The sequence below is a fragment of the Nostoc sp. genome (assembly GCF_036917395.1).
In the GTDB taxonomy this organism is placed as follows: Bacteria; Cyanobacteriota; Cyanobacteriia; order Cyanobacteriales; family Nostocaceae; genus Nostoc.
Genome location: NZ_JBALDI010000036.1, coordinates 1 through 57,671, shown reverse-complemented (window position 1 = coordinate 57,671; position 57,671 = coordinate 1). Strand labels below are relative to the sequence as shown.

Sequence of the window (57,671 nt, the reverse complement as noted above, 5' to 3'; positions counted from 1 at the left end):
AACTATTAACATTTAACCAGCACTTAAGCAGCCGTAATATTACGGGAATAAATTTAAAATTTAGTTAATTTTGATTAATCCGCGATCGCTCTTTCTCAGGTGTTTTATTCCCTAGTGCGATCGCATTCACAAAATTTTACTAACAATAAAACTCGCCTCTACCTTTATCTCAAAAGCTTCAGCGAGTATTCCTTAAAGTCTTATATGGGTCGCCCGGGATTCGAACCCGGAACTAATCGGTTAAAAGCCGAGTACTCTACCGTTGAGTTAGCGACCCGTTAATTTGCTTTTCGCAACTTTGCCATCATAGCATACATATTTATAGATTTGTAAAGGACTTTAGAAAAAATTCACTGTTAACCGCACAGATGCTGTATAGCTGCTTCCTGGTTCTAACACAGTCAGGTTTTCACCAGTGTTCAGGGAGTTACGGGGAGCGCTCCACGGTTCTAGACAGTAAAAATCTTTGCCTTTGAGCGTCCAAAACACTAAAATCGGATATTCATTGCTATAATCCAGAGTCAGTTTCAACTTGCGGCTGTTGTCTGTCACAGCAGCGGATTGACTGGTTAGCTGCTTAAAGGCAACGTCAATTTCATCCAGGCTAAAGTCAAAATTACCATTGAAAGGGTGAATTTCTTTGGTTATCTGGTCTTGATACTTTTGGGAAGGAATTTCAAACTCTAACTGAGTTTTATCAACCGTTAGAAAATAAGGATGGAAACCTGTAGAAAAGGGCAGTGATGTGGATGAGAGATTTTTATACTGCTGGCGAATTTCTAAAATATTACCTTGAAGTTCGTAAGTAAACAGCACTTGAAAGTCAAAAGGATAAACTGCCCGTGTTTTCTCGTTGCTGTTGAGGACGAGGGTGAGACTAACTTTATCTTGAGTAACTTGGTCAGTTACTTCCCAAGGTAGATCACGGGCAAAGCCGTGTTGTTTGAGAGTATACTGCTGCCCATTGTGAGTATAAGTATTATCCGGTATATTGCCGCAGATGGGAAACAAAATAGGATTTCCACCTCTGACGCTCAAATCAGGATTAGCAAAGCGTTCAGTATCTAAGTAGAAAATTTCTTGCCCCTGTATACGCCAACGAGTGATGATCCCACCACGTTCTGGGACAACTTCCAGTTGAGAACCAGCTGTTTCATCTGAAAGAATGTAGGTTTTGTATTGTTGCTGTTGAACTGCAATGGTAAACACAAATTTAGTCCTGAATTTAGGATAGAGACGCGATTAATCGCGTCTGTACTTAGGGGAGACGCGATTAATCGCGTCTGTACAGGAGTTAGGAATTGTTAACTCCTAACTCCTAACTTTTTATTCGTCTTCTGCAAATACGAAACGATATAACTCGCTGGGGTCTGGTTCAGGGCTGCTTTCGGCGAACTTAACGGCTTCGTCGATTACATCCTGAATTTTACGGTCAATGGCTTTGATTTCTCCCTCATTCGCCAGGTTTTGCTCCACCAAATAAGCTGCCAACTTCTTAATTGGATCACGGGCAAACCAAAATTCTTTTTCTGCTTTGCTTCGCATTTCATCAGGATCTGCCAAGGAGTGACCCCGGAAGCGGTAGGTAAGTGCCTCAATTAATGTTGGGCCTTCACCTGCACGGGCACGGGCTACAGCTTCTTGGGCCACGGCTCGGACTGCTAGTACATCCATGCCATCTACTTCCACGCCCACCATGTTAAATACACTGGCTTTTTTATAAATCTCTGGCTGGGAAGTGGCTCGCTCGTGAGACATCCCAATGGCCCACTTATTATTTTCGACTACAAACAGAATTGGCAGTTTCCATAGGGCTGCCATATTTAGCGTCTCGAAAAACTGACCGTTGTTAGCTGCACCGTCGCCAAAAAAGCAAGCTGTCACTTGGTCAGCACTTTCATCTTTTAGCACTTCGCGGCGGTATTTGCTTTGAAAAGCCGCTCCAGCTGCTACAGGAATTCCCTCAGCCACAAAAGCATAGCCACCCAGCAAGCGATGTTCAGCAGAAAACATGTGCATGGAACCACCGCGCCCTTTGCTGCAACCTGTGGCTTTACCAAATAATTCTGCCATAACCTCTTTTGCTGGTACTCCCGCACTCAGAGCATGAACGTGGTCGCGGTAAGTACTACAAACGAAATCTTCACCCGGTCGCATTGACTGCACAACACCACTGCAAACGGCTTCTTGACCGTTGTACAAATGGACAAAACCAAACATTTTGCCCCTGTAGTACATTTCAGCGCACTTGTCTTCAAACAAGCGCCCTAATACCATGTCCTCATACAACCGTAACCCTTCTTCTTTAGTAATGTGCGTAGTAGCAGGATTAAATGTGGGTAAAGTACGCTCTTGAACCATTATTTTTGAGTATCCCTGTTGTACAACTTAAAGTTACGGTCTTAAATAAGTTCGTCTGATAACACCTCAGCTTTTAACAGGCTAGCGTTTGCAAGACTCAACAATCAAACTTTATTTATGCACCAAAAAAGGGTCTTAGGGAATAGCTGAATTTTTAATTTTTAATTTTTAAGTTTTCAGCCCATGCCCCGTGAGGATTTGACTCTAACGACAATATCTGCCGCTTTGGGTTTTTTCTCACGATTGCCCTTTATAGACTAGCAATCAAGATAGACTGCTTTCTGCATATTCATTAACAATTTAAAAAAAAGGAAGTAAAAGTCTATATATCCAAATAGGTAATTGTAATTAAAGGTAAATTATGATATTATTTGTTTCTCCTGTTATCAGGGTCAACTCCCAATAGTGGTATTTTTGTTACCGCCTACTGGGAAAGTCCCAAAAAAATCAATCATCAATAGATTCTTACAACCACAACATTTATGCCGTGATTAAAAGCGGTAGTTGTGGTTTGTGGTATCGAAGGCTGATAATAGTCGTGTTAAACAAAAATACTAAGAATTAAGACAAACAATTGAGGCTTTCTAGGCGAAAGCAAAAAATTAGTAATAGAATGTGACTCAAAATTTCGGGAAGGTACAAAACAAGTTGTTGGAATATACACTTGTAGAGTAAATTCTACACGGTATTTTTATGGCACAGTTTTACAGGCCTGGAAAGCTCTAGGTGAATTATGTTGATCACGGTGCAGGGGAAGTAGGCTGTGCGAATTCCGCTAGATTACTACCGAATTTTAGGACTACCGTTGGCGGCAAGTGATGAACAATTGCGGCAGGCATACAGCGATCGCATTGTACAATTGCCACGACGTGAGTATTCTCAGGCAGCAATTTCTTCTCGTAAACAACTCATAGAAGAAGCTTACGTGGTTTTATCAGATCCAAAAGAACGCAGTACCTACGATCAGCTTTATCTTGCCCACGCTTATGACCCTGATAACCTTGCTGCTGCCGCAGTAGCACTGGAAAATCGCACAGAGAGCCACAAAAGGGGTATTGACACCCATCTGGGCATCGAAATTCCCCAAGACGAATTAGTTGGCGCTTTATTAATTTTGCAAGAGTTGGGGGAATACGAACTTGTATTGAAACTAGGTCGTCCGTACCTGGTAAATAAAAATGGTGCTACAAGTGCAAGAAAAGGCAATAATTTAGCAGACGAAGAAATACACGAAAGTGCTGAACATCCAGATGTTATTCTCACTGTTGCCCTTGCTTGTCTAGAATTAGGTCGTGAACAGTGGCAGCAAGGTCACTATGAAAATGCCGCCATATCCCTAGAAACTGGTCAAGAACTGCTAGCACGCGAAGGGTTGTTCTCTAGTGTACAGGCAGAAATTCAGGCGGATCTTTACAAATTGCGACCATATCGAATTTTGGAGTTGCTGGCACTACCTCAAGAAAAGACTGCCGAACGAAGCCAAGGTTTGGAATTATTGCAAAACCTCTTAGAAGATCGTGGCGGGATTGATGGCACGAGCAATGATGAATCTGGTTTAAATATAGATGACTTTCTGCGATTTATCCAGCAGTTACGCAACCACTTAACAGTCGCAGAGCAGCACAAGTTATTTGAAGCCCAAAGCAAACGTCCTTCTGCCGTTGCCACTTATTTAGCTGTTTATGCCTTGATAGCACGTGGATTTGCTCAACGTCAACCTGCTTTAATTCGTCAAGCAAGGCAAATGCTCATGCGCCTGGGCAAACGCCAAGATGTACATTTAGAACAGTCGCTATGTGCATTACTCTTGGGACAAACTGAAGAAGCAACTCGTGTTTTAGAACTTAGTCAGGAGTACGAAGCTTTAGCTTTTATTCGGGAAAAATCTCAAGACTCTCCAGATTTATTACCGGGGCTGTGTCTATATGCAGAACAGTGGTTGCAACACGAAGTATTTCCCCATTTTCGAGATTTAGCAAACCAGCAAGCTTTCCTAAAAGATTACTTTGCTAACCAACAGGTGCAAGCTTATTTAGAAGCACTGCCAACTGATGCAGAAACAACTAATGAATGGGCTGTAATTAACCCCCAGTATTTTCCCCAGCCCCAGAGAAATAATCCCCCTTTCCCCAACAATTCAACTAGGACTTCAGGGCAATTTAATCACAGTAGAACACCTGACCCAGATTTGCCAGAAACACCAACAAAAGAAGTACCCGAATATTCAAATTTCTCACCACTTATGTGGAATTCATCTGAGAGTGTAAAATCAGATGTTCCTACTGCCGAACGGATGAGCAGAAATACTAATCAGCATTTGAATGGTTCAGCTAAGACTGCTGCACCCGGTCATAACCAAAAGCGTAGAAGGAGAAAACCGACTCCATCTGCTAGCCGAGAGCGTGTACCAGATAATCGTCCTCAGTCTCGTCGTCCTCGGCGGCGGCGAACTTTTGCTAACACCATAGAAGGGAAAACACGGCTGGTATGGAGAGTGTTTATTTCTTTGGTGAGTATATTAGTTTTTTGGGTGTTAGCCACAACAACTTTTGGATGGTTAAAAAATCTATTTTTTCCTACACCATCTGTGCGTGGCTCACAGTTGTTTGTGCAAATAAATCAACCACCAATAGCTATTCCTGATCCAAATAGTAAACCACAAGCACTAGATGGCCCTATAACAGATGCAACGGCAGAGGAAGTTATTCGGACTTGGCTATCTACTAAAGCCGCAGCTTTAGGGCCCAATCATGAGATTAATAATTTAGAGCAGATTTTAACTGGTTCAGCTTTATCTCAATGGCGATTGATTGCTCAACAGGATAGGTCAGACAACCGCTACCGCAAGTACAACCATAGTCTGAAGGTGGAATCTGTAGAGAAAATTGATTTATTTGCAGATCGTGCCGCAGTGGAAGCTACGGTTAAGGAAGCGACACAGTTATATGAAAATGGTCGGTTTCAAAACTCTTCTAATGATAAATTGCGAGTTCGGTATGATTTGATTCGAGAACGAGGGAAATGGCATATTCAGAGTATATCTGTTGTCAATTAGATAAGTTGGAATTTTTAAGCGATGTCTACAGTTCGCCTACGACGAAGTAGGTGGTTCCAATCCTCTAATAAGAGTGATTCTCATTCCTGAATTCTTCTTCAATCGCTCTGAATTTGAGACTGATACCCACCTAGCAACCGCTATAAATTTCAACTCAAAATTTCCCAGAACTTTCTAACACCTCTAACAAACTTTTCAACATCAAATAAGCAGAAGTTCCTCCCGGATCTTGATGTCCAATACTCCTCTGGCCCAGATAACTAGCCCGTCCTTTTTTCGCCTGCATCGGTATAGTTTCTTCCAACCCGCTTTGGGCTGCTACTACAGCTTGTTGCATAGCTTCCACCGTCCCCTTACCTTCTCTTACAGCCTGCCCAAAAGTTGCCACAGCCGGAGATAGCACATCCACCATTGTTTTGTCTCCTAGTTGCGCTTTGCCACGTTGTAGCACGCCGTCTAAGCCTGCTTGGAGTTGCATTTCTAAAGATGTAATATAAGGCCCAATCAAGTTTCGCACAATTTGCAATCCTTGCTGTTCGCAGATTTGGGCGAGTTTGCGGTAAACAATATACAGTTCGGAAACCGGAGTTCCACCCATACTATTGACGAAAGCTAACAGGCGATCGCCTTTTGCAAATGGGAGATTTATTAGTTCTACATCTACCCATTCTCCTTTGTCTTCATCCCACTCACGCAGTGTGCGGCTGTATGCTGTATCCTCAATCAGCGATCGCGTCAAAATTTCGGTGATCTCATCTACTGATTTGATGGCTGTACGTTCTATTCCTGGCTCACCGTGGATACCGATACCTAATTCAATTTCGCGATCGCTCAATTCAAATGTTGGCGTTCCATTAGCGGGGACTGTACAAGATGTTAGAGCAATTCCCATACTCCGCCCATTTAGATTTACTCGGCGACATAAATTTGCTATTTGTGGCAAATCATACCCCAAATCAGCCGCAGCACCACAAATTTTTTCTGCCAGTATTGTTGTTCCCACACCCCGGCGTCCTTGGGTATAGAGGCTATCCTTGACTGCCACATCGTCATCAATCAAAATATTTAGCACTCGAATGCCCTCACCACGGGCTAACTCCGTTGCCATCTCAAAGTTCATCACATCGCCGCTGTAATTCTTGACGATATAAAGGATACCAGAGCCTGCATCTACCCGTTTGGCTGCTTCTAGCATTTGGTCAGGAGTAGGTGAAGTAAAAACCTCACCAGGACAAGCTGCATCAAGCATTCCTTTGCCCACGAAGCCAGCGTGCATTGGTTCATGTCCACTGCCGCCACCAGAAATAATTGCTACTTTCCCCTGTATAGATGCATCAGCTCGATAGACAAAAACGGGATCATAGTTCAGTTTAATTAAATCAGAATGAGCCGCCGCCATACCTTCTAAACTTTCTCGCACAAAGTCTTCCGGCTTGTTGATCAGCTTTTTCATAATCCGTGTTTGGTTAAAAGGGTGCTAAAACCCAGATTATAGCGATCGCTCGTTTGTATGCAATACAGTCTGACCTCTCTCTAAATCTCTCTCCTCTCAGGAGAGAGACTTTGAATTTTCCCCCTTCCCGCGTCGGGAAGGGGGTTAGGTTTTTCGTGGGTTTTTCCACATGACCTGAATTGTTAGTTATTTAATGTCAATTTGAAGATTCCATCAACTCAATACACTTGTGCATCTGCTGACGCATGGTTTCTTTATCAGCATGAAACCTTCGCCCATGACCTGGTAGCACCCACTCAAAAGAGTAATTAGCCAAGTTACGCATTGATTTAGTCTGTTCTGACCAAGAATACCAGCAGAAATCGCGGAATGCGGCCAGTTGGTGCAAGCTTTCTGACCAAGCGAGATGGTCGCCTGTGAACAAAAACTTATTTTTATAAAGTAGAACAGTTTGTCCTTTGGTGTGACCGGGAACTGGGATAATTAATAAGTCTGGAGTCAAAGTAAATGGTTCAAAACCAGTTAGCTGTATTTCCACATTGCGAGTAGCCGCAGTAATATCATCAGTATGAAGGATGCGATCGCACTGGAAATGTTCGGTAAACTTTTGATGATCTGCCACATCATCCTTATGAGTTAGGTACATATAACGAATTCCACCCATCTCTTCTAAACGCTTAACTAAAGGCGGCGTAAAACGGGGAGAATCCACCAAAATGTTACCTTCTGGAAGTTGAATTAAATAGCTAGCAGCACCATAAGATTTTTCAGAATGGTAGCCACAGTTGTAAACATTTTCCGCTACTAATATTGGAAACTGTTGTTGAGCAACTTTGATATCTTTTGGTTTTTCAACTGTGCCAATAGAACTAGTAGGACATGCCAAAAGTGCTTCAAGTGCTGCTAATCTTTCTGCATCATTCGTTGGTTGATGATAAACCGCCGACTGTTCATCAACACGAGAAAACACTTCAGGAGTCATCCAGCGACAGGTATCACAATCAATACAGGTAGTATCTACATAAAAATCGCCGTTGAGATTTTGGGAGCGACGTTGATTTAAATGAGCCATATTAATCCTTTTGCTTCCAGCCGCTTACCGGGGAGCGATAAACTCTATATCACTACGCTAGCAAAAGTGACTTGAGATTGTAGACATCACTAGAAGTCAGTTGGCAGCATTTAATTGACTTCATACTTAAGGACTCAGTACTCTCTCCAGCGACTGACTCCTCTTAAACTTTTGAATTTGGAATTGCTATATCATACAAGAGACAAAAATTAGCCTAAATCCCGAAAGCTATGCTTTGTCGACTCTGCCGTTATTATCACATTTTGTCTCTCATTAAGATGCGTTTACCCTACCTTTCATTCTGCGTATTGGGTGCAGGACTTCTGGGCATTCCCAATTCCCAAATAAGCGCTCAGAACCAGATCGCTGTGCCGGCTTTCGACTTCCAAGGCCGGTACCTCGTTGTGGCTTCGGACACGGACATGCTCCCTTCCGCGTATATCGACGGGAAACTCGGTCCTATGGCCGGTCCCGACAAGCTCTCGGTAATACGGCTTGCTCAGTCTCCTGCTGCTATGAAACCTATTACGGTGGAGGTCACAAATTCAGTGATCGGTCCCCCTTCTTCGATCGCCCTCACACCGGATGGCAGGTACGCCATCGTGATCGAAACGCAAGGTCCACGTCCCAGCCAACTGCCGGATGCCAAGCTGAGTGACCTTCCTCTTGGCCGCACAATCACGGTCGTCGATCTTTCCGACCCGGATCACCCGAAAGTGGTTGAGAAGATCAAAGGGTTCGATAGTCCCCTCTCTGTGTCGGTCAACGCAGATGGCACACTCGTAGCCGTCGTCTTCAAGAAAACGCCTCAACGGAAGCAGCCGCTTCTGGCCATGTATCGTCTTCAACAAGGGAGACTGTCCAAGCCTTTCCTTCCAAGCATTCCTGGTCCTGAGGCTGGTGATGCCCTTGTGAGTGCGGAGTTCCATCCAAAGAAAAATGTCCTTGGGTTGGTCTACAGCGAGCATCCAAGGCTGTCCTTAGTTCAGGTAGACGCGACCTCAAAGACTGTAGCGCTCTCAAGTTGGGGCGATCCCGTCAACCTCGACATCGCTCCTTTCCTTGTGCGTTTTACCCCTGATGGTCGGTTTGCCATCGTAAACGCAATGCTGCTCGGTACTGATATTCGTGGAACCGTTTCCAGTATTCGGCTTGAACAAAGCACAGCAGCGGATGGTACCCCGCACCATTTTCTCGTTTCGAGGGCAGACACTGGCGTGATGCCAGAGGGTTTGGCCATAAGCCCCAATCAGCATTGGATCGCTACGACAAATCTGGAACGCAGCGCGCAACCATTGGATGACCCCAAGCAAGGCTTCTTCTCCTCCGTCTCTCTGCTCCGGCTAGACCCGCAGACCGGGAGCATTGATCGCGTGGGAGAGTTTCCCTTCGACGGCATGTTACCCGAGTCCGCTGTCTTTGACAACACGAGTCGCTTTCTGGCCGTGGTGTGTTTTGCACATTTTGACCGTTCAAAGCCGAACGGATCAGTCGATTTCTGGAGACTGACAGGTGATTTCGCTGACCCCAAGCGTACAGAACTCGTGAAGACTGACTTCTCGATCACGGTTGCACGAGGTCCACAGTCGATGGTGATAGCGCGGTAAGGTACTTCCAAGTAATAAAATGCCCAGCCGTATCAAATATATTTTGACTCAGCCCAAGGATTTAGGCGCTTTCGCCCCAAAGGGGCGAAAGCAATTGCTGCAGACTGACTCCAAAGACTTATCGATCATTTAAAGATTAGAAGATCAAGAGCCTGTTGGCGCACCAGCAAAATTCAGTATGGAACAAGTAATCGAATTGTTTGCCTTGGCATGTTCTACACCGTCCGATTACGGTAGACCAATAAGTCATTGGACGGCAAGAGAACTTGCAGACGAAATCATGAAACAAGGGATTATTGAATGCATATCTGTTCGCTATGTAGGAAGATTATTAGAGGAAGCAGAACTTCAACGCAAGTTTTTTCAGTTAGCATGATTTGAAAAATCGAATCCTCCATTTTATCGACTACTTTAATCAAACAATGGCTAAACCTTTTAAGTGGACATATAAAGGCAAAGTTTTGGCTCTTTAATGGTTTGCTTATTTCCGCCGCCTTGTACTAGAAACAGGCGATTGGGCTGTATGGTGTCCAGAATTACCTGGCTGTACTTCAGCAGGAGAAACTGAAGAAGCTTTGGAAAATATTAAAGAAGCAATTCAATTGTATTTACAGCCGGAATTAATTGGGTTAGCTCCTAGTGCGATCGCACGAGAGATTATCGTCTCATGAGCGATCGTAAAATTTAGTAGTTAAGGGAAGAGTTATGACTGAAATTGTATTTCTCGTTGAAGATGAAGTTACAACTTAGGTACACTCTACGATTCTTGGCGTTCTTCTCTAACAAGACGTTCCGCGTTGGCGGTTCTTATAAATAAATTAAGCTTTTTGGCAATTTTTGCGTAAGTCCTATACTGATAAAACTTATTAAGCCGACTGCGGGAAGCAATCGGCATAACAAATTCATAATAATTTAGTTGCAATTTAGCCGTGAGTTGCACCTTGAGGAGGACGCGAAACAACTTTTTTGGCTAAACCCAAAGTCTGCAAAACTAGGATGCTCCACCAAGTAACATCAATTTCCCACCAAGACAACCCAGATTTTGCCATGTGGGGATAAGTATGATGGTTGTTGTGCCATCCTTCTCCATAAGTAACAATCGATACCCACCAAAGATTACGAGCGCCATCATTGGCATCAAAGGTGCGATAACCCCACAGGTGTGATGCTGAGTTCACAAACCAGGTTGAGTGCCAAAGCAAAACACACCTGACAAATACTCCGTAAATCACAAAAGACCATCCTCCTAAGGCATAAAGCAGCAACCCAAAGGGGATTTGCAACAGCAAGAAGTAGCGATCCAGCCAGCAATAAAAGGGTTGTCTTGCTAAATCTGGGGCATATTTTATATAGGTGTCATAGTCAAAGAACTCTGGACGCGGATAGAAAATCCACAGAATATGGCTCCACCAAAATCCTCTTTGGGCAGAGTAGGGGTCTAAATTGATATCTTCCGTGTGGGCGTGATGCTGGCGGTGTCCACCTACCCAAAAAATGGGCCCACCTTGCAAAGCCAACGCTCCAATCAGGGCGATCGCATACTCTAACCACTTAGGAACCTGGAAACTTTTATGGCTCAGTAGTCGGTGATATCCCAGGCAAATACCAATGCTCCCGAATAACCAGTGGAGAAACACTAGCAAACCTAATGCTGGCCAGGAGAAAAACCAAGGAGCCAGAAGTGCTAAAGCATGAAATGTAGCAAAAAATACTACATTCGTCCAACTGAGTTGAGGTGAGTTGCCTCTCTCAGGGGCGATCGCCCCAAAATTTGCGGTCATAAAAATTCCTGTTGATGGATGATAAAGCGATTTGCTTGTCACCTGCTAGAGTCAAGCAAGTATCACTTACATTTGTTATGCTAGCAGAACTCTGATATCCGTGCAAGTGCCACTTGCATTTTTCTATGTCGTCTCAAATCATTTCCACTCGTCAACGCCTGATTCAAGCTGCACTTGAATTGTTTTCTGCTCAGGGAGTCAGCGCTACCACAACCCGCCAAATTGCTGAAAAAGCCGAAGTCAACGAAGTGACTCTATTTCGGAATTTTGGCAATAAGCATGGACTGCTTTTGGCTGTGCTGGAAGAGTCCGCAGCCTTCAAGGATTTAGGTGAGTCGCTGGTGCGGCGGGCAACACCTCCTGGCAATGTTTACCAAGCTCTTAAAGATTATGCAAGTGATAGCTTACATGCATTAGAAAGAGTACCAGAGTTTGTCCGATCTGTGGTAGGTGAAGCCGACCAATTCCCGGCAGAAAATCGCCGCGCACTAGGCAGGGGAGTAACTGAGGCAAACCGTTATGTAGCTCAGTATTTAGCTACTGTAATCCAGCAAGGACACCTAAATACCTATTTACCCGCAGAAAAATTAGCAAGTTTGTTAAATGGGATGATTTTGGGATATGCAGTAATTGAGTTCACCAGCGAATTTCACGAACTTTGGGAGGATCGGGATGATTTTCTGGAAAATTTGGTGGAGTTGTTTTTACATGGAGCCATGTCACCTTCAGCAGAATCAGCAATAAACTCCTTACAAGGAGGGTTCACCACCACAGAAATAGCTGATTTACCAGCTAGTTTAGTTCATGAAATTCTGCAACAAGCCAGAAAATGGGGAGTACGAGATTATGCCTTGGCTTATGTGTTATTTGGGGCTGGGTTATCTGCCACAGAAATAATTAGCTTAGAGCGATCGCACCAAATCTACGATACTCAAGGGCACTTCCTCCAAATCACAATCCCCGGATTCGTCCGTCAAGTGCCTGTGAATCAGTGGATTTTGGGCAAACGCTACGGTTCTTTTACTAATAATCCTTTAATCAAATGGCACAAAAGTCGTAAAGATGCTCAAACAGCCATGTTTCTGAATGAGACAAGCACACCCATCTCAGAATCAGAGCTTGAGACACGTTGGCAAGTATGGAGTGAAGGGCTATTAACTCCCCAAGGACAAAGACCAGCTATAGCACAAGCACAACAAACCTGGCGCGTAGAAATGTTAATGCGGGGGATCACCTTAGAAAACTTGATTATTTTAACAGGTTGCGATCGCACGCAATTACAACCCTATGTCCGCCGAGCCAAAGAAAAAGCCGCCCTAGAGCAAGCGACTCGTTTGGATCATAAGCCAGGATAGGGGAGTGGGGATAAGGGAGATGGGGAGATAAGGAGAATAACGGGACTTAAACAAAACTGAAGAAGAATAGGAAAGCGATCGCCCCATTTGTAATTAAATAAAGGAGCAATCATTAGCATGATGCAGTCAAACGATTAAGGTAATACAACAGGGGTTTCTCTACCATTGTTGTTTGCACTATTCAAGAGTGTAGCTGTACTATCGGATGGGGATTGGGTGTTGCTCAAACGGCGTGATAAATTTTTGCGTTGCTTGCCTCCCGCCTGGACATATTGCAAACTGTCTTTACCATAATGAGTAGCCACACTCATTAACATCTTTTCAGAATAGCCGCGCAATTCTTCTTCAGTGAGAGAAAGGCGACCTGTCATTTCATCCAGGGTAGAGAGTAAAGTGTTATAAATTGATAGCTGAGTTTGCAAGGTTTGGATGCGGCTGTCGTAGTCTGTCAAACTCAATCCGTTGCCAAATTCTAGCGTAGAGCTAATTGATCGCATTCCTGCAATTCGACGGAGAGCTTTTTCGAGAGTGGATGAACTGCGTTTTAGTCGTGCCATGAAATGCGCTCCTGAAGGCGGTTATAGGGTTACTGCATATACTGTAGCCAATGCAACCATAAACTTCTCTGAGAAATAATTCGGAAAAATTAAAGCAAATTGACATCGACTTGATTATTTTTAGTGAATTATACTGGACTTTTTATTTTATTTGTCAAAAAAGCTACTTAACTCAGCAACAAATACCTCGAAGTCGTGTTGAAGTACTTGAAAGTCGTGTTGGAGTACTTGAAAGTCGTGTTGGAGTACTTGAAAGTCGTGTTGGAGTACTTGAAAGTCATGTCGAGGTACTTGAAAGTCATGTCGAGGTACTTGAAAGTCATGTCGAGGTACTTGAAAGTCGTGTTGGAGTACTTCAAAGTCATGTTGAGGTACTTTGAAATCATGTTGGAGTACTTCCAAGTCATGTTGAGGTACTTTGAAATCGTGTCGGAGTATTAGATGATGGGTTTCCTTAGCTCAACCAAACTTACGGCAAAGGCGATCGCGCTGAAAAGGATCATCTACTGCTTTTATGCCTCTGTGTGGATGTTTGCCTTTGGTTCTAATTTATTATCGGTAGTGATAGGTTGCCGCAGCAGCCAAAGCAATGCAGCGCCTGTACTAGCACCGGAGGCAAGCCCTAAAACAGTTCCCATGATAGCGCCAGTAACGAAACCTGCTATGGCTGTGCTTCCCAATGCGTTGTAAATCCCATCGGCTATAAGGATAGTTAGCCAGCTTACGGAATTACCCAAGATATGCAACAAAGTCCACATGCCATACCATAATATACGCCGACGCAAAATTTGGCGCAAGATATGCGATTGAATGACTCCGACTATAGCTGCAACTATAGCGGCGACTATAGCTGCGACTATAACTGTGGTGGCTGTCCAACTTACAGATATCAACGTACTAAATGGCAAAAGCTCCAAAAGGGAGCAAGTCACTGTCCAACTAGCTAATATCCAACCGCCTATCTTCGAGCTATACAATTGTAAGATGTACAGTTGTATAGCTCCTGCTATAATCCCACCTATGGCTATAAAAAGAAGCAGTATTATTGTTTTTGCGGGTTCTGCTGCGACTAAATTGGCTGCTAACACGGCTACACCCCAACCTAAAGCCGAACTCAAGGTGGTTCCCAGCACCCATCTCAGCCAAAGCCTCCAGCCTATTCCTTGGGGATGAAGCAAATCATACAACGCTTCCGGTAAACGAACTGCCAGTTGCTTGTACTCACTACCAGCCATGAAGTCCAGAAAAATGTAATCGCGCAATAGACTATCCTCTGATGCTCTCTTAGCCAACAAACGCAGAAGCGGTTGGGCTAACTTTGAGAGGACATTAGCGTTCTTCCTGGCAATTTCCAATTGCATACCGCCAACATTACCTTGAACAGCAGTGATTAACAACGCTTCAATCGCTGAACGTATATCCTGTTCCTGTGGACGGGGAATATCAGAAATCAGTCTTTTCCTTAGCCAGTCAGGCATATAACCTTGCCGAAACCACGGTAAGCCAGCCAGATCATTAAGATGACAAGCTTGGAGGAGGGTGCGACCATCTTCGCTTTGGAGTGTATTGCCCAGGTACAATGTGAGATTCCAATGCAGTTCTGGAAATACAGCGCAAGCACTCAGCCAGTCATAACCAGCCTTGCCCAAATATCGGCGGAGTGATTTCAACACCTCATCGATCACTAATGACTCCGGTGGATCTCGTTGAATCCAGCGGCGCGATCGCACTCTCAACTCTTCTGGGAAAGGTGCCCTTATATTTTCTGAAGGTTCATAGGGCGATTTTCCAGATTGAATGCTACGTATCAAGTTCATTAACCCTTCAGGTGTGGCGGGTTGAACAATAAACTGCTGCGATAATTCTAGTTCTTGATATCCCCAGTTTTCTGAAGGTTTTGGTGTTAACACAGCGCGATCGCTCCAACTGGAAAACAAATCGCTCCAACGTTCGAGTTCACCAGTGCGTGAACTAAACAATCCCTGAGCTTCTGAGAAAATAATCAAGCGGTACTCACTATATTTTGCGGCAATTTTATTGAGCGTGCAGGGAGGCCCTTTTCCTGTCATCGAAAAGCAGACGCGAGGATCGCTATCAAAGTAGTAGCCTGTGATGAAAACCTCATTCAGCTTCAGCCTGTCGATCATTTCCTCAACAAATCTTGCCTGGTGATCGCCGTAATTTGCGCGATCAATTAGCACCAAGTATTCAGGGAAAACTTGACGATAGCTATATACTGGCGTGAACCAACCCCCTCGCTGCACACTTTTTTTTAGCGTCCTATTAATATCAAGTTCTGTAGATGGAACTCGGATGCGTCGCCTCAAATCTTGAGCAATACGCAAAAACAAAACTTTGGGAAACAATTCCTCATCTAAGCCAGGAATAGACACTTGCTCAAGTTGCGGTTGTTGATTAGTCGCATGGCGCACGAGAAATTGACGCGCCCGCCAAAACCACCAAATTCTCCAGGCGAGGAAGGTAACAAAGACGATAAGCAGTAATACTGCTAGGATAGATTGCCAATTCAGCAGTAACACTCTCAAGACAGATTGCCAATTTACAGGAGAGTTTGGAGGTTGAATGTTTGGGTTTTGAGGTTTAGTTGAAAATCTGAGCTGAAATGAAACTAAACATAGAATAAGCCAGGCTATAACAGTCAGGAACGGAATTACCACCAGCGACCACCGTTGCCATTTTCGCCACTGCTTTTTAATAGTGAACAACTCCTGTTGTAGTTCCTCTGCCTTAGTGTCTATTTGTCCAGCCTGGCTGACGATAAAACCCATGCGTTGCAGCCATTGGTCAAATCGTTGATAGAAATCTTCCTGCTCAGTTGGCGAATGGCAAAGCAATGGACTTAGAAGACTTTTGAATCTCTGGGGTCGGTCGAGATTATCTCCTTGGGCAATCAGGGCAAGTATAAGGTCTTGGACGACAATATACTGTGATACGCCGATTTTATAGCCTGCATCGCGGAGCTCATCAACGAACTCGATTAACACCTCTGGAGTTAGCCAGCTTGGGTTTTCTTGTTGCGGTTTTCTATCCATTGCTTGACTATCCTCTTGGCTTTGTCTTGATCCTCTGCGGTTTTGATCAAGTTGCTGAGTGTTCGCAGCACTAATTCAGGTTGAGTAAGCGGATTCTCTTGACGATTTGATATTTCTCGCAGTGCGATCATCCAACCCAAGAGTTCAGCAGTTGCAGGTTTCTTCCGTAAGCCACTTGAAGTCGCCCTTAGCTCAAAGAACAGATCCAAAGCGGTGTTGAGAAACTCACTACTACCCGCAGAGTATAAACCTAATCGGTTAGCAACAATTTCCGCTAGGCGATCGCGAGCTGGAAACGGAACATTATAGTAGACACAGCGTCTTAAAAATGCGTCCGGTAAGTCTTTTTCAGAATTACTGGTGATGATAATAATCGGCTGTAATTCGGGATTAGCTGCAATTTTGACATTCCCTAGTTCTGGTACTCGAAAATATAACTGCTCCAATTCGTTAAGGATGTCATTGGGGAAATCACGGGGTGCTTTATCTACTTCATCAATAAGAACAATAGAGCGTCTTTTGCCAGGATGGACAAAATCTTGCGGGAGAAATTTTACAACTTCAGACTTTTCTCTAGTCAGCAAAATGGCCTTGCCCAAAGCACAATATGTCAAATAATTAAGAGGGCTTCTGTTTGTTATACCGCTCTGAGCATCTTGAAATTGCTTCAAGCTGTCATAGTTGTAAAATAGTTCACGGGCTGTACTTGTAGATTTGGTTTCAAACTTGAGTGGGTCTTCAAAACCAAGTTCCCAAGCTACACTATAAGCAAACTGAGTCTTCCCAGTACCAGGTTCTCCAGTCAATAAGAGGGGTTGTCCCAGAAGCAAAGCAACATTACAAGCATCAGCCAATCCAGCATCTGCAATGTAGTTTTCTGGTCTCATCATTTGTGAACGCTGTGATATCGGCAAAGTTGCTGGTACATCGCTTCGCTGCCTTTTGCCATCACCAGCATAAAAGGGGAATTTCATCTGCGTTCCTCCTCGACAATCGAGGAATTTTGTAAAATCTGTGTCAACTTTCTAGCCAAATGTTCCATAGGAATAGTGTTAGAAGACTTTTCCTTCTCCCATTGCTCAAAAATATCTCTAATTTTACTCATCAAATCTTCGATTTTCTCCTCACCCCAAAAATGTTTTGTATCTTTGTCGCGTGCCCAATCCTCTGTTTGTCTTCTAGTTATACCATCCAGTTCTGGTAAAACTGCGCCTATAAGTCTGCCAAATTGAGAAAAGTTAGACAATGATAATTGCTCGATAAATTTATAAATAATTTTATTTTTGAATTTTAAACAAAATCTTTTGATACTCAATTCTTTTTTCACCTGATATTTAATAAATAATAATATAAAGACATAATTACCAGGAGGAATATCTGGCCAATGTTGCCAAAATTTGATAAAACTTTCGATAACTTTGGAACCATGCTGTTGCCAATCCCCGGTAAAAAAGTGGGTATGGATTATCACTGGACCGGGATGTCCCGCTAAAAAATTGTTGATTTCCTCCTTTGATACAAAGCCATGATTAAGTAATCTTTCAGCAAGTTTATTTTCAAGCTGATTGTGAAGATCGTCAATTTTTGGCAGTCTTGAAGGGCAACTGAGAAGATAGTCAGTAACGGCAATTTTATCAGTATCTAAGTAAATGAGCTTAGGTAGCGAAACTTGTTTGAGACGCTCTAGAAACATGTCATGACTTTGAAAATCGTCGCCATGAATAATGCAGACAAGAGGTCGATGGGGTCGTTGATTCAGTCTTTTTAATGCTTGAGCTAAATGATATTCTTGTTCACTACGATCGCAAAGATAAGGTAGTAGAGGAGGAATAGGACGACTTTCTCTGGTTTCTTGAAAGCGTTTATTAAGTGTAACTAAACATTCTTGAAGTTTATTCAACTTTGTTTGCTGAGACTTTTCATTCTTTATCAAATCGAGTGGAATACTTGTAAATTCAACATAGTTAGATTTTTGCTCTTGAATAAGACGCAAATTAGATTCAGTTTCGGTAATCTGTTTCTGAATAGATTCGATTTGTTCCTGAGTCATTACTTTAGTATAATAATGTTTAAGGTTTTATCCCTAGTTTCTGTTCCAACTCTGCAATCTTAGTTTCTGTCAAACGTCGATTATTTTCTAGTTGTAGTGGAATAGCAATAAAATCAATATATTCACTCATCCGCTCATCGATCAGTTGTAAGTTTTTACGATAATTGGTCAACATCCGCTTCCAGGTCGCTACTTGAGCAGTATCCAACCTTGGTGTAATGGATGGAATATTATATGTCCAATTTGGTAGTGGATGCGGTCTTTTTTCACCAGCAGCATACCAGGCTAAAGCAAAGTTATCTTCTAAATTGCTAATTTTAATAATGGGATGCTGTTTATCTTGTGTGCGTTCTGGAACCTTGCGTCCTAGCCACATTGCTAGATCCAAAATACGGGCGTAGCCGTCTTGTTCAAATGCTCCATAGCCAGCCATCGCCTCTAACAATGTTGCTGTAAAAACACTGTATGGTTGTCCAGTCCAAGAAACTTCATCTTTGCGGGACGAAGCCAGTATAACTCGACCACTGCTGCTACCCAATTGCGCGATCGTAGACGGTGGTAAAGGTGATTTAATTGCTCCCTTTGCTTCAGCTTGTCCACCAGCATGGCAACAATCAAGGATTACCACTAATTTTTGTGCTTGAATAGCTTGCAAATGTTGGGTGAATGTAGATCCAAGAATCGCCGTACCCTGCAAATTTCTCAAATTGTATCCGTAAGGCATTAAATAATAATCTGGTGTTTCCATTCCATGACCGGAAAAGTAAACGATGACTGTATCATCTTTTCCAGTCACATCAGCTAGCCAACTTAAAGCAGATAAGATATTTGTAGCATTTGCTTCTTCGCCAGTTAGCAAATGTACTTGCTCTGTAGGATAGGCACAACGAGATGAATCGCATAGCAGATTTGCAATGGCAGTAGCATCATCAATTGTGATAGGCAAGTCCGCACCTACTCCGATAATAAGAGCGTACCCTTGTTTGAAGGTTTGGATCATATTTATATTTTTCGGAAAAAATATTTAACGTTTGATCTTCTGATACAGAATCAGCATACTGTTTTCCGAAAAATTGCAAAAGGTGTCTTTAATTAACGCTTGCGACTTCTGATTGCCAAAAGGTCAATCAAATTATTGCCAACAAATAACCGAATGTTGGTAAAACGATAAAAATCTGGCATACTGACGGTAACGCTACCCCTTGTCCCGTCGAGTTTCGTCATTTGTCTGCCCTGGATATCTTAGCCGATCCCCATCACCAAAAGTTGGTAAAACGGAAAAAACTCAGCCTGCTGTAGCCAGACGCAAGTCGCTAAATTAGCAATGACAATCAAAAAAAGGAATAAAAAGGATCTGACCTTCATATTTGCCAGGCTGACTGCAAGGAACGAATAAATACAAGTTGTCAATTCTCTTTGGGGCTGATAGCGATCGTACAAACGCACTAAAATTTAATAAACCATCATGATGGGTACTGACATGGTATCGATCCCAATTACTTTGGAAGTGTTCATTCTTTCCTGAAATATCTAGATGAAGGTGATGGATAAAGAATGCTTTCCCTGATCGCTCCCTAAAACAAGAACGTGATCGCTAATTCAACTTATGCCTAACCGCGATCGCCTTTTGACCGACTTCCCAAAATGCGATCGCCTCCTTGACTAAAAGAGCGATGCCTCCCTACAGTAGGAAAGCGATCGCTCTCTCAAGTGGATCAATATTCATTTTGAAGTGCTTTTCTCACTACTCATTCATGAAAAGCTGTAATCTTCATCTGGTAAGGATTTCCGCTTTTATTCGTGCCATTTAGCGTTGATAGCCTGCTATGACGAACTTGATATAAATCTTTCTGAAGAGGGACGGACTTACTTGAATCTCACGAGAATATGGAAAAAGTGAGTTTGCTTGTGATAACCGATAAAACCTGTAGTCTGGAATTAATAATATGACCAATGTGACAAATATAGCGACTAAGCTTGGTGATCTAAAGCTTTTTCAGAATGTTCTGTTGGAAACTGAGCAAAAGTTAATAGCACAGACGGACGACAATACAATTTGCGAGCGGCTCGAAGGAATGATTAAGAGCGATCGCGAAAATCTCGGCATCATCGAAGCAGTTATTTCTAGATACGGCAACCCCGCAGAACCTCGCGACATTACTCAACAACATGCCCAGAAGGTAGACCAAATGATGAGCGGCTCCGAGCTAACTCTGTATGACAAGTACTTACAGCTTGAGTTGCTAAAGCATCAACAGACAATGACCGGGCTGGTTTTACACAAGGTTGCCCAGTCCTTGAATGATGAGCTTCAAGATATGATGGAACCGCTCAACCGAGTTAATTTTGAAAATCGCGCTCACCAGGAGATTCTTAAAGGCGTTCTTTACTTCGTCGGAACGCGAGAGATAGCCGGTAAGGAACCCGACATGGGGCTGTGGGCTAGCATTGAACAGGGAATTGCAGCCCTTAAGGGTGTTGTAAGCAGTGCGGTAAGCTAGCAATGAGTGGCAGAGGGCGCATCATTCATGGGAGCGTAATAGATTCATCTGATTTATGCTACATTGAAGCATACTTTTCAAGAGTGAATCATCTCTAACTCAAAACAATTATCCCAATTAAGGGGATCTCAAATTTACCGACTGAAACCTTTATAATTACGTTTCATAGTGAGCATCATTGTAACAGTAGTTACAGTGATGCTTACTGATCAAGATAGAACTTAAATCCCAACAAATTACCAAATGTTGGTAAAACGATAAAAATCTGGCATACTGACAGTAACGCTACTCCTTGTTCCGTCGAGTTTCGTCATTTGTCTGCCCTGGATATCTTAGCCGATCGCCAATCACCGAAAGTTGATAAAACGGAAAAAACTCAGCCTGCTGTATCCAGACGCAAGTCGCCAAATCAGTGCAGATATAAGGGTGTGCGATCGCGGGAATATCCAAGAAGATGATGGCTGAAGGCAAGTCCCAAAATTCACATTGAGTCAAGCTGTAAATTGAAAAAACCCCGTTACTGGAATGTCAGTAACGGGTTCTATGTTAACTAGCTTGATTAATACGCCGTTTTAACTCAGCCTCTAATTGTTCTGGAGTGCTGACCACTACTCCTGGTTTCGCTCTCATGATGCTGAGGTAATGCTGAAATGCCTCCTCATCCTGGGGGTTTGATATCACATATTGTCTTAATTCTTGCTCATTAAGAGTTAAATAGTCTGTCATCGGATAATGTTCTCCCCATTACTAAGAATTTCTATTTGAATGGTTTCGCCTATCAAAATCACGATTTGGCTTGTCCTCTCATCAAATCTAACCAATGCTATATCTCTAAGCAAATTACTAGCCCGAACGCAAAAGTCAAAGAATGCTTTAAGTTGCTCGATGGTCGGTTCCATACCTCTTACCATTGAATAAAATTAAATCGCTTTATTCGTGACAAGTTAGGATCACATAGCTTTTGTCAATCATAAATTCCGCTGAAAAGTGAAGAGAGAATAAAGTATCAAATTAAGTTTAGTACTTAGCTTAAGCAGAAAAGTGAATGATGAGTGCAAAGATTAAATGATCGCGCTCCCTAAAACAAAAACGTGATCGCTAATTCAACTTATGCCTAACCGCGATCGCGTGCAGACTCAGAGATGCCTCCCCACAGTAGGAAGCGATCGCTCTTTCAAGTAGATCAATATTCATTTTGAGGTGCTTTTCTCGCTAATTCCATATCTTTTGCCCCATACCCCATTCCCACTTGCCCTGAGCGAAGTCGAAGGGATGCCCAATTCCCTACTCAATTCAACGGCTCCATAATGGCCCTTAAACCGTTGCTAGAGAGTGTTTTGAGCATTTCTTTAGCGTTATATTCACTGCTAAATACTCCTGCTTGCATAACTCTTTGACCTTGCCAAACTGTGGGAAACGCATCTGGAGCAAGCGATCGCACTAAATCTTTATCCTTATCAGTGAAGAGTGGGACTACTATGCGATAGCGGATACCAAATTGTGTCGCATTACCACTATAAGGAATACTTGCAGAACTTGTTCGCATATTGCGAGTATTAGCAATGGGGATATTGTGATGTCTACGACGGGCTACGCCTACAGGAACTGGCAAAAGTGCTTCAGCATTTGGGGCAGCAGTTTCTAGTATTGGTAATGGCTGCTGTGTTTGATCCCTCACGCTGGGAACTGGTGGCTGTGCTACTGAATTGGATGGGTACTGAGGAGCAGTAAACTCAATCGTATTGGGATCGATCCGCACATAATTCAACTGTGGTGTATCAGGCGGCTCTGCTGGACTGGAAGTTGCAACTCTTGAAGTGTTAGTTGGTATTTGTCTACCTGACAAGCTGCTAGGAGTAGGAAAACCGGCAACTTTAGAGGTTGCTTGCTGTTGATTGGATATGGGCACGGAAAGTGGCATACTAGCTGGCACTAATGGCAGCAATTGACTGTTTAATTGTCTAGAAACAGGATTATTTGGTGAAATGCTGTTGCTGGTTTGCCCATTAGTAGTTTCAGAAACTCCAGCAGCTGAAAAGGTGATTTCCCCAGTTGGTGGTATTTCTCGTAACACATTATTGGGGACAGGGGCGGGTTGAGAATTTTGGGTTGCTAGTGCTGTTGTACCGTTAATATCTACCTTGCCAGTGATGCGATCGCTCACAAGGTTGTTACCAGCAGCAGAAATCACCTGTTTAGCAGCGCTGGCGTTAATATCGTAACGAGCATTATTTTGAAATGCATTACCCCCAGGTTCGGATGCATTACCCAAATCTGGCATTGCTTGAGCGATCGCAACTAAACCATCTTCTTTACTATCTTGAATAGAATTATTCCGCAAAATCGGGCGGGCATTTGCTTGTACCACAATTCCCGATCTATTATTCTGAATTTGATTGCCTATGACTATAGGAGCAGCATTTTGGGCAATATTGATCCCATAACCCGTTTGGTGAAAGACATTTTCCTTCACTTGGGGACTGGAATTACCGGCAATTGTGATGCCATTGGCTCCATTGCGATCAAAATAATTCTTGCTAATGGTAGGTGCAGCATTACCACTGACGGAAATCCCATCCTGGGTACTACCAATAAATGTATTTTCCGCGACTACCGGATTGCTAGATTCAATCCATAAACCGTAACCACGGCGATTGGAGTTCGTCACCGTCACCCCAGTCAGCAAGGCTTGGTCTGCTCCGACAATTGCGACATTTTGACCGGCAAAGCTCCGGCTCAGGTAATCACCACCTCCCTGAATGATAATATCCTTTCCTTGATTGCTAGGGTTACCTTGAATTGAAATACCCGGTTTCAGTATTAAGGGGAAAATCTCTCCTGTCTCGGCGCTATAAGTGCCCGTGGAGAGCATAATTACAGTATTGGTATTAGCTAATCGCAACGCTTGGGTAATTGTTTTCACCGGAGCGGATTCGCTGCCATTACCTCTGCTGTCATCTCCGCCACTTGGGTTGACAAAGAGCACGTTCACCTGAGAACTTGTTTTTTCACCCAGAGGTGCTGAATCTGGTGTCAATGGAATCTGAGCGATGCCTTCTCCTGTCGGAGACGCTCCGCGAACGGCGAGCTTTGCTGACGCACTACCCAGGCTTGTACCCAAGAACGCTATACTTACCGCTACCATGCCTACGGTAAAAGATAATACTGAAAAACTAAAAAATAAAAGCCTTGCTGATTTCAGAAACTTCAGCTTTGCAATCAGAACATCTACTCTACGGTACTTAGAAAACACACGAGGGGGAATCATCTTTAACACAACTCCTTATAAGTAACAATAAATTCTTATACTCTATAAAAAGTATTATGTCGATAATATTACCCATATATTGTGCAATTGGCGATTTTTAATACATAGTAATAATTGATATTGAGTTATTCTTTATAGCACTATCATCCCAGATGATAGTATTCGGGGTGGCGGCTAGTACCGCAAGGCGGAAGTCAAAAATCAAAAGGAGCCAGTGCGTTGGGCGGCTCTGCCGACTTGTACCCCTACGGGGAAGCAAGCTACGCGCAGCGTCTCCTTTAGGAGAAGCAACTGGCGTTCAAAAGTCAAAAGTATTATGGAATGGGCTTTTTAGGGATTTTAAATGGTTGCTCTATTTACGCCGTGGTGTGCTAATGAATTGACATCAAAAATTTGCTTTCGGCTATCAGGTTAACGTTTAAAACAGGAAATGCATTTAAAGGGTCGTTTCCTTCCCAGGTAAAACGGCAATTTTCGATAATATCTTGAATCTCTTGGGAAACGTTTAATAAGAAGTTGTAACGAACTTGTTGCGATTGATTTACAGTATCTGAATTAAGAAGATTTTCAAGTTCTCTAACGGAAACTATTTGCATTCCACCTTGATACCAACATTGATATTTAAATCTTCCTCAAAGACTAATGCTCTCTAAATAATATCCATGCAGTCTCAAGTTTAATTTGCCCATTGGGGATTTTCTGGTGTATCCGCTCTTACCAGTCCTTTGTAAGCTTGTCGTTTACCGTAAAATACTTGACTAACCTTAGTGCAAAACTGTAGCCTCAAACTACCCTTATCACTGCCTATAGGAACATGGGATAATTTACCGTAACTCTCACTACTACGTCTTTTTGCGTAAACTTTGCAAAATTTGAGTAAAAAAAAGCAAATTAATTATGGTTACTACGATATATGATAATTCACACTTCGATGAAAGCACTAACGGGGTTGTTGTAATGGTCGAGCCATACAGCCAAAAAGAGCAAATACAGCAGGTTGTCTACCGCATTTTAGATGCCAATTTAGACCGCGCTCGTGAAGGCTTGCGAATTATCGAGGAATGGTGTCGCTTTGGGTTGAATAATGCCCAGTTGGCTCTTGAATGCAAACGCTTGCGACAAGAGGTAGCCAAGTTGCATACCCCGGAATTGCGGGCGGCGCGAGATACACCAGGCGATCCTGGAACTGAGTTAACCCATCCTCAGGAAGAACAACGAGCTAGTATAAAATCAGTATTGCAAGCTAACTTTTGCCGCATAGAAGAAGCATTGCGGGTACTGGAAGAATACGGCAAGCTTTACCACCCAACTATGGCTAAAGCTTGTAAGCAGATGCGCTATCAGGTTTATACCCTAGAAAGTAGTTTAATGGGTCATCAGCGCCATCAATTGTTGTGGCGATCGCGTTTGTATCTTGTTACTTCCCCACATGAAAATTTGTTGAACAACGTCGAAGCTGCACTTAAAGGTGGATTAACGCTTTTACAATACCGCGACAAAACCGCCGATGATTCTTTGCGTTTGGAACAAGCTAGAAAACTCCGGCAGTTATGCCATATCTATGGTGCTTTGTTCATTGTTAACGATCGCGTGGATGTAGCTTTGGCAGTCGATGCAGATGGGGTGCATCTGGGACAACAAGATATGCCCATTGCTGTTGCTCGGCAATTACTCGGTTCGCAGCGTCTGATAGGTCTTTCTACCACAAATAAAGAAGAAATGCAAGGAGCAATTGCTGAAGGTGTAGATTACATCGGCGTGGGGCCAGTTTATGAAACTCCCACGAAAGTAGGTAAGGTCGCAACAGGTTTAGAATATGTCAGTTATGCTGCCAAAAATTGCTCAATTCCCTGGTTTGCCATTGGGGGAATAGATGCCAATAATATCAATGATGTGATCGATGCCGGAGCCGAACGTGTAGCAGTGGTGCGATCGCTCATGCAAGCCGAACAGCCTACCCTAGTAACACAATATTTCTTGTCCCAACTCAATCGCATTAAACCAGAACTTTAAAAGAGTCATTTGTCATTTGTCTTTAGCCCAAAGTGAGTAACCAATACCGAATTCCCTATTCCCCATATTTATGTCCAATGAAATTACGGTTCAGGTAAATGGGGAAACCCATAACTGCTCGTTTCAAACTTCTTTACCCGATTTGCTGCAACAGTTGGGTTTTAACCCCCGCTTGGTGGCTGTAGAATATAACGGGGAAATTTTACACCGCCAATTTTGGCCGCAAACAAAAGTGCAACCAGGCGATCGCTTAGAAGTGGTAACTATCGTTGGTGGTGGTTAGTTAATTTGAGCCAGCAAGCCCAAATCCTTAAGGCTGCGTCGTGTAATCTCGATCCGGGCGGCTGCATCTTCTGGTTTCTGCATATCAAGGGTTGTGGCGAAAAAGTAGACGTTTTTATTTTGCTCTAAATAACCGACGAACCAACCAACTTCTGGTTTAGTACTCGTTAACCATCCTGTCTTTCCTCGCAGTGTGTAGTCTGGAGTTTGTTCACGTACCATAATGTCTTTGACAAGATTTATTGTCCGTTGCGAGAAAGGCAAATCGCCTTGATACAACCGTTGCAAAAACTCAATTTGCTGTTTGGGTGTAATTTGCAATGGCTGTTGTAGCCAAAAATGATCAATGTCTGCGACAGTGCCAATCTGACGGTTACCGTAGCCTACTTTATTAATAAATTGCTGCATCCGTTCATATCCAGCCCTACGTGCTAATACTTGATAGAACCAAACAGTTGAATCTTTAAAGGCTTGACGCAAATTCGTATCATGATTCCAGGCATCAATCTCTCGGTGAATTCCATCCCAAGTGAGAACCGCCACATCATCAGGGACTACACCTATTTCTAAAGCTACCAGTGCGTTAACAATTTTGAATGTGGAAGCTGGAGCGATGGCAGTTGCATTACGTTGAGGATTGTGTTCATAGATCCGGTTGTTTTTTGAGTCGTAAATCAAGATAGAGCCTTCACGCGCGAATTCTTGAAAGTGTCGCCCAAAATTTGGCGCTTTAACAGCGAGCATTGCTGGACGTTCAGATGAGGTTGAAGCAGGTTGAGCCAGAACATACATTGCCCCAAAGGTAATCATACTCAATACAGCAAGACATCCAATGAATGTAAACATAAGATATTGCGTTCGGCGCTTTGCGTAGTGCCGAAGGGATTGCCACATGCCAAACAAGATATTTTTCATTGCATATTTAATCGAATCACAAGCGAGATTCTACACTGCAATCTTGCTCGTTTCCAAAGCTATTTGTCAGTTTAATAATGATATAAATACGTTGATAGGGGCATGGCAATGCCATGCCCCTACGAGAAATCTATATGTTTCAAAGTTTTCGTGAATTGGTATTACAGGTCATTTTTCAATTGTCTAGTTCCCAGTCTCAGACTGGGAACGCCGTTCTAGAGGCTCCGCCTCCCTTGCTGGCGTCAGAGCCGCAATGAAAAAGCATTTCCAGCCTCTGGCTGGAAACGAGGTTTTAAAAGGGTTTGCGCTTAAGTTGACACCAATGACATCTGTGCGCCCCTACTCCATCTGCATTCATCTCACAAAATCGCGTTTTTCGCCTCTGATTTGTAAAGCGATCGATGAAGGGTTCTGCGCTTGGCTAATTCTTTACCTTTGCGACCGAGTTGCTCACGTAGTTGCTGGTCTTTACACAACCGATTGAAAGCTTGAAAAACTTCATACCCAGAATTGGGATTAACCAGTATCCCATTTTCTTCATGCTGAACTGTGTCTAGAACACCGCCTAAGCGAGGGGCAATTACAGGTTTACCGAAGTAACTTGCTTCTAAATAAACCATACCAAAACCCTCCATACTATTAGCTTTAGTATCCGATAAAGTCAGCATCGCAAATATATCGCAAGCTGCATAATAACCTGCTAATTCTCGCTCTGGGACATATCCAGCAAAGTGGACTCGCTTATCTACCCGCAACCGATGCGCCAGAGATTTCAGTTCAGATTCACTTGACCCTTGACCGCAGAGTATATAGTGGACATCGACCCCAAAAGTTAGTAATAGTGGGACGTTATCAATTACTCGGTCGAAACCTTTATGTTTTTCTAGCCTTCCGATGGAAAGAATAACTATTGCTGTTTCGGGAATGTTGTAAGTCTGACGCACGCGAACACGTAAATCATCAAGGCTACTGGGACTCGCTACATTATTACCAAATTTTTCTGGTCTGATTATTGGGTTAATCACGTGGGTAGGAGTATCTAATCGCAAAGCAGTTCTGAGGTAGTCTCTTGTATAAGAACTGTTACAAACAATGCCTTCGGCTCGTTTGAGTGTTAATTTAAAGAGCGATCGCAGCACCGGATTGTGTAATACATAAAGAAGATCATTCCCGTGCAGATAGATAAAAAAGCGAATAGGTAGCAAATAGCTCAATAGCAACAGTGAAGGAAAGTCATAGCCGTGACCCCACTCTATATAACGGTAGTGATAACGAAAATAAAGTTTGATTGCTAGTACAAATGAGCAGAGGATATTGACCAAAGGCTTCAGGATACTCCCCACAAAGCCACTACGCCAGTATCTAGGGTAAAACCAGCGATACACGGGAAACTGTTGACCTTGATCAAATACTTGATCTCCTGAACAACTAGCCGCCAGCACAATAACTCGTTCTGGATCTTGGAGACAACGATTGTAGATATATTCCCCAATTACAGCTTCTTTCGGTAGGAAGATCCTAGATATAACTAGGATATCTGGGTATGCAGCTTTGTCTGTGATTTCGGCTGTAAGTTGAGAAATATGTTCCATAACAAAGTTGATGACTATATTTCAAATAATTTTTAATTTATTTACAATTAGGATTATTTTCAAAGCCTTAATTACTATTTTATTTCTTTTAAAACGAATGTGGTAGACAAATTTGAAGCTGATTTTACAAAATTAGCCAGGAAGATTATTTTTTTATTGTGTTGATTTTATTTTTGCTGTAAATTTCTCAATCCTTGAAAATTTCTGTACAGAATGAACAATAAATAGAAACTAGCACTTATAGCCAAATTGCTCAGTAAATAACTGTTGCGAAAATTACTAAATTTAGCTCTGTTCAGTAGAATATCTTGAATCCTCTAGACTGTTGTGCCAAAATGCCAAAAAATTGGATAAGTATTTGATAGCTATTTAGGCTCTAGCTGCGCTTACTGATGGGCATCATGGACACTTGCTAGTCTACGGCGTATACGTAAATTAAAAGCCGCCAGATGTAGTAAATACTTTTGATAATTTAAAAATATCCTCCCGCCTTGTGATAAAATAAGTAGGGTAAAGTATTAAAAAAATTAGTCAAAATAATCAGTATAATCCAAGACTATAGTCTGAAAGTGGTAGTCCAAGACGTAGCAAGAATTGCCCGTAGGCGTAGCCCGCACTTCTCCACGAGACGCTGCGCGTAGCTTGCTTCCCCGTAGGGGTACGACATGGTTCGACTGCGCTCACCAGTCGCTCAGTGACCATCGTAGACATCGCAAATTTATGTGATGATGAAGAAGTCTTAAGGTACGGTTCCCCAGTCGAGAAATCCCCCCTGCGATCGCTGCCTACCCAAAATAAGACGCGGTAAATTGAATATGTAGCCTCTAAAAGTGAATGCTACAAAGCTTGCTTGTTACGGGCTGGCGTAAGCGACATACCGCAACACTCCTAAGAGCATGGGGATAAATCATAAATAATTCAGTTTTCCAAGCGATTGTATTATGCGTAAAAAACTACAACAAACCATCAAACCACTGTTAAAAACCTTCTTAGCGCTAGGACTGGTGTTAACTTTGGCTTTTAGTCACGCCGATGGCGCATTAGCGGCCCGTAGTGGAGGTCGAATCGGTGGTGGCTCCTTTAGAGCGCCTTCTAGCCGCACCTATACACCGCGCACCTATGCACCTCCTGGTGGGGGCGGATACTATCCTGGTGGTGGTTTTGGTGGTGGTTTTGGCTTTCCCTTCCTACTTCCCTTCTGGGGTATTGGCGGAGGATTTGGTGGTCTATTTGGCATCTTAATTTTCTTTGCGATCGCTAATTTCTTATTGCAAACTTTCCGCCGCGTCTCTGGCGGTGAAACTCCAGAAGCAGATTACAGCAGTAACTCTCCTGTTTCTGTAACTCGTTTGCAAGTAGGTTTGTTAGCTCAAGCCCGTGAATTGCAAAATGAACTCAACCACATTGCTGAAACTGCTGATACTAACACCCCAGAGGGGAGAACAGAAGTTCTGCAAGAAGCTAGCCTAGCTTTACTCCGCCATCCCGAATACTTTGTATATGCAGGTGGAGGCACTCAACAAGCCAGTTTAAATTCAGCTGAAGGTCAGTTTAATCGGCTGTCACTGGCAGAACGCAGCAAGTTTAGTGAAGAAACTCTTTCTAATGTCAATAACCAGTTAAGAGGAACCTCAGCCAAAGATGCTTTACCCCCGGCTGGTGAACTCGACAACCCCACCCGCCTATTTACTGAAGGCGCTGGAGAATACATTATCGTCACCTTGCTGGCGGCGACATTAGGCAAGTTTGAAATTCCCACAGCGATTAACAGTGCTGATGATTTGCGTCAAGCTTTGCGCCAAATTGGTAGTATCCCCAGTGAGAAACTTCTGGCAATTGAAGTTCTTTGGACTCCGCAAGCTGAAAATGATACCCTAACATCTGATGATGTACTGGCAAATTATCCTGATTTGAGGCTTGTTTAACTTCTAAAAAATTTCACGCTTTAGTGCTAAGAAAGAACTTGGCATGTTGGCGCAACAAATAAGTTGCCCTTTGAGGGCAATAACTAAAAAACCGTTTGTCAATGACAAGCGGTTTTTTGTATAACTTAGATATAGCAGGACTTACGCACTGAAAACTGAAACCTAGATCCCCCTAATCCCGCTAAAAAAGGGGATAGCTCTAAAAGCCTCTTTCTTAAGGGTTTGGGGTATCTCTTTTACGTAAGTCCTATATACTTAATATTTTGTAGAAAAATTATTCCCAGGCTAGACTTTGGTAATATCATCAAAATGCATTATACGTAGAGTGTTATCTTATGCCTAGTGTTGAAGCCGACGAAAACCGAGAGCATCGCATTAAAACAGAGATCATTGTAGATGCTGAAGATAAAGAAGATCGGGCAATGGGTTGGTATTATTACCTCGAAGAGACTCTGAATTTTCCCTTTATGGCTAAATGGGCTAAGAAGGCACGCAAATCAGGTTCTACCGAGGAGAAACCAGTGGAAGTGCTGGGAATGGCCCCAGATGATGAGTGCTTAAAAGATATGCTTGTAGAAGTAGCTTACATTAATGGTAAGGATGATGATGTATATTCTGCAAAGTTATCTGAAATAATAGCAATTGATGCTGACAGCGAAACTGAAGAAGCGATCGCAGACTGGCTCTATTGGATTGCCAGAGGTTATAAGTTTTAAATTCTAGGATAAATACCGAATGATGCGGCAGGGATTGCCAGCAGCTACAACATTCTCGTTTTCAGCCTCTGGCTAGAAATGCAAATCAATTGCGGTGCCGCAAGTCTTGAGGCGGAGCCTCACGTTAGGCATTCCCAGTCTCTGACTGGGAACAAGACAATCTCTAAAAGCTTGTTCTAGACTGGCTTTTGCCTTAAGTTGACACGTATGATCATTGCTGTGCCTTTACGATAACCTGTATTTGTCGCAAGCGAGAACTGCTATAGCTGTAAATAAATTAGAGTAATTTGATGGAAGTGGCAGCAGAAAGGACTAATTAACTAAATATGGCATGAGTAGCTTTTCCCTGCCGTTTAGCTCGGTACATAGCAATATCAGCATCGCGTAACATATTTGCAGGTTCCTCATAATTACTAAAATTCCAAGCAATACCAATGCTAGCTGTAGTAGATAATTGATATCCATTCAGGTTAAGTGGCAATCGTAAGGAGTCTTGAATACGTTTGGCAGCATTGATGGCGTCGGTAATGTCTTTAATATCCTCTAAAAGAACAGTAAACTCGTCACCACCAAATCGTGCTACAGTATCGCCACCGCGTAAACATGACTCTAAGCGTCGAGCGATCGCTACTAAAAAATCATCCCCTATTCCATGCCCAAAGCGATCGTTAATCTCCTTGAAGCCATCTAAATCCAAAAATAAAACTGCAAAATAATAATCGCTTCTGCGTTTGCTACGTTCAATTGCTTGTCTGAGCCTATCTACGAATAAAACACGATTCGGTAATCCTGTCAGCCCATCATAAAACGCATTGCGGATCAGTTGCGCCTCTGTCTGCTTGCGTTTGGTGATGTCTTGAAAAACCAAAACCGCGCCAGTAATATTGCCATTTTGATCACGGATGAGTGAAACACTATTTTCAATCGCTATTTCTTTGCCATCTTTGGTAATCAGTGTACAGTTTTCTGGGAGATTCAAAACTTCACCTGCTTCGATTACATATCTGGCTAAATTTTCAATTGTTTTTCCTACATCTTTGTCAACTAAGTTAATGACTTCTACTAAATCTTTACCGAACACTTCACTTTGCTTCCAGCCAGAGATTAGTTCTGCTATGGGATTCATCATTTGAATACAACCATTTGCATCTGTCACAATCACTGCACAGCCCATACTATTGATAATTGCCGCCAGCCTCTGTTTTTCTTCGTATAATATGTTTTGGCTCTGATGTTTGTGCAGAGCCATTTCAATCGCAAAATGTAAATCACTTTCAAGAAATGGTTTGACTATGTAGCTAAAAGGCTTACTTAGCTGATTTTTATGTAATATTTTATATTCTGAATCCTCTGTTAGATACACTATAGGCACATGGAAGTGATTCTGGATAATATCCGCTACGTGTACACCGTCAACTTCTCCAGCTAGGCAGATATCAATTAATACTAAATGGGGATGAGTTTCTGCTACCTTTTTTATTGCATCTTCACCAGACTTATTTATTTCTGAAACAGAATAACCTAGTTTTTGTAAACTTTTTCTAATATTTGAGGCAAAAAATTCTTCATCCTCAACAACTAGGATTTTATGGGCGAACATGTTACAATAACCTGTTTGCTAGGGTTCAGATTTGTGTTGTCAGTGTCAACTCGATCTGAAAGTTATTATATTATCATAAACAATCTGCAACTACCTGTCTTCATATAAATACTGACTAATAAGCAAATAACATGTTATTAAATTACCATAATTTCTGTACTTGTCAAAGCTAATTCTAATCAGTTCATACAGTTAGTATCATGTTATTAGCATTATGGATAAATTAGTGCATAATTACCAATAATCAAAAAGTGATTTTCAAAAATATGCAATAGCTTTTCTTCAGAGAAGCATAAATACTAAGTATTAAAAATTAATCAAGAATAAAAGTTCTTAAAATCACAGTATATTACTTTAATGTAAGTTAAGATAAATGATATAGTGTGTTTTATGTATATAATATGGCTTCATTAAATTACTACTAAAAATTAATAAATATCTGCATTTCAAGAGTTTAATACTGCTTTGTCTACAAATAGTTTTTGTCTCAGTCTGGATCTAAATTACAGTCTGAGACTATCTTAAATTTTGAATAGTAGGTGAAATGGTGTTACTTATAAATATTTATCGCTTCTGGTTAATACTTAATCACAAATCCTGTAATCTGAAAATATGCAAGTTAAATGCTCATCAGCAGATCACAGGATTTTTTAGTTTTTTGATAATCAGCGGGTGCTGGGGGTAATCGTAGGAAAGATTCTCTTCGTGAGATACTTCCATGCTCCACGTAAACCCCCTTTCTTTGCTAGCTTATAGATATTGAAAAAAAACACGTTTTGTGCTTTATAGATTGGACTTACTTTTAGTCAGTTCAATGCTAATTTTGCCACTAAAGTCTGGAATAGGTGCAGCAGGTTTACTTAGAGTGACTTGGACTTGTGTTACACGATCGCATTCTTGGAGAATAGAATCTGCGATCGTTGTTACCAATTTCTCTATCAAAGCAAATTTAGACGTTTTGACCAGATGTTGTATCAAGCTAATGACGCTGCGATAATCTAAAGTGTCTTCGATCGCGTCAGTCTTGGCTGCTGTGGAGATATCCAACCATAACCTTACATCCACCTCAAACCATTGTCCTAGCACCTTTTCTTCTGGCAGATACCCAATGTAGCCATAGCAGCGAATTCCCGTTAAATGAATGCAGTCCATAAAAGTTTGAGAGCAAATTGTGCATTTTGTAGAAAGTGGAACAAGTTTGCCTGGAGATTTTCTTTCTCACAAACTTGCGTAGCAGTGTTAGAAAACCTCACTTCCATTCCTCTCCCCTTTTAAGAGAGAGGCTTTGAATTCTCCCCCAACCCTTGTAGGGTTGGGGGCTGAGGGGTTAGGTTTCGCGTTGGCTTTTCCAGATAACCTGAATTGTCAGGCTTGTAATCCACCTTTAGGTCAAGCTGCTTTGGAAGTTCCGAGTTCGGCTTCCCTCCTTCGGTCTTCTGTTCGCTCAACTTTCCCAGATGGATTTTAAATTGAATTTCCCTAGACAAAATCTAAAATTTCAGATTGTTTTATAGCTATGTTTGATTTAATGCCGATCGCTTATAGGAATGTTAATCAACTTTGGGCTTATATCTTAACAGAGACGCTAAAGCGGTTGGGATTGACTTGTGCGATCATTTGTCCTGGATCACGCTCTACACCCTTAGCAGTCGCCTTTGCTCAACAAGTACCTGAGATTGAAGCGATTTCCATTCTCGATGAACGTTCAGCCGCCTTTTTTGCTTTGGGACAAGCTCAAGCAACTGGACGTCCTGTGGTACTAGTTTGCACCTCTGGTACAGCAGGAGCTAACTTTTATTCAGCAGTAATTGAAGCCTCATATAGTCGCGTACCACTGTTAGTATTAACCACCGATAGACCAGCAGAATTGCGAGATTGTCACTCTGGGCAAACTGTAGATCAATTGAAATTATACGGAAACTACCCAAATTGGCAAACAGAGTTAGCCTTACCCTCCGCTGATCTGGGAATGCTAGCTTACCTGCGACAAATAATAATTCATAGCTGGGAAAGAGCGCAAATTCCTACAAAGGGCCCAGTACATTTGAATATTCCCTTTCGCGATCCCTTAGCGCCTCTTCCTGATGGAACTGACTTGAGTTATTTACAGTCCCAGTTCCACCCAGAAGACTTTTTCGCAGGAATAGCAAACACCACCCCATTCCCTACTCCCCACTCCCTACTCCCCATCCCCCAAGAATGGAAAGAATGCGATCGCGGCATTATTATCGCAGGTGTTGCCCAACCACAGCAACCACAGGAATATTGTAGAGCGATCGCGCAACTTTCCCAAACTCTCAAATGGCCTGTGCTAGCTGAGGGACTCTCCCCAGTCAGAAATTATGCCGAACTCAACCCTTATTTGATTTCCACATACAACCTGATTTTGCGAAATCAGCAATTAGCAAAGCAGTTAGCGCCCGAAATGGTGATTCAGGTAGGAGAAATGCCTACGAGTAAAGAACTGCGTACCTGGATAGATGCAACCCAAGCACGACGCTGGGTAATTGACCCTAGTGACCAAAATCTCGACCCTTTACACGGGAGAACGACGCATTTACGGATATCTGTAGAAGACATAAAGGTAGAGGAGAGAAATTTATCTTTTTCCTCAGACTATGTGCATAAATGGTGTGATGCAGAAGCTCAAGTCAGGTTAGCTGTTGACCAGACGATGGGGAAAATAGATGAAATCATTGAGAGTAAAGCAGCTTGGTTAATTTCTCAGATTTTACCGCCAGGAACGCCTCTGTTTATTGCCAATAGTATGCCTGTGCGGGATGTGGAATATTTCTGGAAACCGAATAATTTAGGAGTGCGATCGCACTTTAACCGGGGTGCAAATGGCATAGATGGCACATTATCCACTGCTTTAGGAATTGCCCATCGCCAGCAAAGTAGTGTGATGTTAACGGGAGATTTAGCTCTGTTACATGACACTAATGGTTTTTTAATCCGCAATAATTTTGTCGGACATCTCACAATTGTGTTAATCAACAACAATGGCGGGGGAATTTTTGAAATGTTACCCATTGCCAAATTTGACCCACCATTTGAAGAGTTTTTTGGCACTCCCCAGGATATTAATTTTGCTCAGTTGTGCGCTACTTATAATGTGCAACATGAATTGATTACTTCTTGGCAGCAGTTGCAGCAAAGATTAAACCCACTACCAACTCAAGGAATTCGAGTTTTTGAGTTGCAGACAAATCGTAAAGCTGATGCCAAGTGGCGACAGGAAAATTTAAGGAAGTTTGCCGCCGATATTGACATTTAAGTTTTTATTGCTGAATAGCAGAATTCAATATAGCGATTAGGTTAAACGCTGATGCCTTCGTAGTTCGTTAAAAAGGTATGTCTTGGTCATCAGAGCTTTGGTCACGAAAATCGTAGACTAAAAGAGCATTGAAATCACCCATTTCAAACTGAAATTCGTTTTCCCACCATTCAGGAACACCAACCCGCACCTTGTCCATAAATGACAACAAATACTCTGGAAGCTCATCATGAAGACCTCTAAAGTTATTGTATTTTGGTGATCCTGATGTCATTTCAAGTTGAAAATATTGTTTTAAATAGTGCTGTAATCCACCACCATTTGCTGTAATTAAGGGACAACAAGCAAAGCAAGAAAATGGTCTACAGAGCTTGAGAATGTCAGTAGCTGTGATTTTCAGGGGATAACCTAAAATAAAAGTGTTATGGATTTGCTGACCACCTGCAATAAAAACTCCATCATTTTGATTGCTCAGTTGATTATTGCACATCTCATAGTTAATAGCTGGGCTATAGAGTGCATAAAGAGAAATTGCATTAGCTTGTTTAGAGTCTTCTAAAAATTTATAAATTTGAAGACCATACTTATTAGCATAGGCTATTTTTTATAGTTATCATCAGTTGATAATTTCTTAGCTTGGACGCGGAAACGTACATAGTTCTTCTGAGGAAATAAAATCCACCATTCCCAATCTGCCCCAGTTTGACGAGCCTCCTGAATCCGAGTAAAAGTATGATAGAGGATATTTGGCACTTTAGTAGATATATCAAATAACAACCAATCAGTCAGTGACTCTTCATTTACATTAGGCTGTTTAGTGAGCCATAAATTAACATATTTAGCAGATTGATGAATTTGTTTGCAAATATTTTTCATAATCAATAAATAATTGTATATATTCAAACCATTTGAGATAATATCAATAATTTATTCATCCGCTTTTGATAAAAACTTTCCATTAGTGATGCACAAAGCTTTGCACAACGTATTTACAGTAAGTTTGCATTTGAATAAACAAAACTCTTGCTCTCTTATTTGCGCCTCTACGTCTCTGCACGAGACACAAATCTTAGCGATCGCATGTTCATTTTTAGTTTGCCCAGTTGCTTGTATAAAATTGATGAAATGAAAGAAAAAAAAGAATGAAGTTATGACAACAAAACTGAGTGATGTAATGGAAAAACTTCCACCAGCACGTCTAGCAAAAATTCAAGCTCGCGCTCAAGAGCTTATTGCTGAAAACATGAAGCTTCAAGATATAAGAAAAGCGAGAAAATTAACTCAGGAATCTACTGATTGATTTTGTAACCACCCTTACAAATCAGCGATCGCAATCTCAATTCCAACAACGCCAAAGCCAACGCTTCCAACGTTCCTCAGTAATTTCACCAAATAGTCGTTTTAACAGTCACAGGACGAGCGATCGCACTGCTTCTTCCACCGCTTCCTATGCTTCTTCACTTGGGGAAACTTTATTTGTAGACATAATTATTTTATGGAGTGCGATCGCTCTTAACTTTCTAATCGACCTTGCAACCACCCTTCTAAGTCCGTGATCGCAGCTAGCATAGTGGGCATTGTGAAAAAAATATAGAATAGGTTTACAAAGTATTCAAAGCAATGCCCACTCTACAAAATTTAATTCTGATTACTAGATTGTGCGATTTTTGAATTATTTATTCACCCAAAGACCTTTCTATTGCCCTTCGGATATACTTTTGGTAGGAAATACCTTCTTTTTTAGATACAGTTTTAACTGTTTCTAGCATTTCCTCTGATACTCTTAGATTTACAGTTTTGTCTTTAGGCTGAAATTCAAAAGTAACGGGCTTAAAGTTGTCAGGATGAAGATAATCTGACAAATCTTCATCTAGTAAATTTTCTAATTCTTCATCAGTTTTGATTTTAGGAAATACTTTCTTCATATTTTTTCGCCTCTTTCTCTCTCATGTAACGAGTGCTGATCGGTCTAATTAACCTTTTTCCTTGCTTTTCCCGGAATGTAAATCCTACGAAAATATATTTACCTTTGATTGATACACCTGTTGCAATAAATCTATCCTCACTTTCAGAGTGCTTTATGTCAGGTGAAACCCTAAGACTTTTATCAAGGAACAAAGCCTCAATTTCCTTTAATGAGACTCCGTGCTTTTGACATTTTTCAATATTTCCATCATCCCAGTCAAAGCCTGATACAGCCTCTGTCATATATTATAATATTTGTATATACAAATGTCAATACTTTAGTCAGAGATCGCAATCTCAATCGCAAGAACACCAAAGCCAACGCTTCCAACGTTCCTCAGTAATTTCACCAAATAGTCGTTTTAACAGTCACAGGACGAGCGATCGCGCTTCTTCTTCCACTGCTTCTGATATACCCGCGTGTCTGCAACTGCTTGTTCAGTTCGGGAAACTTTATTTGTAGCCATAATTATTTTACGGAGTGCGATCGCCCTTCTTCTGTGCGTCTCTGGGTGAAACTTACCCCCTTACTTCACCTTGTAACCACCCTTCCAAATCAGCAAGAGTAGAGAAATCCAACAAAGCATCACCTAAAGCTTCCAACTGTTCCACCGATAACCCTTGAATCTGGGAGAGAAGCGCATCAGGAATATTACCCACGCGCCGATTTAATAGTCGTAAAACGATTTTTCTTTCTCCTTCTTTCTCCGCTTCCCGAATAGCCCGTGGTTCTTCCAGATTTAGTCCCAACATCGCTTGAATCTCCTCTCGACTTAAGGTAGAAAACTTGTAGACGATAATCGTCGTCACCAAATCTATTATCGCTTGCTCCGATTGTTGCCGTGCTTGCTCTAGTAAAAACCGCGCCCCTTCCACTGCTTCTGTTTCAGAAGTCACATTTGTCAGCAACATCAAACCCAATCCCAAAGGTTGTTGTCGCAAATCCCCCAACTCATCCAGATAAACCCGCCTGACTTGTCCACTTTCTAACAAAGCGCGGTGAATTGTTGAGTTAGAAGGTTCCAGGCTGCGATCGCCAAAAATTATTACCCCAAACCAGTCATCGTAACGGATAGAGTGGCGGTAGAAAACAAAAACAATTCGCTAAAGAAGCGGTGATATAAGTCTTCATCCTTCTGAAACTGTACTTCTGCAAAAAACACGGTTTTGGAAACTGCATTAGCCGGAGGTAAAAACACTCCATCAATCCGAAATGCCGTTTCTTTGACTTCAACTGATTCAAACTGGTAGTTTTCCGCTTCTGGGGGTGGTTCATCTACTAATTCAAACAGCAAACCAGGAAATTGCTTAAATAATTTGTAGAAGATGGTGTCACGTCGCATTTTTATTCCTCAATACCCAGACAATTAGCAGATTGTAAAGGCTTGAGATACAAATTTTAGCGTAGGCGTAGCCCACCGTAGGTATCGCTTGTCCCCAAGACCGCGATAAAATTCTTGAAGCAACAGCGTACTCCATACCAATGCAAATTAACTGGCAAACTGCCAAAACCTACGAAGATATTCTGTATCAAAAAAACGATGGCATCGCTAAAATCACCATCAACCGCCCCCACAAACGCAATGCCTTTCGTCCTAAAACTGTCTTTGAACTGTACGACGCTTTCTCTGATGCTCGTGAAGATACTACTATAGGTGTTGTCTTATTTACTGGATATGGACCACACACTGATGGCAAATATGCCTTCTGTTCTGGTGGCGATCAAAGTGTGCGGGGACATGCGGGTTATGTGGACGAAACTGGCATTCCCCGGTTGAATGTGCTGGACTTACAACGCCTGATTCGTTCCATGCCGAAAGTGGTGATTGCTTTAGTAGCTGGATATGCGATCGGTGGTGGACATGTCCTACACTTGATTTGCGACCTTACCATCGCCGCCGATAACGCCATTTTTGGACAGACAGGCCCTAAAGTCGGCAGTTTCGACGGTGGTTTTGGAGCCAGCTATCTCGCCCGCATTGTCGGACAAAAAAAAGCTAGAGAAATTTGGTTTCTCTGCCGCCAATATGATGCCCAACAAGCTCTAGAAATGGGCTTAATTAATTGCGTCGTCCCAGTGGAACAACTAGAAGTGGAAGGTATCCAATGGGCGCAGGAGATTTTAGAAAAAAGTCCGATCGCAATTCGGTGTCTCAAAGCCGCCTTCAATGCTGATTGTGACGGACAAGCTGGTTTACAAGAACTCGCTGGCAATGCCACCCTACTCTATTACATGACAGAAGAGGGGTCTGAGGGCAAACAAGCCTTTCTTGAAAAGCGTCCACCAGATTTCCGCTCTTTTCCTTGGTTACCTTAAAATTGCAAAAATCGCAGCCTTTAGTGAGGTGCGATTTTTGTATATGTCAACTTTTACAGCACTAAAAATCTTAAAAACAAATCTTATAGAAAATTACAAACTCAATTCAGTAATAATGGATGACTAAATAACCACTGCTTTAGTCTTTACCTGTTCAGATATAAAAGCAGCTGTTTCCTCTACAGGCGCAAGAGCAGCATTGTCTAAATCTGAGGCTAGGGATTGAGAAGATGTTAAAACTGGGGCTGCATCTGGCAAACCCCAAGCATCTTCCAAGGTTTCCCAAGAAGGTGCAAAAGGTGCGAGCGCCAAAGGACAAGCCTTCCAACTAGCTTGAACTGGTGCTCCCAACTGCTGGCAGGTTCCGCCACGGCGACCTTCTGGCTGGTAATGACGGCAATATTTACAGGCAGATGCTAAAAATTTAATGGGTTTCATTTGGATTGATCTTTAGTGCCGTTTCTGGCTGAATTTCATTCTTCCATTTTGCTTCTATATATAAATACGGAAAAAAGCCAAAAAGCCCTTATATTATCTAGGTTTCAGCGATCCCAAGGAAAAAATAAACTTCATGATGTTTTTAGATTCTTGTTATATATTTAAATAATTCCGAGAGTGGTTAGCTATGGATTTTGGCGAAAAGTTATTAGGGATCAAGACTAAAACTAAAACTTTTGATTTATCCAGCCTTTTAACTTCCTCCTGAAGGATGGCTTCACTGATATAATTTTAGATAAATAGTCCGCTTTGCATACGACATTCGGCATACTTTAGCAGTTAAATATAATATTTTTTATGAGTAATCAGAACTTTTCCATGTGGCAGCAGCAAATTACTCCAGGATAATTCTGCTTAACGAATAATCGCTAAACTATTTTGCTTTTAATTTAGGTAAGGATTGACTTCCTTCAAAACTGTTTAGCAGCACAGACAGAACAGACTGCCCAGCGCTGGAGTTCACCGGGTGGGGTAGGAGATTCACACTGGGGACAAAGGGGTAAGCCATGCGATCGCGATCGCATGATCTTACCCCAATGCCCAAAAGCAGCATTTACATCATTGGTGGGTGTAACATTAGGGCAGCTAATCTCATCACCAAGGTAACTGGGATGCTCATGGGGCGAAACCGTTTGTTGCTGTTTTCTCTCCACAGATGGATTCTGCCAGCCAGCAGTAGAGAAGCGAATATCAACCAAAGGCGTTGGCAGCTTTTTATTCAACTTTAAAAGCACAGACGTGCGACCAAAAGTCAGGTTTTGCGCCCAAGCAGCACTAGAAGTTGCTACCCACAAAACATCGCGCTGAATCGACAATGGTCGAGTATGTGCAGCAACCACTGGCCCAACAACTTCTGCCCAATACTTGAGCAGGCGTTGAAATGGTTGCTCCTGCCATTTAGCCTGTTTTTCCAGAACGCCTAAAATATCATTAATTGATTTCAACGACATCATTAAAAGTGTTGTTAGCGATAGCTATGGTTTAGCCCGTGAGGAGTGCTGAGTGAGGCTCCATACCCTATTTCTAAGATAAACTTCCATAAACTATTGTTCACAACAAAGCCTGAAAATCTATCTTTTATAGTCCCCAATGCCCAATGCCCAATCCTCAGTCTATCTATTTAAATAATTTTCGCTACTATTGTCACAAATATATCTCAAATTAATTTCAGCAATCTCCGTTTGAGGCACAGAGGCAATGACTCAAAACCCCCTAAACGATTCCAGTACTCAATCGTCTAAAAAACCTGGGTTGAAACCAGCACTAGCAGCAGCACTAGCGAGTTTAGAAGTGCCGCTAGATCAAGAGTTAGCTCGATATCGACGCACACGAACTGGTTTGGTGTCATCAAACCAGCCCCGTGTTGTAAGTTACATGAGCAGCCAACCCCAGCCGTTGACTGCCATTCCGACAACATCAGGCACAACTGACTCATCAGCAACGCAAATTAAAACCAACGTGCCCCCTGCATCTGTACCCGTGAATCCTCAGGGAACCTCAACGCCAGCTACGGCAAAAATTGACGAACCACCCACATCTTCTCTAGCTGTGAATCCTCAAAAGAACCCAGTGCCTGCTACGGCAAAGACTGAGGAACTAAATAATCTTGATGTGTCCTCCACCTCCGATTCTCCTAAAACACAAACTCAACTTCCACCACCGCCGCCCAACTTTAGTAGCAGCATCGTGCCAGCAGTCGTTAAAAATACCAAGAGCAAAAATCTTTTGCAGCCAGATGACACCCCTAAGCATCCAGATGACTATTTAGAATCTAGTGAAGCACTGCTGCGAAGTCTGACAGAAGAACAACCAGAAACCAAGAAACCAAGCAATTATAGTGACAGTCTGCTATCACCTTTGGGTATCGGCTCGATGTTGCTGCTATTGGTAGCGAGTCTTACCTTGGGTTATGTATTATTCAATCCCAAAAGTTTGTCACAGTGGAATTTAGGCAAGTTGTTTAACGGCAACTCGTCTCCCGCATCAGAAAATACTGAGGAAGTTGGGAGTAATGTTCAACCTCAGATCCAGCCACCAACCACATCTATACCCAAGTATCCCAATCTAGCTGCCCAAGAGTTTCCTGAGGTGAAAGACCCCAATGATGTAGTTGGCTTAAAACCTAAAGTCCAACCAACCTTGGCAGTAGTGCCTAATCCAGTCGTTCCCCAAAACCCCGCAAATCCTCAAGCGGCATTACCTAACCCCAACACAGCCCTAAAACCGACAAATCCAATCGCCTTAGCACCAGTACCGACGCTACAGCCCTTGCCCCTTCGGAATTTACCTCCCACTTCACCGACAAAAACCTCACCCAAGCCAATCGCAACCTCATCAAAGCCGAATGCAGAAATCAAACCAGGAACAGATGGGTTCTATCATGTAGTGATAGATAATAAAGGCGCGGTTTTTGCCTCAGCCCGGCAAGTAGTTCCCGATGCTTATTTATCAGCCAACAAAGAATTGATTTATCTCGGTGCTTTTAAAACTAAAGAGCAAGTACAAAAACAGATGCAATTGTTACAGGCAAAGGGAATTAAGCCACGAGTTCAGCAGCCATGAGTTGCAAAAATCTACGATACCATGAGATAACAGTCCTGAGTCATAAGTGCTGAGTCTTGCGTAAACAGGATACGGGGACACGAGGACATTTTAATTATCTGTGTTGCCGTATCTACCACTTTTGGCATCCTCTTGGTTAAGTCAGGAGTCTTAATACTCAGCACAAAGTTAGTTGGGATGTGGCATCCACATATGCGGTGATCAGTAATTATCAAAGCTCATTACTCAGCACTGAATTTCGTGAATGGAGAGCCGACATGGAATTAATCAAGCGTATCCTGCGGGTGATTCGCGCTAATCTCAATAGTTTGATCGGCAGTGCAGAAGATCCAGAAAAGATTCTGGAGCAAACTGTCCTAGAGATGCAGGAAAATCTGGTGCGGTTGCGGCAGGGTGTAGCACAAGCGATCGCTACCCAGAAACGCACCGAACGACAGGCAGCCGCTGCCAACTCTCAAACAGAAGAATGGTATCGCCGCTCCCAATTGGCCCTGCAACAAGGCAACGAACCCCTAGCACGCGAAGCTTTGACTAAGCGCCAAGCTTATAAAGAAACCACTACAGCCCTCTTTTCCCAGATAGAGCAGCAAAACGATATAGTAGCTAGGCTAAAAAAGGATATGCGATCGCTAGAGTTAAAAATTGCCGAGGCGAAAACTAAAAAAGATATGTATATTGCTCGCGCCCGTTCTGCTGAAGCGTCTTATCGCCTCCAGGAAATGCTTGGCACAGTTTCTGCCACCAGCAGTCTGAATGCCTTTGAGCGCATGGAAGAAAAAGTTTTGCAGATAGAAGCTAAATCAGAAGCAATAGCTCAACTCGGTAGCGACGACTTGGAGACACAATTTACTTCCTTGGAATCTACTAATAATGTGGATGCCGAATTGGCAGCGATGAAGGTACAGGTTTTAAACCAGGCAGAAAACACACAGTACAACAGTCTCCTCACCCACGAGAACCAGAAGATAGGGCAGCCTCCCCAACAGGAGTTACCCAAAACTCAGGACTCTTGAAGTTTGGGTAGTTGCCGCAGGAAATATCTTAACTTCTATCTTGCGCCTGCCCCATATCCCGCCAGAGAATAAATATCTCTAGCTAATAGTGCAAGTCCACGCTTGCTGGACTACAACCCTCACTCAGTCTTCTTTAGAAGAGTTTAGCTATAACCTTAGAATTCATTCCGAGACTGTTGTGGGGACTAGTGCAAGTTCTAAGTTAACAATTAAGAGTTGTTGGGAGGTACCGATCCAAACTGGAAAGATTACATTGAAATAGGTGGCTATTAAAAAGTAAAAAAGCTAACTGTCCAACTAAAAGCGTAAACCACACAAGGAAAAACAAAGTTATGGGATTATTCGATCGGATTAAACGAGTAGTTAGTTCTAACCTCAACGACCTGGTTAACAAAGCCGAAGACCCTGAAAAAATGCTAGAACAAGCCATCCTGGAAATGCAGGAAGACTTGGTTCAGCTGCGTCAGGGAGTAGCCCAGACGATCGCCGCCCAAAAACGCAGCGAAAAACAGTACAGTGATGCCCAAAATGAAATCAATAAGTGGCAACGCAATGCCCAACTGGCGGTGCAAAAAGGTGATGAAAATTTAGCCCGACAAGCTCTAGAGCGCAAGAAGACTTATACTGACACCAGCGCCGCCCTCAAAGCTAGTTTGGATACCCAAAGCACTCAAGTTGAAACCCTCAAGCGCAATTTAATCCAGCTAGAAAGCAAAATTTCTGAGGCTAAGACCAAGAAAGAAATGCTCAGAGCTAGAATCACTACTGCCAAAGCCCAAGAGCAACTCCAAGGCATGGTGCGTGGGATGAATACCAGTAGTGCAATGTCTGCCTTCGAGCGGATGGAAGAAAAAGTCTTGATGCAAGAAGCCCGGGCCCAGGCACAAGGAGAGTTAGCAGGTGCAGATTTAGAAACCCAATTTGCCCAGTTGGAAGGTGGTAGCGATGTTGATGATGAGTTGGCAGCTTTGAAAGCACAAATGTTACCACCCGCTACTCCAGTAAGTCAACCCCAACTGCCACCGCAACAACAAACCACTGCTGCTAAGTCTAATGAGGTAGTTGATGCCGAGTTGGATTCCCTACGCAAGCAATTGGATCAGCTGTAAAATTGGCAGAAAACAAATTTTGAGCCAGTCCCACACCTGTTGGCTGTGGGATTTTACGTCATTAGTCAACCAATTTTGGATTTTGGACTTTCCTGCGGAACGCTACGCGTTAGTGTCTCCAAGAGTTGTTTGGGGCAGGGTATGAACCAAAAAATCTAAAATATAAAATTCGTAGTCAATAGTTAACAGTCCTAATAACTATTGACTACTTTGGGATAAAGTATTGTGTGTGTCAACTTTGATCGCCACCTGATGGAGACTGCAATGAGTAAGGCTGTAATCACCACCATAACTGATGCTGAGTTTGAAACAGAAGTGTTAAAAGCTGAACAGCCTGTATTAGTTTACTTTTGGGCTTCCTGGTGTGGGCCTTGTCAATTGATGCCGCCCGTAATTAACTCAGCTGCTACCAAATATAGCGATCGCCTCAAAATCGTTAAAATGGAAATTGACCCCAACCCAGTCACTGTTAAGCAGTACCAAGTGGAAGGCGTGCCAGCCCTGAGACTATTTCAAGGAGACAAACTATTAGAATCTACTGAGGGAGTCATCAGCAAAGAAAAATTACTTAGCCTCCTAGATACGCACTTAAATAGTAATTAGTCATTAGTGAATATTAAAGTCCACAGTCAAAATACCAAGAGTTTTTCACCCTTGACTCTTGACTCTTGACCTTTATACGACTCTTGAAAGGGCAGATTTGGGGACTTGAGAAAAAAGAAAAAACCCCTTGTCTACTTTCTTTTCAAGAAGAGTGAATTCATTTATGCAGAAAAAGAAAAGTCTTTCATAATACCATTTTTTGTGAGGCTGCGCCAAATTTTCTTTCTTCTTTGTGTCCTTCTCTACGAGACGCTGCGCGAATGCGCCCTTTGCGGTTCGTTCCTCATATAGTTTGGCGCATCTTCATACAGAATTGGTATAAGATTGCTTGCAACGAGGTATAAGGCGTCCTTGTTCAGAGCAACTAGATTTTATCTATGGGGTAACCCCAAAGTCCCCCTATCCTTTTGTCCCAAGAGTCCTCTTGTTGACTCTTGACTCTTGACTAATATGCAATTTGCAAAGCGTTTACAACCCCTGCAATCTAATGTATTTGCTGATATGGACAGAGCCAAGGCAGTCGCTTTGGTAGCTGGACAACAAGTAATTGATTTGTCGTTGGGGTCTTCTGATTTACCAGCCGAGGCGCACGTCATCGAGGCGATCGCCCAATCTCTTCACGATCGCAGTACCCACGGCTATCTGTTGTTTAACGGTACTTTTGGGTTTCGCCAAGCCGCAGCCAACTGGTACGAACAAAAATTTGGTATCAAAGTCGATCCCCAAACTGAGGTACTACCTCTGATTGGTTCTCAAGAAGGCACAGCCCATTTACCCCTAGCTTTACTCAATCCAGGAGATTTTGCCCTGTTGCTCGATCCAGGTTACCCCTCTCATGCCGGGGGAGTCTACCTAGCCAGTGGTCAAATCTACCCAATGCCACTACGGGAAGAAAACGCTTTTTTACCAGTGTTTGCTGATATTCCTGCCCCAGTCTTGGCTCAGTCGCGGATGATGGTATTAAGTTATCCTCACAATCCCACGGCTGCGATCGCTCCAATATCATTCTTCCAAGAAGCTGTCGCCTTTTGTCAACAACACAATCTTGCCTTGGTTCATGATTTCCCCTACGTAGATTTGGTATTTGAGGCGAATGGGCACTGGGAGAAGAATCTTCCCAATCCAAAATCCCTCGTTCCCTCGATTCTGCAAGCTGATCCAGAGAAAAGCGTCTCGATTGAATTTTTCACCCTTTCCAAGTCCTACAATATGGGCGGCTTCCGCATTGGCTACGCCATCGGTAATGCCCAGTTAATTAACGCCTTACGCCAAGTAAAAGCTGCTGTTGATTTTAATCAGTATCGGGGGATTTTGAATGGTGCGATCGCTGCCCTAACTGGCCCTCAAGTTGGGGTAAAATCTGCTATTGCTACTTTCCAGCAGCGCCGTGATGCTTTCATCACTGCTTTACACCGCATTGGCTGGAATGTACCTACTCCTAAAGCCACAATGTACATCTGGGCAAAATTGCCCTCACCTTGGAGTCAAAACTCCATAGAATTTTGTACCCAGCTAGTCAAACAAACTGGTGTAGCCGCTTCCCCAGGTGCTGGTTTTGGCAAATCCGGGGAAGGGTATGTCCGCTTTGCTTTGGTGCATGAGCCAGCTTTGTTAGAAACTGCTGTGGAAAGAATGGCTGAGTTCCTTCATTAAATTTATTTTCAAGCTGAACGCCAAGGATTTTTGGCGGCAAAGTCTACGAATGGAACACGCAGTAGGGGCAGCTAGCTGTGCATTCGTGTCAATTTTACGCGAAAAGGGTGGTTAGAAACCGCACGCCAGTAGCTTCTCACATTGGAAGACGCTCTTGCTAGCAAGATCCCCGTAGGGGCGCAAGTGGGGCATTGCCCGCCCAACGCACTGGCTCGTCTACACGAGGCTTTACCCCAATACAGTTCAGTTAGCGCCAAAAACCTTTAACGACTTGAGCAACTGGCGTGCGAATTCCATTCACCAAGGCTTACAGCAGTTTTCATCTATTTGAACCACATCTGTTGTAGGGGCGCAAGGCCTTGCGCCCCTACCGCGTGGTCTATTTACCTGAAAATAGCTGTAAGTTTACACCCATACAGATATGCGCTCCTGTGAATGACTATATTATACTCAAATCAAAATCTATTTTACGTATTTTTTATAACTATAACTTTTTATATAAATAAGTAATTAAACGTATATAAATCTCAAAATATTCTTCATTTTTTTATTGATAATTAACAGGAACTTTACCCAATCAGGTCTCCGCGTTTATTAAGCTTATTGGTGTCAGCTAAGATACAAAGATACGATGAATACGGAGAAAGCTTTTAAGCAGCCGTATTGCCAAAAAGCCTGTATTCAATACAGCTCAAGCCTAAAAACAGCAGTAGTTTAAAACTTAACTTCCAAACTAACAGAGACTTGAAAACAATGAAGAAGACTTTTCAGAAACTTGTAATTGGTGTCTCAATGGCTATTGGTGTAAGCGCTCTTGCCACTGCTCCAGCACACGCTACATCTTTTAGTTTCAATAACCCAAATGAAATTAAAACTTATACTGGTGGGTTAAATGGCAAGTTTATTGCAAATGATACTATAGCTGCCTCCAAAGCCTTGAGTGATGATAATGTCTCCTCTAACGTGGAGCTTTGGTATAGTACCGAAAACCCAACTTCTAACGTTGGTTTCACCGCCACACAAGGAAACTACAGTGCCACCGTTACCAGTGTCACTGCTAGTGACTGGAATACTTTTGGTTCGCAATGGCTGAGTGATCTGTTGGGTACTTATACTCCATTCAAGTCAGTGTGGAATGGGTTTTCACCAAGTACCCAATCATTAGTAACGAGTTTTTTCCCTTTATTGGGAATAGGAGACCCTAACATTGGCAGCTTCCAATTCGGAGAAAATGGGGGTGTGGAACTGAAATTGGTTGGTCAAGTGGATGTAAGGACCAAACTCTTAGATACAGTTTCTACTAAACTTACCCAAACATTGACATCACTATTTCCAGGAAAAACAATTCTACCAAGCGCTTCAGAAGTTCAAACTCAGATTTCATTACTTCAACTAACGCTGAACTCGCCTCTAACCTCTCTTCCTACGAAGCTAACGCTGCAAGCTCAAATAGATCAACTGACATCATTTAAAGACCTCCTTGGCGTGCAAGCTGCATTAAACGCCTACCAAGGCGGAATCGGAGCTAGTGAAATTGCCAAGGTAGTTAATGGCAATAATACTTACTACGCCTATAGCTTTAACCCCACTGCATCTGAAATTACAGCCTCTGATGACGGCATATCTAGCACTCAATATTACACTTGGCACACACCTGGATACACCGCTCCTCCAAAGAGAGTGCCAGAACCATCAATAATAATTGGTCTGTTGGGTGTTACTGGCGTCTTTGTGATGCAACGCAAATTTAAAAAAGCATCCATTTAAGATTGCAGGTTCAAAACTACAAATAAGTAAGGGAGCTAATAGCTCCCTTTTTTTTATAAATACTTATTTCCAGCTATAAGATGATTTAATCTTCTAGGTTATACTATTTATAAAAATATTTGCAACAAATGAATCGTTTGGAAGGGTCTACATATTTACGCCCCTACTAATATATTTGTAACAGCAATTTCGGAAAATGGTATTGCTTACTCTAACATCCAGATGAAACTTTTTCTAGCAAGGGCAATTAATCTACGTTAGTTTCAGTATTACTTAAGTAGTTTTACTAATACAACTTGGCAACTTCAAGTTTTCAAATTAGTCGTTTATTTAACATTATAAATTATCAAAAAGTAGCCAAAATAAACTTAATATTTTATTATGATTATATTCAAGCATACTATTATTAAGTATTGGAGTGCAGCTAAATCTAATTTATTAATATCTTTGACTAGATTACAGAAGTCAATTTTTTATAGGTTTTACAGTTTAAATACACTCCCGTTCTAGTTTATGGTCATAATTGTTGGCTTTTACTTAAGATAATAGGTAGCAATGACAGTACAATTATTCAATATAGAGCAGCCATTACGGTCACACACACTTAGACGAATTTTGCTAGTTGAAGACCATGATCTCAATAGGATGTTATTGAGTGACTATCTAAGTTATTCTGGGTACAATGTCCAAAGCTTATCAGAAGGCTCTACTTTTTTCTCAACTATAGAGAAGTTTGAGCCAGATTTAATGTTATTAGACTTGAAATTGCCAGATATTGACGGTTATTCGCTTTTAAAACAAGTCCAGCAAAAACCTGATTTGTCAAAAATACCGATTATTGTGGTTTCAGCCTTTGCTTTTAAAGCAGATCAAGAACTAGCTCTGAGTTTGGGCGCATGTCGCTATTTTGTCAAACCTTTAAAACTAAAGGATCTTATACTTACAATTGAAGAAGAGTTGACTTGTCGCCACAGATAAACTTTTCTACTGGATGTGCATTTATTCAGCTTTTTGGTCTGCAATAAACTCTTCAACTCGCTCACTAATATGTTGCACAGAACTGCCAATTTTTAAAATTTTATGTTGTACTTGCGCTAATAACAAAACTGCCGTTTGCAAATCATTGAGCGTTTCAGCCATAGCTTCCTGGTATTGGGCTTCAAAGTCTTGGAGATTCATAGTTCAACTCGTGCCTGAAATTATTGTAATAGCTATATTCCTAATGATATTCGTAAATTTAACTTCCTAAATCCGTTAAATCGCTTAATGTTATAAGTTCAAATGAACCCTAAAAGTATTGTTTTATAATAATTTATTATTTAAATTTTATATAATTGACATTGAAAAATTTAATTATATTTAATAATAAAAATATAAATTTTAGCTAAATTAAGATAATAAAATAATTTTTTTAAACAAATGAATATTTAAATAAGAAATCATTGTTGATTTTAAAATGTTAATTATAGATTCAAAAAGCCAAGTTTTTATTGTGACAGTAGCAGCCGACAGCTAGACAAACTCTCATCGGCTCCAAAGTTCTGATGCTTGCAGCAGGGCGTCTAGTACACTGTGTCCAAAGTTTAACAAGGGATTTTCCCCCTTGTAAAGCCCCAAGTTTTGTTAATTGAGATGGTAGAGACCATACTGTACTAGGTTGGAAACCGAGTCTCAGACTTATCTGTATGCCGCCTAAAAGCCTACCTATTTTATATTTACTTGATAATTACTCTGTTAAATCGGCACGAAAAAATAATTTTTCTTAAAATAGAGAAAGATTACCTAATTTTGGTTGTGGCAATATCTACTCAAATACTACCACTGGTTAAAGAGCCAGAAAGATTGGAAAACCGTCTAGCCGAAATTCCACCGGAACCGGGGGTTTATTTCATGCGGGACAAAAGCGATCGCATTATATATATAGGTAAATCACGTAAGTTGCGATCGCGTGTCCGTTCCTATTTCCAGGATGGCTACAACAAGAGTGAACGCATCGCCACGATGGTCAAGTTGGTGACAGAAATTGAATTCATTGTCACTGATACTGAAGCCGAAGCGCTAGCGCTAGAAGCCAACTTGATCAAGCAGCACCAGCCATACTTTAACGTGCTGCTCAAAGATGATAAAAAATATCCCTATCTCTGCATCACTTGGTCAGAAGATTATCCGCGAATTTTTATTACCCGTAAACGCCAATTCGGCAAAGAAAAGGATAAATTTTACGGACCTTATACTGACGCTGGTTTATTGCGAGAAATTGTCCGCCTATGCAAGCGCATCTTCCCACAGCGACAACGACCTCAACCACTTTTCAAAGACCGTCCTTGCTTGAATTATGATTTAGGGCGTTGTCCGGGTGTGTGTCAACAGATGATGCCACCAGAAGAATATCGCAAAATTGTCCAAAAAATAGCGATGGTCTTTCAAGGGCGAACTCAGGAACTGATTGATATTTTGACTCAACAGATGAACGCAGCATCGGAAAACTTGAATTTTGAGTCAGCAGCACGGATTCGTGACCAAATTTCTGGGTTAAAGTCGCTGACAGCCAATCAAAAAGTTTCCTTACCAGATGATACAGTTTCACGGGATGCGATCGCACTGGCAGCCAACGAAGAATACGCCTGTATTCAACTATTCCAGATTCGCGCTGGGCAATTAGTAGGACGCTTGGCTTTTGTGGCGGATGCTCACGCAGAACCGGGAGCTATTTTGCAACGAGCTTTAGAGGAACATTACCAAACTGCTGACTCAGTGGAAATACCCATAGAGATTTTGGTGCAGCATGATTTACCAGATAACGAGATATTGGCGGATGTCTTAACTCAACGCAAGGGGAAAAAAGTGACGATTTTGACTCCTTTGCGGCAAACTAAGGCAGAATTAATTGAAATGGTAGAGCGAAATGCCCAGTATGAATTGCAAAGAATGCAGAAATTTGGCGATCGCAATCACCAAGCAATGCAAGATTTAGCCGCTATTGTCGATTTACCAGATGTACCTCACCGCATCGAAGGTTATGACATTTCTCACATTCAAGGGTCAAATGCTGTAGCTTCGCAAGTCGTGTTTATCGACGGATTAGCCGCCAAACAGCATTATCGCCACTACAAAATTAAAAATCCCACGGTGACGGCGGGACATTCAGATGATTTTGCTAGTCTTGCTGAAGTTATTCAACGGCGGTTTCGCAAATATGGCGACGATCCGCAGTTGTCACGTTTGGGTAATCCAGATTGGCCTGATTTAATCATGATCGATGGTGGTAAAGGTCAGTTATCATCAGTTGTTGCTGTTTTGCAAGAGATGAATTTATTAGAAGACTTGCGAGTTGTTAGTTTGGCGAAGCAGCGAGAAGAGATTTTTTTACCGGGAGAATCTAAACCCTTGACAACTGATGCAGAACAACCAGGGGTGCAGTTGTTGCGGCGGTTGCGAGATGAAGCGCATCGGTTTGCAGTCAGTTTCCATCGTCAGCAGCGCAGTGATAAATTGAAGCGATCGCGTTTAGATGAAATTCCTGGCTTAGGACATCATCGACAAAAGCAGCTACTAGGGCATTTTCGCTCAGTTGATTATATTCGGCAAGCAACAACCCCACAACTCGCTGAGGTTCCAGGAATTGGGCCGCGTTTAGCTCAAGAAATTTACGATTATTTTCATCCCACTTGAGGAGAGTAGCAGAGCGGGCGCGTAAATCTAGCTACCATCTCAATTAACAAAACTTGAGGCAAAATCCCCTTGTCGATTACCCATATTTTTGTAACAGTCAAAGTATGGTGTTCACTCGATACCCGTCGGCTGATAGCCGAAGTCCACTCAATGCAATATTAGCCTTGGAATAGAATTTTAAGGCTAATATTGCAATGAAGCCTTTATCGTCGAATGTGGGTAACGATAAGAGCTTAAGACAAGGGGCAAAATCTCCTTGTTAAAGGTACGCAAACTGACGCCACAGTATAGTAGTTCCACTCTCACAGATGATTCAGTTAAGGTTGTCTGCGAGAATTTAAGCTGTGTAGAAACGGTAAATTTACAATCTCTCATAAGTGAGATAGTTTTGATGAAATTATCTCACCAAAACTTAATCTCATAAATCTTGGCAGCAAATATTAACTAAATCTTAAGATAAAAATTTTGTTACTAAATATACAGTATTTTCTTGATTTTAATTTTTGAATACAAGAACGGCTTTTTTTGTATTCGTCTGAAATGACTATAAAGAAGGCTTTCTCAAAGGATTCGTCATAGGGATCAGTAAATCACTAAGCAGGATTTAATTAAAAAACAAATTATGTATCTAAAGTAGGAGGGTAATATCACTTAAAGTTTGGGATAATATACAGAGATATCGAAAATTTTTTCAAACTTGAAATTTTGTTTAAAATAATCAGCCAATATTAAAGTCGTTTGTTAAGTTGGGTCAAACCAAGATTTTTGCTACTTTAACTGGCAGTTTTCTCAAATAAAAAATAGTTACAACCAGGGGTTTTAAAATGCAGACAGTACAAAAGATTTACTGCCCAAATTGTGGCTGCCAAGCAGAACGTTATTATATTTATGATAGTCAAATAACTCGCACACAATGCCCTAGTTGTGACTACTTGATGATTACTTGTACTCGCACTGGCAAAGTCATTGAGGCTTATGCGCCAGGAATTTATGCACATCGCTAGATAATAAAAATTAAAAATTGGAGAATGTTTTCTCTAATTTTTAATAATAAAATTACTTATTAGAAATTTTGAGCACTTCACAGCTTATTCTTCTGTTGTCTGAATTGTTGCTGTAGTCTCTGTTCTTGTAATCTAAATTGCTGTTGTCTAATTTGTTGATCTTGTCTAAGTTGTTGCTGTTGTATTCTCAGTTGTTGCTGTTGTGTAAAATCTTGCTGTTGTAGTCTTGTTTCTTCCTGTTGTAGTCTTAATTGTTGTTGGCGTATCAGTCCTTGCTGTTGTCGGGTAAAATCTTGCTGTTGTATTATCTGTTGTTGTTGTTGTTGTCGTGGATCTTGAAGGTTTTGCCGTAGCCATGTTTCCTTAAATTGCTGTTGTGTTTGCTGATTTCGCTGCTCATGTTGTTGTGTCATTCTTTCTTGAAAAGACTCGGTTTGTTGAGGATTCGTCTGAATTACTTGTGCAGATGCAGTAGAATTCATCGATAAAGCTTTTGCAAGCACAATCAAGAGTAGCCATGCTTTAACCATTAATAAGCGATTCAACATCCAGTTATTTCCTCAATTGTTATAGGTTGGGTTGAGCGATCGCTAAACCCTTAAAATGGCAAAATAATTCATAATTACCCTATACATAAATGCAGGAGCTTGAAATAGCTAACTAAAGCTAATGCCTTATTCATCGTTATGGGCTTGCGCGATTTCTTTGGCGTCTCCAGTCCATAACGTTCTCTAAATATCAGTGCATTGAGAATAGCTTCCTAAATCAAGGTTATATCCAGTGCATTATTTTGATTTTGCATAAAAATATCCTTTTTTAGATATTCATCTTAATTAAATTATACATTTAAATTTTTTACATGGTTTGCCGGATATCCGTAATCCACCTACCTAAGGTGGGTAAGTTAAAAAAAGGATTTCAGGCGGTTTTACACCATAGATAAACAGAGATAATTTCTCAGGTTCACGACTAGCCTTTTCAAGGTGGGTAAAATTTTTGGACAAGAATTTTTCTGATCTCTGTGTTCTCTGCGTCTGGAGTGGTTCTATAAATTACTTTTTAACCGCAGAGGCACAGAGAACACAGAGAGTAAAGTAGAGATTTTATGACTCACCTTGAAAGGGCTAGTCCTAATTCATTCATAAAATTGACTGCAAAAAATTTAATTTTTACTTGCTCTGAGTTGTCCACAAGCAGCATCGGCTTCTAAACCACGGGAATAACGGACTGTAACAGCAATATTTTGCTGCTTAAGGACGTTGACAAATGCTTGAATGCGATCGCGGTTGGGGCGTTTGTAGTCTACTTCTTGAATAGGGTTATAGGGTATCAAATTCACATGACTTTGGAATCCTCGCAGGCGTTTGGCCAGTTGTAATGCATGTTCTGGTAAATCGTTGACACCAGCAAGGAGAACATATTCAAAGGTAACGCGGCGTCCAGTGATTTCTACATATTCTCGACATTCAGCCAGCAAATCTTCTAGAGGATAGGCGCGGGCGCTGGGGATGAGTTTTTCTCGCAGTGCTTGGTTGGGTGCGTGGAGACTAACAGCCAGAGTAATTTGCAAATTGTTTTGCGCGAACTGACGGATGCGATCGCGAATACCAACAGTTGAAACTGTAAGCGATCGCTGTCCAATACCAACATCTTGATTCAGGGATTTCAGCGCTGCTAGGACATTCTCAGTATTCAACAACGGTTCACCCAGTCCCATAAACACCACATTGCTAACCCGTTGCTGAAAATCTTCTTGCACAGTCAATACCTGATCGACAATTTCGTGGCGTGCTAGGTTTCGTTTGTAGCCTCCCTTACCAGTAGCGCAAAAATCACATGCCATTGGGCAACCCACCTGAGTAGAGACGCAAACTGTCAGACGGGCTTTTGGGCCTTCTCCCCTTTCTCCCAAGGTGGGGATGCCAACAGTTTCAATAATTTGATCGTCTGTTAATCGTAAAAGATATTTGACTGTGCCATCGGGTGCGACGGAGCGGTAATGTAAAGTTGAGCGCCCAATCGGGATTTCTGCAACTTCTTTGCGCCATTGCTTGGAGAAGACAGAAATATCAGATAGCGATCGCGCCCCTTTGTCATAGATCCATTCATGCAGTTGCTTTCCTCTGTAAGCAGGTTGTCCCTGCTGCTGCACCCAAGTGCTTAACTCTGCAAGAGAAGCACCTAGAAGGGGAGGGATTAATTCTGATTTTTCTGGGTTTTGTAAGTCAACCTGAGATACAAGAGGCGTAGCAGACATAAAAAAATCACGAATTGATGTAGGATCTCTATCCTACACCTGCCAGATCAAGTTAATCTTGACCAAAAAAGACGGGGAATTAACCAAAGGTTGTGCCGTTCCAGCCCCACATTGCCCCCTTGGCGTCTGCAAACTCGATGTAAATGCGATTTTTAGGCACATTTAGAGTTTGGTTAATCTGCTGGCAAAAGTCCTGACTCATTGCTGCGGTTTGGTCTGGCTTCATCGTGCCAATGCTCTTAATTTCAATATAACAAACCGGGTCTGTATTCCCTGCAAAGGTCATGGGGATTCCCGGTTCAAAAGCAGTCATTACATAGGATTCTGGTTTTCCCAAATGTTTCGCTAACTTGGCTGATAGATTTAAAAGCATTGACTCAATTTCAGCTTTTTGAGGAGCAGATGCAGAAGTTTGCACTTTAATTAATGGCATAGTACCGAATTGGAAATTTTGATTTTATTCACATTGTTAAGTTTATCGAAACGTAGAAGTACAGAGTATAAAGATTAGGGAGATGGGGAGTGGGAAAGCAGGGGGATGAAGGAGAGTTAGAAGTTGAGGGACTTCCAAATAAAAAATATTCCAAAACTGACGCAAAAATCCTCTTTATTTCTCTTCTCTGTGTTCTCTGCGTCTCTGTGGTTCGTTTATTTGGATAATTTATTTCTTGGAAATCCCTGAAGCATTGGTTCAAAGACTCGTTCATCCACCTCAAAGACTCATTCATCCACCTCAAAGACTCGTTCATCCACCTCAAAGACTCGTTCATCCACCTCAAAGACTCGTTCATCCACCTCAAAGACTCGTTCATCCACCT

The 57,671-nt window shown here is 42.0% G+C and carries 51 protein-coding genes, 1 tRNA gene and 3 pseudogenes; 23 read left to right on the top strand and 32 right to left on the bottom strand.

Going from position 1 to position 57,671, the window contains the following annotated elements:
• Positions 1–205 precede the first annotated feature (205 nt).
• From V7K46_RS13310 to pdhA, 3 genes are all read right to left on the bottom strand, one after another.
• Positions 206–277, bottom strand: a tRNA-Lys gene (locus V7K46_RS13310).
• Between the two features lie 62 nt (positions 278–339).
• The gene (locus tag V7K46_RS13305) at positions 340–1,209 is read right to left on the bottom strand and encodes an aldose epimerase family protein (protein ID WP_335113776.1); all 870 of its coding nucleotides are present in this window, start codon (positions 1,207–1,209) and stop codon (positions 340–342) included.
• Positions 1,210–1,326: 117 nt separating this feature from the next.
• Entirely contained in the window at positions 1,327–2,361 is a 1,035-nt protein-coding gene (gene pdhA, locus V7K46_RS13300; protein WP_335113774.1) for a pyruvate dehydrogenase (acetyl-transferring) E1 component subunit alpha, read from the bottom strand.
• Positions 2,362–3,124: 763 nt separating this feature from the next.
• On the opposite strand from pdhA, the gene V7K46_RS13295 reads away from it, so the two are divergent.
• Positions 3,125–5,416, top strand: a complete 2,292-nt coding sequence (locus V7K46_RS13295) for an IMS domain-containing protein (protein ID WP_335113772.1) — start codon at positions 3,125–3,127, stop codon at positions 5,414–5,416.
• A gap of 154 nt (positions 5,417–5,570) precedes the next feature.
• Here V7K46_RS13295 and dhaK read toward each other — a convergent pair whose 3' ends face one another.
• Together dhaK and V7K46_RS13285 are read right to left on the bottom strand one after the other, a co-directional pair.
• On the bottom strand, positions 5,571–6,869 hold the full coding sequence (dhaK, locus tag V7K46_RS13290) for a dihydroxyacetone kinase subunit DhaK (RefSeq protein WP_335113770.1): 1,299 nt from the start codon (positions 6,867–6,869) through the stop codon (positions 5,571–5,573).
• Between the two features lie 196 nt (positions 6,870–7,065).
• Complete coding sequence (locus V7K46_RS13285) at positions 7,066–7,941, bottom strand: MBL fold metallo-hydrolase (RefSeq protein ID WP_335113768.1); 876 nt, start codon at positions 7,939–7,941, stop codon at positions 7,066–7,068.
• A 461-nt stretch (positions 7,942–8,402) separates the two neighbouring features.
• On the opposite strand from V7K46_RS13285, the gene V7K46_RS13280 reads away from it, so the two are divergent.
• The 3 genes and pseudogenes from V7K46_RS13280 to V7K46_RS13270 all read left to right on the top strand — a co-directional run.
• Complete coding sequence (locus V7K46_RS13280) at positions 8,403–9,548, top strand: hypothetical protein (RefSeq protein WP_335113766.1); 1,146 nt, start codon at positions 8,403–8,405, stop codon at positions 9,546–9,548.
• A gap of 148 nt (positions 9,549–9,696) precedes the next feature.
• A pseudogene (locus tag V7K46_RS13275) lies at positions 9,697–9,924 on the top strand (helix-turn-helix domain-containing protein); the annotation flags it as partial.
• Between the two features lie 127 nt (positions 9,925–10,051).
• A pseudogene (locus V7K46_RS13270) lies at positions 10,052–10,219 on the top strand (type II toxin-antitoxin system HicB family antitoxin); the annotation flags it as partial.
• Positions 10,220–10,471: 252 nt separating this feature from the next.
• Here the strand turns inward: V7K46_RS13270 and V7K46_RS13265 are convergent.
• A complete protein-coding gene (locus V7K46_RS13265; protein ID WP_335113764.1) occupies positions 10,472–11,329 on the bottom strand; it encodes an acyl-CoA desaturase in 858 nt (285 codons plus the stop codon).
• Between the two features lie 125 nt (positions 11,330–11,454).
• Here V7K46_RS13265 and V7K46_RS13260 point away from each other — a divergent pair, with 125 nt between their 5' ends.
• Positions 11,455–12,684 (top strand): TetR/AcrR family transcriptional regulator, encoded by a 1,230-nt coding sequence (locus tag V7K46_RS13260; RefSeq protein WP_335113762.1) that lies wholly within the window; start codon positions 11,455–11,457, stop codon positions 12,682–12,684.
• A gap of 134 nt (positions 12,685–12,818) precedes the next feature.
• Here V7K46_RS13260 and V7K46_RS13255 read toward each other — a convergent pair whose 3' ends face one another.
• The 7 genes from V7K46_RS13255 to V7K46_RS13225 form a co-directional block, all read right to left on the bottom strand.
• Positions 12,819–13,241: a hypothetical protein gene (locus V7K46_RS13255; RefSeq protein WP_335113759.1), complete on the bottom strand. Its 423-nt coding sequence runs from the start codon at positions 13,239–13,241 to the stop codon at positions 12,819–12,821.
• 147 nt (positions 13,242–13,388) lie between these two features.
• Entirely contained in the window at positions 13,389–13,643 is a 255-nt protein-coding gene (locus V7K46_RS13250) for a hypothetical protein (protein WP_335113757.1), read from the bottom strand.
• A gap of 110 nt (positions 13,644–13,753) precedes the next feature.
• Positions 13,754–16,294, bottom strand: a complete 2,541-nt coding sequence (locus V7K46_RS13245) for a hypothetical protein (protein WP_335113755.1) — start codon at positions 16,292–16,294, stop codon at positions 13,754–13,756.
• Complete coding sequence (locus tag V7K46_RS13240; RefSeq protein ID WP_335113753.1) at positions 16,255–17,268, bottom strand: AAA family ATPase; 1,014 nt, start codon at positions 17,266–17,268, stop codon at positions 16,255–16,257. The genes V7K46_RS13245 and V7K46_RS13240 overlap by 40 nt, the downstream gene beginning before the upstream one ends.
• The gene (locus tag V7K46_RS13235; protein ID WP_335113751.1) at positions 17,265–18,344 is read right to left on the bottom strand and encodes a hypothetical protein; all 1,080 of its coding nucleotides are present in this window, start codon (positions 18,342–18,344) and stop codon (positions 17,265–17,267) included. The genes V7K46_RS13240 and V7K46_RS13235 overlap by 4 nt, the downstream gene beginning before the upstream one ends.
• 19 nt (positions 18,345–18,363) lie before the next feature.
• Positions 18,364–19,344, bottom strand: coding sequence for a caspase family protein (locus tag V7K46_RS13230; RefSeq protein ID WP_335113749.1), 981 nt, complete (start codon positions 19,342–19,344; stop codon positions 18,364–18,366).
• Positions 19,345–19,436: 92 nt separating this feature from the next.
• Entirely contained in the window at positions 19,437–19,568 is a 132-nt protein-coding gene (locus V7K46_RS13225; protein WP_335113747.1) for a hypothetical protein, read from the bottom strand.
• A 722-nt stretch (positions 19,569–20,290) separates the two neighbouring features.
• Between V7K46_RS13225 and V7K46_RS13220 the strand changes: the two genes are divergently transcribed.
• Positions 20,291–20,845 (top strand): hemerythrin HHE cation-binding protein, encoded by a 555-nt coding sequence (locus V7K46_RS13220; RefSeq protein WP_335113745.1) that lies wholly within the window; start codon positions 20,291–20,293, stop codon positions 20,843–20,845.
• 285 nt (positions 20,846–21,130) lie between these two features.
• Here V7K46_RS13220 and V7K46_RS13215 read toward each other — a convergent pair whose 3' ends face one another.
• From V7K46_RS13215 to V7K46_RS13205, 4 genes are all read right to left on the bottom strand, one after another.
• Positions 21,131–21,316, bottom strand: coding sequence for a hypothetical protein (locus tag V7K46_RS13215; protein ID WP_335113743.1), 186 nt, complete (start codon positions 21,314–21,316; stop codon positions 21,131–21,133).
• A 75-nt stretch (positions 21,317–21,391) separates the two neighbouring features.
• A complete protein-coding gene (locus V7K46_RS13210; RefSeq protein ID WP_100899738.1) occupies positions 21,392–21,571 on the bottom strand; it encodes a DUF6887 family protein in 180 nt (59 codons plus the stop codon).
• The gene (locus V7K46_RS32045; RefSeq protein WP_442939837.1) at positions 21,568–21,744 is read right to left on the bottom strand and encodes a DUF6888 family protein; all 177 of its coding nucleotides are present in this window, start codon (positions 21,742–21,744) and stop codon (positions 21,568–21,570) included. The genes V7K46_RS13210 and V7K46_RS32045 overlap by 4 nt, the downstream gene beginning before the upstream one ends.
• 389 nt (positions 21,745–22,133) lie before the next feature.
• Positions 22,134–24,113 (bottom strand): DUF1565 domain-containing protein, encoded by a 1,980-nt coding sequence (locus V7K46_RS13205; protein ID WP_335113741.1) that lies wholly within the window; start codon positions 24,111–24,113, stop codon positions 22,134–22,136.
• An 897-nt stretch (positions 24,114–25,010) separates the two neighbouring features.
• Here V7K46_RS13205 and V7K46_RS13200 point away from each other — a divergent pair.
• Positions 25,011–26,126, top strand: coding sequence for a thiamine phosphate synthase (locus tag V7K46_RS13200; RefSeq protein WP_335113739.1), 1,116 nt, complete (start codon positions 25,011–25,013; stop codon positions 26,124–26,126).
• Positions 26,127–26,196: 70 nt separating this feature from the next.
• Positions 26,197–26,409 carry a sulfur carrier protein ThiS gene (gene thiS / locus V7K46_RS13195; protein ID WP_335113737.1) on the top strand — a complete coding sequence of 71 codons (213 nt, stop codon included), beginning with the start codon at positions 26,197–26,199 and terminating at the stop codon, positions 26,407–26,409.
• Here thiS and blaOXA read toward each other — a convergent pair.
• Positions 26,406–27,254: a class D beta-lactamase gene (gene blaOXA / locus V7K46_RS13190; RefSeq protein ID WP_335113735.1), complete on the bottom strand. Its 849-nt coding sequence runs from the start codon at positions 27,252–27,254 to the stop codon at positions 26,406–26,408. The genes thiS and blaOXA overlap by 4 nt on opposite strands.
• 428 nt (positions 27,255–27,682) lie before the next feature.
• The gene (locus tag V7K46_RS13185) at positions 27,683–28,915 is read right to left on the bottom strand and encodes a glycosyltransferase family 4 protein (RefSeq protein WP_335113734.1); all 1,233 of its coding nucleotides are present in this window, start codon (positions 28,913–28,915) and stop codon (positions 27,683–27,685) included.
• A gap of 941 nt (positions 28,916–29,856) precedes the next feature.
• On the opposite strand from V7K46_RS13185, the gene V7K46_RS13180 reads away from it, so the two are divergent.
• Both V7K46_RS13180 and V7K46_RS13175 read left to right on the top strand, forming a co-directional pair.
• Positions 29,857–30,840, top strand: a complete 984-nt coding sequence (locus V7K46_RS13180; RefSeq protein ID WP_335113732.1) for a DUF1517 domain-containing protein — start codon at positions 29,857–29,859, stop codon at positions 30,838–30,840.
• A 335-nt stretch (positions 30,841–31,175) separates the two neighbouring features.
• Positions 31,176–31,556, top strand: coding sequence for a calcium-binding protein (locus V7K46_RS13175; protein ID WP_335113730.1), 381 nt, complete (start codon positions 31,176–31,178; stop codon positions 31,554–31,556).
• A gap of 316 nt (positions 31,557–31,872) precedes the next feature.
• On the opposite strand, the gene V7K46_RS13170 is transcribed toward V7K46_RS13175, so the two are convergent.
• Both V7K46_RS13170 and folB read right to left on the bottom strand, forming a co-directional pair.
• Positions 31,873–33,156 carry a GGDEF domain-containing response regulator gene (locus V7K46_RS13170; RefSeq protein WP_335113728.1) on the bottom strand — a complete coding sequence of 428 codons (1,284 nt, stop codon included), beginning with the start codon at positions 33,154–33,156 and terminating at the stop codon, positions 31,873–31,875.
• A gap of 783 nt (positions 33,157–33,939) precedes the next feature.
• Positions 33,940–34,308: a dihydroneopterin aldolase gene (gene folB / locus V7K46_RS13165; protein WP_335113725.1), complete on the bottom strand. Its 369-nt coding sequence runs from the start codon at positions 34,306–34,308 to the stop codon at positions 33,940–33,942.
• 133 nt (positions 34,309–34,441) lie between these two features.
• On the opposite strand from folB, the gene V7K46_RS13160 reads away from it, so the two are divergent.
• Both V7K46_RS13160 and menD read left to right on the top strand, forming a co-directional pair.
• A complete protein-coding gene (locus tag V7K46_RS13160) occupies positions 34,442–34,624 on the top strand; it encodes a hypothetical protein (protein WP_335113723.1) in 183 nt (60 codons plus the stop codon).
• Positions 34,625–34,672: 48 nt separating this feature from the next.
• Positions 34,673–36,433, top strand: a complete 1,761-nt coding sequence (gene menD, locus V7K46_RS13155; protein ID WP_335113721.1) for a 2-succinyl-5-enolpyruvyl-6-hydroxy-3-cyclohexene-1-carboxylic-acid synthase — start codon at positions 34,673–34,675, stop codon at positions 36,431–36,433.
• 67 nt (positions 36,434–36,500) lie between these two features.
• Here menD and V7K46_RS13150 read toward each other — a convergent pair whose 3' ends face one another.
• Together V7K46_RS13150 and V7K46_RS13145 are read right to left on the bottom strand one after the other, a co-directional pair.
• Positions 36,501–36,923 carry a hypothetical protein gene (locus V7K46_RS13150; RefSeq protein WP_335113719.1) on the bottom strand — a complete coding sequence of 141 codons (423 nt, stop codon included), beginning with the start codon at positions 36,921–36,923 and terminating at the stop codon, positions 36,501–36,503.
• Between the two features lie 107 nt (positions 36,924–37,030).
• Positions 37,031–37,309 (bottom strand): DUF6615 family protein, encoded by a 279-nt coding sequence (locus V7K46_RS13145; RefSeq protein WP_335113717.1) that lies wholly within the window; start codon positions 37,307–37,309, stop codon positions 37,031–37,033.
• Positions 37,310–37,583: 274 nt separating this feature from the next.
• On the opposite strand from V7K46_RS13145, the gene V7K46_RS13140 reads away from it, so the two are divergent.
• Positions 37,584–37,733, top strand: coding sequence for a hypothetical protein (locus tag V7K46_RS13140; protein WP_335113714.1), 150 nt, complete (start codon positions 37,584–37,586; stop codon positions 37,731–37,733).
• A gap of 376 nt (positions 37,734–38,109) precedes the next feature.
• Here the strand turns inward: V7K46_RS13140 and V7K46_RS13135 are convergent, their stop codons facing one another.
• The 3 genes and pseudogenes from V7K46_RS13135 to V7K46_RS13125 all read right to left on the bottom strand — a co-directional run bounded on the left by V7K46_RS13135 (position 38,110) and on the right by V7K46_RS13125 (position 39,741).
• Positions 38,110–38,358 carry a CopG family antitoxin gene (locus V7K46_RS13135; protein ID WP_335113712.1) on the bottom strand — a complete coding sequence of 83 codons (249 nt, stop codon included), beginning with the start codon at positions 38,356–38,358 and terminating at the stop codon, positions 38,110–38,112.
• A complete protein-coding gene (locus V7K46_RS13130) occupies positions 38,339–38,641 on the bottom strand; it encodes a BrnT family toxin (protein ID WP_335113710.1) in 303 nt (100 codons plus the stop codon). Before V7K46_RS13130 ends, V7K46_RS13135 begins: the two co-directional genes overlap by 20 nt.
• A gap of 276 nt (positions 38,642–38,917) precedes the next feature.
• A pseudogene (locus V7K46_RS13125) lies at positions 38,918–39,741 on the bottom strand (DUF2887 domain-containing protein).
• Positions 39,742–39,881: 140 nt separating this feature from the next.
• Here V7K46_RS13125 and menB point away from each other — a divergent pair.
• Entirely contained in the window at positions 39,882–40,715 is an 834-nt protein-coding gene (menB, locus tag V7K46_RS13120) for a 1,4-dihydroxy-2-naphthoyl-CoA synthase (protein WP_335113708.1), read from the top strand.
• A 123-nt stretch (positions 40,716–40,838) separates the two neighbouring features.
• Here menB and V7K46_RS13115 read toward each other — a convergent pair whose 3' ends face one another.
• A complete protein-coding gene (locus V7K46_RS13115) occupies positions 40,839–41,153 on the bottom strand; it encodes a hypothetical protein (protein ID WP_335113705.1) in 315 nt (104 codons plus the stop codon).
• Positions 41,154–41,623: 470 nt separating this feature from the next.
• Complete coding sequence (locus V7K46_RS13110; protein ID WP_335113784.1) at positions 41,624–42,163, bottom strand: DUF721 domain-containing protein; 540 nt, start codon at positions 42,161–42,163, stop codon at positions 41,624–41,626.
• A gap of 247 nt (positions 42,164–42,410) precedes the next feature.
• Between V7K46_RS13110 and V7K46_RS13105 the strand changes: the two genes are divergently transcribed.
• From V7K46_RS13105 to V7K46_RS13075, 7 genes are all read left to right on the top strand, one after another.
• Positions 42,411–43,775: a hypothetical protein gene (locus V7K46_RS13105; RefSeq protein WP_335113703.1), complete on the top strand. Its 1,365-nt coding sequence runs from the start codon at positions 42,411–42,413 to the stop codon at positions 43,773–43,775.
• Positions 43,776–44,032: 257 nt separating this feature from the next.
• On the top strand, positions 44,033–44,788 hold the full coding sequence (locus tag V7K46_RS13100; RefSeq protein ID WP_335113782.1) for a PspA/IM30 family protein: 756 nt from the start codon (positions 44,033–44,035) through the stop codon (positions 44,786–44,788).
• Between the two features lie 332 nt (positions 44,789–45,120).
• Entirely contained in the window at positions 45,121–45,897 is a 777-nt protein-coding gene (locus V7K46_RS13095; RefSeq protein WP_335113701.1) for a PspA/IM30 family protein, read from the top strand.
• Between the two features lie 264 nt (positions 45,898–46,161).
• A complete protein-coding gene (locus V7K46_RS13090) occupies positions 46,162–46,500 on the top strand; it encodes a thioredoxin family protein (RefSeq protein ID WP_335113699.1) in 339 nt (112 codons plus the stop codon).
• 450 nt (positions 46,501–46,950) lie between these two features.
• The gene (locus tag V7K46_RS13085) at positions 46,951–48,153 is read left to right on the top strand and encodes an LL-diaminopimelate aminotransferase (RefSeq protein WP_335113697.1); all 1,203 of its coding nucleotides are present in this window, start codon (positions 46,951–46,953) and stop codon (positions 48,151–48,153) included.
• Positions 48,154–48,906: 753 nt separating this feature from the next.
• Positions 48,907–49,920, top strand: coding sequence for an NF038130 family PEP-CTERM protein (locus V7K46_RS13080; RefSeq protein WP_335113695.1), 1,014 nt, complete (start codon positions 48,907–48,909; stop codon positions 49,918–49,920).
• A gap of 555 nt (positions 49,921–50,475) precedes the next feature.
• Positions 50,476–50,898, top strand: coding sequence for a response regulator (locus tag V7K46_RS13075; protein ID WP_335113693.1), 423 nt, complete (start codon positions 50,476–50,478; stop codon positions 50,896–50,898).
• Between the two features lie 21 nt (positions 50,899–50,919).
• Here V7K46_RS13075 and V7K46_RS13070 read toward each other — a convergent pair whose 3' ends face one another.
• Positions 50,920–51,099, bottom strand: a complete 180-nt coding sequence (locus V7K46_RS13070) for a hypothetical protein (protein WP_335113691.1) — start codon at positions 51,097–51,099, stop codon at positions 50,920–50,922.
• Positions 51,100–51,714: 615 nt separating this feature from the next.
• Here V7K46_RS13070 and uvrC point away from each other — a divergent pair.
• Together uvrC and V7K46_RS13060 are read left to right on the top strand one after the other, a co-directional pair.
• On the top strand, positions 51,715–53,592 hold the full coding sequence (gene uvrC / locus V7K46_RS13065; protein ID WP_335113689.1) for an excinuclease ABC subunit UvrC: 1,878 nt from the start codon (positions 51,715–51,717) through the stop codon (positions 53,590–53,592).
• 824 nt (positions 53,593–54,416) lie between these two features.
• Positions 54,417–54,596, top strand: a complete 180-nt coding sequence (locus V7K46_RS13060) for a replication restart DNA helicase PriA (RefSeq protein WP_334797557.1) — start codon at positions 54,417–54,419, stop codon at positions 54,594–54,596.
• 77 nt (positions 54,597–54,673) lie between these two features.
• On the opposite strand, the gene V7K46_RS13055 is transcribed toward V7K46_RS13060, so the two are convergent.
• The 3 genes from V7K46_RS13055 to V7K46_RS13045 form a co-directional block, all read right to left on the bottom strand.
• On the bottom strand, positions 54,674–55,144 hold the full coding sequence (locus V7K46_RS13055) for a hypothetical protein (RefSeq protein WP_335113687.1): 471 nt from the start codon (positions 55,142–55,144) through the stop codon (positions 54,674–54,676).
• 614 nt (positions 55,145–55,758) lie between these two features.
• Positions 55,759–56,853, bottom strand: coding sequence for a 23S rRNA (adenine(2503)-C(2))-methyltransferase RlmN (rlmN, locus tag V7K46_RS13050; protein WP_335113685.1), 1,095 nt, complete (start codon positions 56,851–56,853; stop codon positions 55,759–55,761).
• A 79-nt stretch (positions 56,854–56,932) separates the two neighbouring features.
• The gene (locus V7K46_RS13045; RefSeq protein WP_335028098.1) at positions 56,933–57,286 is read right to left on the bottom strand and encodes a phenylpyruvate tautomerase MIF-related protein; all 354 of its coding nucleotides are present in this window, start codon (positions 57,284–57,286) and stop codon (positions 56,933–56,935) included.
• Positions 57,287–57,671: the final 385 nt, after the last annotated feature.

What these genes read in the sequence shown, in the direction of transcription:
- pdhA (WP_335113774.1), bottom strand. Translation starts at nt 2,361, where the DNA reads ATGGTTCAAGAGCGTACTTTACCCACATTTAATCCTGCTACTACGCAC.
- dhaK (WP_335113770.1), bottom strand. Translation starts at nt 6,869, where the DNA reads ATGAAAAAGCTGATCAACAAGCCGGAAGACTTTGTGCGAGAAAGTTTA.
- V7K46_RS13285 (WP_335113768.1), bottom strand. Translation starts at nt 7,941, where the DNA reads ATGGCTCATTTAAATCAACGTCGCTCCCAAAATCTCAACGGCGATTTT.
- V7K46_RS13280 (WP_335113766.1), top strand. Translation starts at nt 8,403, where the DNA reads ATGGCCGGTCCCGACAAGCTCTCGGTAATACGGCTTGCTCAGTCTCCT.
- V7K46_RS13265 (WP_335113764.1), bottom strand. Translation starts at nt 11,329, where the DNA reads ATGACCGCAAATTTTGGGGCGATCGCCCCTGAGAGAGGCAACTCACCT.
- V7K46_RS13260 (WP_335113762.1), top strand. Translation starts at nt 11,455, where the DNA reads ATGTCGTCTCAAATCATTTCCACTCGTCAACGCCTGATTCAAGCTGCA.
- V7K46_RS13255 (WP_335113759.1), bottom strand. Translation starts at nt 13,241, where the DNA reads ATGGCACGACTAAAACGCAGTTCATCCACTCTCGAAAAAGCTCTCCGT.
- V7K46_RS13245 (WP_335113755.1), bottom strand. Translation starts at nt 16,294, where the DNA reads ATGGATAGAAAACCGCAACAAGAAAACCCAAGCTGGCTAACTCCAGAG.
- V7K46_RS13240 (WP_335113753.1), bottom strand. Translation starts at nt 17,268, where the DNA reads ATGAAATTCCCCTTTTATGCTGGTGATGGCAAAAGGCAGCGAAGCGAT.
- V7K46_RS13235 (WP_335113751.1), bottom strand. Translation starts at nt 18,344, where the DNA reads ATGACTCAGGAACAAATCGAATCTATTCAGAAACAGATTACCGAAACT.
- V7K46_RS13230 (WP_335113749.1), bottom strand. Translation starts at nt 19,344, where the DNA reads ATGATCCAAACCTTCAAACAAGGGTACGCTCTTATTATCGGAGTAGGT.
- V7K46_RS13225 (WP_335113747.1), bottom strand. Translation starts at nt 19,568, where the DNA reads ATGACGAAACTCGACGGGACAAGGGGTAGCGTTACCGTCAGTATGCCA.
- V7K46_RS13220 (WP_335113745.1), top strand. Translation starts at nt 20,291, where the DNA reads ATGACCAATGTGACAAATATAGCGACTAAGCTTGGTGATCTAAAGCTT.
- V7K46_RS13210 (WP_100899738.1), bottom strand. Translation starts at nt 21,571, where the DNA reads ATGACAGACTATTTAACTCTTAATGAGCAAGAATTAAGACAATATGTG.
- V7K46_RS32045 (WP_442939837.1), bottom strand. Translation starts at nt 21,744, where the DNA reads ATGGAACCGACCATCGAGCAACTTAAAGCATTCTTTGACTTTTGCGTT.
- V7K46_RS13205 (WP_335113741.1), bottom strand. Translation starts at nt 24,113, where the DNA reads ATGATTCCCCCTCGTGTGTTTTCTAAGTACCGTAGAGTAGATGTTCTG.
- V7K46_RS13200 (WP_335113739.1), top strand. Translation starts at nt 25,011, where the DNA reads ATGGTTACTACGATATATGATAATTCACACTTCGATGAAAGCACTAAC.
- thiS (WP_335113737.1), top strand. Translation starts at nt 26,197, where the DNA reads ATGTCCAATGAAATTACGGTTCAGGTAAATGGGGAAACCCATAACTGC.
- blaOXA (WP_335113735.1), bottom strand. Translation starts at nt 27,254, where the DNA reads ATGTTTACATTCATTGGATGTCTTGCTGTATTGAGTATGATTACCTTT.
- V7K46_RS13185 (WP_335113734.1), bottom strand. Translation starts at nt 28,915, where the DNA reads ATGGAACATATTTCTCAACTTACAGCCGAAATCACAGACAAAGCTGCA.
- V7K46_RS13180 (WP_335113732.1), top strand. Translation starts at nt 29,857, where the DNA reads ATGCGTAAAAAACTACAACAAACCATCAAACCACTGTTAAAAACCTTC.
- V7K46_RS13175 (WP_335113730.1), top strand. Translation starts at nt 31,176, where the DNA reads ATGCCTAGTGTTGAAGCCGACGAAAACCGAGAGCATCGCATTAAAACA.
- V7K46_RS13170 (WP_335113728.1), bottom strand. Translation starts at nt 33,156, where the DNA reads ATGTTCGCCCATAAAATCCTAGTTGTTGAGGATGAAGAATTTTTTGCC.
- folB (WP_335113725.1), bottom strand. Translation starts at nt 34,308, where the DNA reads ATGGACTGCATTCATTTAACGGGAATTCGCTGCTATGGCTACATTGGG.
- menD (WP_335113721.1), top strand. Translation starts at nt 34,673, where the DNA reads ATGTTTGATTTAATGCCGATCGCTTATAGGAATGTTAATCAACTTTGG.
- V7K46_RS13150 (WP_335113719.1), bottom strand. Translation starts at nt 36,923, where the DNA reads ATGTGCAATAATCAACTGAGCAATCAAAATGATGGAGTTTTTATTGCA.
- V7K46_RS13145 (WP_335113717.1), bottom strand. Translation starts at nt 37,309, where the DNA reads ATGAAAAATATTTGCAAACAAATTCATCAATCTGCTAAATATGTTAAT.
- V7K46_RS13140 (WP_335113714.1), top strand. Translation starts at nt 37,584, where the DNA reads ATGACAACAAAACTGAGTGATGTAATGGAAAAACTTCCACCAGCACGT.
- V7K46_RS13135 (WP_335113712.1), bottom strand. Translation starts at nt 38,358, where the DNA reads ATGAAGAAAGTATTTCCTAAAATCAAAACTGATGAAGAATTAGAAAAT.
- V7K46_RS13130 (WP_335113710.1), bottom strand. Translation starts at nt 38,641, where the DNA reads ATGACAGAGGCTGTATCAGGCTTTGACTGGGATGATGGAAATATTGAA.
- menB (WP_335113708.1), top strand. Translation starts at nt 39,882, where the DNA reads ATGCAAATTAACTGGCAAACTGCCAAAACCTACGAAGATATTCTGTAT.
- V7K46_RS13115 (WP_335113705.1), bottom strand. Translation starts at nt 41,153, where the DNA reads ATGAAACCCATTAAATTTTTAGCATCTGCCTGTAAATATTGCCGTCAT.
- V7K46_RS13110 (WP_335113784.1), bottom strand. Translation starts at nt 42,163, where the DNA reads ATGTCGTTGAAATCAATTAATGATATTTTAGGCGTTCTGGAAAAACAG.
- V7K46_RS13105 (WP_335113703.1), top strand. Translation starts at nt 42,411, where the DNA reads ATGACTCAAAACCCCCTAAACGATTCCAGTACTCAATCGTCTAAAAAA.
- V7K46_RS13100 (WP_335113782.1), top strand. Translation starts at nt 44,033, where the DNA reads ATGGAATTAATCAAGCGTATCCTGCGGGTGATTCGCGCTAATCTCAAT.
- V7K46_RS13095 (WP_335113701.1), top strand. Translation starts at nt 45,121, where the DNA reads ATGGGATTATTCGATCGGATTAAACGAGTAGTTAGTTCTAACCTCAAC.
- V7K46_RS13090 (WP_335113699.1), top strand. Translation starts at nt 46,162, where the DNA reads ATGAGTAAGGCTGTAATCACCACCATAACTGATGCTGAGTTTGAAACA.
- V7K46_RS13085 (WP_335113697.1), top strand. Translation starts at nt 46,951, where the DNA reads ATGCAATTTGCAAAGCGTTTACAACCCCTGCAATCTAATGTATTTGCT.
- V7K46_RS13080 (WP_335113695.1), top strand. Translation starts at nt 48,907, where the DNA reads ATGAAGAAGACTTTTCAGAAACTTGTAATTGGTGTCTCAATGGCTATT.
- V7K46_RS13075 (WP_335113693.1), top strand. Translation starts at nt 50,476, where the DNA reads ATGACAGTACAATTATTCAATATAGAGCAGCCATTACGGTCACACACA.
- V7K46_RS13070 (WP_335113691.1), bottom strand. Translation starts at nt 51,099, where the DNA reads ATGAATCTCCAAGACTTTGAAGCCCAATACCAGGAAGCTATGGCTGAA.
- V7K46_RS13060 (WP_334797557.1), top strand. Translation starts at nt 54,417, where the DNA reads ATGCAGACAGTACAAAAGATTTACTGCCCAAATTGTGGCTGCCAAGCA.
- V7K46_RS13055 (WP_335113687.1), bottom strand. Translation starts at nt 55,144, where the DNA reads ATGTTGAATCGCTTATTAATGGTTAAAGCATGGCTACTCTTGATTGTG.
- rlmN (WP_335113685.1), bottom strand. Translation starts at nt 56,853, where the DNA reads ATGTCTGCTACGCCTCTTGTATCTCAGGTTGACTTACAAAACCCAGAA.
- V7K46_RS13045 (WP_335028098.1), bottom strand. Translation starts at nt 57,286, where the DNA reads ATGCCATTAATTAAAGTGCAAACTTCTGCATCTGCTCCTCAAAAAGCT.